This is a genomic window from Corynebacterium sp. KPL2850 (genome assembly GCF_040225855.1).
GTDB lineage: Bacteria > Actinomycetota > Actinomycetes > Mycobacteriales > Mycobacteriaceae > Corynebacterium.
This window is the reverse complement of the sequence record NZ_JBEHFV010000018.1, coordinates 1-52,958: the sequence shown is the minus strand read 5'-3', so window position 1 is coordinate 52,958 and position 52,958 is coordinate 1. Positions and strand designations below refer to the sequence as shown.

General features: G+C 58.2%; 47 protein-coding genes, 4 tRNA genes and 1 pseudogene. 45 read left to right on the top strand and 7 right to left on the bottom strand.

Annotated elements, in window-relative coordinates:
* The first annotated feature begins 1 nt into the window (after position 1).
* The 13 genes from ABRP93_RS07500 (at position 2) to ABRP93_RS07440 (ending at position 8,887) form a co-directional block, all read left to right on the top strand.
* A tRNA-Gly gene (locus tag ABRP93_RS07500) sits at positions 2 to 77 on the top strand.
* A gap of 30 nt (positions 78 to 107) precedes the next feature.
* Positions 108 to 178 (top strand) — tRNA-Cys (locus ABRP93_RS07495).
* Positions 179 to 205: 27 nt separating this feature from the next.
* Positions 206 to 277: transfer RNA gene (locus tag ABRP93_RS07490), tRNA-Val, on the top strand.
* Between the two features lie 43 nt (positions 278 to 320).
* A tRNA-Gly gene (locus ABRP93_RS07485) sits at positions 321 to 396 on the top strand.
* Between the two features lie 223 nt (positions 397 to 619).
* On the top strand, positions 620 to 1,192 hold the full coding sequence (locus ABRP93_RS07480; RefSeq protein ID WP_349887508.1) for a copper resistance CopC family protein: 573 nt from the start codon (positions 620 to 622) through the stop codon (positions 1,190 to 1,192).
* Positions 1,192 to 1,809, top strand: a complete 618-nt coding sequence (locus tag ABRP93_RS07475; protein ID WP_023022613.1) for a copper chaperone PCu(A)C — start codon at positions 1,192 to 1,194, stop codon at positions 1,807 to 1,809. The genes ABRP93_RS07480 and ABRP93_RS07475 overlap by 1 nt, the downstream gene beginning before the upstream one ends.
* A gap of 2 nt (positions 1,810 to 1,811) precedes the next feature.
* Positions 1,812 to 3,038 carry a Dyp-type peroxidase gene (locus ABRP93_RS07470; protein ID WP_349887507.1) on the top strand — a complete coding sequence of 409 codons (1,227 nt, stop codon included), beginning with the start codon at positions 1,812 to 1,814 and terminating at the stop codon, positions 3,036 to 3,038.
* 77 nt (positions 3,039 to 3,115) lie between these two features.
* Entirely contained in the window at positions 3,116 to 5,179 is a 2,064-nt protein-coding gene (gene thrS, locus ABRP93_RS07465) for a threonine--tRNA ligase (protein ID WP_349887506.1), read from the top strand.
* Positions 5,166 to 5,735, top strand: a complete 570-nt coding sequence (locus ABRP93_RS07460; protein WP_349887504.1) for an HIT family protein — start codon at positions 5,166 to 5,168, stop codon at positions 5,733 to 5,735. The genes thrS and ABRP93_RS07460 overlap by 14 nt, the downstream gene beginning before the upstream one ends.
* Positions 5,728 to 6,336: a phosphatidylinositol phosphate synthase gene (pgsA, locus tag ABRP93_RS07455; RefSeq protein WP_349887503.1), complete on the top strand. Its 609-nt coding sequence runs from the start codon at positions 5,728 to 5,730 to the stop codon at positions 6,334 to 6,336. The genes ABRP93_RS07460 and pgsA overlap by 8 nt, the downstream gene beginning before the upstream one ends.
* An 84-nt stretch (positions 6,337 to 6,420) precedes the next feature.
* Positions 6,421 to 7,323 carry a phosphatidylinositol mannoside acyltransferase gene (locus tag ABRP93_RS07450; RefSeq protein WP_349864225.1) on the top strand — a complete coding sequence of 301 codons (903 nt, stop codon included), beginning with the start codon at positions 6,421 to 6,423 and terminating at the stop codon, positions 7,321 to 7,323.
* Positions 7,323 to 8,426, top strand: a complete 1,104-nt coding sequence (locus tag ABRP93_RS07445; protein WP_349887502.1) for a glycosyltransferase family 4 protein — start codon at positions 7,323 to 7,325, stop codon at positions 8,424 to 8,426. Before ABRP93_RS07450 ends, ABRP93_RS07445 begins: the two co-directional genes overlap by 1 nt.
* Positions 8,426 to 8,887: a hypothetical protein gene (locus tag ABRP93_RS07440; protein ID WP_034659215.1), complete on the top strand. Its 462-nt coding sequence runs from the start codon at positions 8,426 to 8,428 to the stop codon at positions 8,885 to 8,887. The genes ABRP93_RS07445 and ABRP93_RS07440 overlap by 1 nt, the downstream gene beginning before the upstream one ends.
* Before the next feature lie 4 nt (positions 8,888 to 8,891).
* Here ABRP93_RS07440 and ABRP93_RS07435 read toward each other — a convergent pair whose 3' ends face one another.
* On the bottom strand, positions 8,892 to 10,274 hold the full coding sequence (locus ABRP93_RS07435; protein ID WP_349887501.1) for a DUF2029 domain-containing protein: 1,383 nt from the start codon (positions 10,272 to 10,274) through the stop codon (positions 8,892 to 8,894).
* A gap of 143 nt (positions 10,275 to 10,417) precedes the next feature.
* On the opposite strand from ABRP93_RS07435, the gene ABRP93_RS07430 reads away from it, so the two are divergent.
* The 13 genes from ABRP93_RS07430 to ABRP93_RS07370 all read left to right on the top strand — a co-directional run bounded on the left by ABRP93_RS07430 (position 10,418) and on the right by ABRP93_RS07370 (position 26,255).
* Positions 10,418 to 11,296: an acyl-CoA thioesterase gene (locus ABRP93_RS07430; protein WP_349887499.1), complete on the top strand. Its 879-nt coding sequence runs from the start codon at positions 10,418 to 10,420 to the stop codon at positions 11,294 to 11,296.
* A 92-nt stretch (positions 11,297 to 11,388) separates the two neighbouring features.
* On the top strand, positions 11,389 to 12,144 hold the full coding sequence (locus ABRP93_RS07425; RefSeq protein ID WP_023022595.1) for a YebC/PmpR family DNA-binding transcriptional regulator: 756 nt from the start codon (positions 11,389 to 11,391) through the stop codon (positions 12,142 to 12,144).
* Positions 12,145 to 12,337: 193 nt separating this feature from the next.
* The gene (gene ruvC, locus ABRP93_RS07420) at positions 12,338 to 12,910 is read left to right on the top strand and encodes a crossover junction endodeoxyribonuclease RuvC (RefSeq protein ID WP_005283305.1); all 573 of its coding nucleotides are present in this window, start codon (positions 12,338 to 12,340) and stop codon (positions 12,908 to 12,910) included.
* An 80-nt stretch (positions 12,911 to 12,990) separates the two neighbouring features.
* Complete coding sequence (gene ruvA / locus ABRP93_RS07415; protein ID WP_349853782.1) at positions 12,991 to 13,599, top strand: Holliday junction branch migration protein RuvA; 609 nt, start codon at positions 12,991 to 12,993, stop codon at positions 13,597 to 13,599.
* Between the two features lie 36 nt (positions 13,600 to 13,635).
* Positions 13,636 to 14,715, top strand: a complete 1,080-nt coding sequence (gene ruvB / locus ABRP93_RS07410) for a Holliday junction branch migration DNA helicase RuvB (protein WP_023022590.1) — start codon at positions 13,636 to 13,638, stop codon at positions 14,713 to 14,715.
* 89 nt (positions 14,716 to 14,804) lie between these two features.
* The gene (yajC, locus tag ABRP93_RS07405) at positions 14,805 to 15,179 is read left to right on the top strand and encodes a preprotein translocase subunit YajC (protein ID WP_023022588.1); all 375 of its coding nucleotides are present in this window, start codon (positions 14,805 to 14,807) and stop codon (positions 15,177 to 15,179) included.
* Between the two features lie 278 nt (positions 15,180 to 15,457).
* Positions 15,458 to 17,341, top strand: coding sequence for a protein translocase subunit SecD (gene secD, locus ABRP93_RS07400; RefSeq protein ID WP_349864234.1), 1,884 nt, complete (start codon positions 15,458 to 15,460; stop codon positions 17,339 to 17,341).
* A gap of 2 nt (positions 17,342 to 17,343) precedes the next feature.
* Positions 17,344 to 18,516 carry a protein translocase subunit SecF gene (gene secF, locus ABRP93_RS07395; RefSeq protein ID WP_349887498.1) on the top strand — a complete coding sequence of 391 codons (1,173 nt, stop codon included), beginning with the start codon at positions 17,344 to 17,346 and terminating at the stop codon, positions 18,514 to 18,516.
* Positions 18,517 to 18,588: 72 nt separating this feature from the next.
* Positions 18,589 to 20,364, top strand: coding sequence for an ABC transporter substrate-binding protein (locus ABRP93_RS07390; RefSeq protein ID WP_349887497.1), 1,776 nt, complete (start codon positions 18,589 to 18,591; stop codon positions 20,362 to 20,364).
* A 50-nt stretch (positions 20,365 to 20,414) separates the two neighbouring features.
* Positions 20,415 to 20,960 (top strand): adenine phosphoribosyltransferase, encoded by a 546-nt coding sequence (locus ABRP93_RS07385; RefSeq protein WP_349853790.1) that lies wholly within the window; start codon positions 20,415 to 20,417, stop codon positions 20,958 to 20,960.
* 85 nt (positions 20,961 to 21,045) lie between these two features.
* The gene (locus ABRP93_RS07380) at positions 21,046 to 23,340 is read left to right on the top strand and encodes a RelA/SpoT family protein (RefSeq protein WP_349887495.1); all 2,295 of its coding nucleotides are present in this window, start codon (positions 21,046 to 21,048) and stop codon (positions 23,338 to 23,340) included.
* 193 nt (positions 23,341 to 23,533) lie between these two features.
* Positions 23,534 to 25,573, top strand: coding sequence for a bifunctional metallophosphatase/5'-nucleotidase (locus ABRP93_RS07375; protein WP_349887494.1), 2,040 nt, complete (start codon positions 23,534 to 23,536; stop codon positions 25,571 to 25,573).
* 109 nt (positions 25,574 to 25,682) lie between these two features.
* Positions 25,683 to 26,255: a DUF421 domain-containing protein gene (locus ABRP93_RS07370; protein WP_502879653.1), complete on the top strand. Its 573-nt coding sequence runs from the start codon at positions 25,683 to 25,685 to the stop codon at positions 26,253 to 26,255.
* A 104-nt stretch (positions 26,256 to 26,359) separates the two neighbouring features.
* On the opposite strand, the gene ABRP93_RS07365 is transcribed toward ABRP93_RS07370, so the two are convergent.
* Positions 26,360 to 26,704, bottom strand: a complete 345-nt coding sequence (locus tag ABRP93_RS07365) for a hypothetical protein (protein ID WP_349887493.1) — start codon at positions 26,702 to 26,704, stop codon at positions 26,360 to 26,362.
* Positions 26,705 to 27,024: 320 nt separating this feature from the next.
* Positions 27,025 to 27,909 carry a peptidylprolyl isomerase gene (locus tag ABRP93_RS07360; protein WP_023022569.1) on the bottom strand — a complete coding sequence of 295 codons (885 nt, stop codon included), beginning with the start codon at positions 27,907 to 27,909 and terminating at the stop codon, positions 27,025 to 27,027.
* 156 nt (positions 27,910 to 28,065) lie between these two features.
* On the opposite strand from ABRP93_RS07360, the gene tpx reads away from it, so the two are divergent.
* From tpx to hisS, 3 genes are all read left to right on the top strand, one after another.
* Positions 28,066 to 28,563, top strand: coding sequence for a thiol peroxidase (gene tpx, locus ABRP93_RS07355; RefSeq protein WP_023022567.1), 498 nt, complete (start codon positions 28,066 to 28,068; stop codon positions 28,561 to 28,563).
* A 170-nt stretch (positions 28,564 to 28,733) separates the two neighbouring features.
* Positions 28,734 to 29,369 carry an MBL fold metallo-hydrolase gene (locus tag ABRP93_RS07350; RefSeq protein WP_349887491.1) on the top strand — a complete coding sequence of 212 codons (636 nt, stop codon included), beginning with the start codon at positions 28,734 to 28,736 and terminating at the stop codon, positions 29,367 to 29,369.
* A gap of 5 nt (positions 29,370 to 29,374) precedes the next feature.
* Positions 29,375 to 30,658 (top strand): histidine--tRNA ligase, encoded by a 1,284-nt coding sequence (hisS, locus tag ABRP93_RS07345; RefSeq protein ID WP_349887490.1) that lies wholly within the window; start codon positions 29,375 to 29,377, stop codon positions 30,656 to 30,658.
* A gap of 66 nt (positions 30,659 to 30,724) precedes the next feature.
* On the opposite strand, the gene ABRP93_RS07340 is transcribed toward hisS, so the two are convergent.
* The 4 genes and pseudogenes from ABRP93_RS07340 to ypfJ form a co-directional block, all read right to left on the bottom strand.
* Positions 30,725 to 32,134, bottom strand: a complete 1,410-nt coding sequence (locus tag ABRP93_RS07340; RefSeq protein WP_349887489.1) for an L-serine ammonia-lyase — start codon at positions 32,132 to 32,134, stop codon at positions 30,725 to 30,727.
* 168 nt (positions 32,135 to 32,302) lie between these two features.
* Positions 32,303 to 32,971, bottom strand: a complete 669-nt coding sequence (locus ABRP93_RS07335; protein ID WP_349887488.1) for an FMN reductase — start codon at positions 32,969 to 32,971, stop codon at positions 32,303 to 32,305.
* Between the two features lie 3 nt (positions 32,972 to 32,974).
* Positions 32,975 to 34,087 carry an LLM class flavin-dependent oxidoreductase gene (locus tag ABRP93_RS07330; RefSeq protein WP_349887486.1) on the bottom strand — a complete coding sequence of 371 codons (1,113 nt, stop codon included), beginning with the start codon at positions 34,085 to 34,087 and terminating at the stop codon, positions 32,975 to 32,977.
* Between the two features lie 105 nt (positions 34,088 to 34,192).
* A pseudogene (gene ypfJ / locus ABRP93_RS07325) lies at positions 34,193 to 35,058 on the bottom strand (KPN_02809 family neutral zinc metallopeptidase).
* Positions 35,059 to 35,299: 241 nt separating this feature from the next.
* On the opposite strand from ypfJ, the gene aspS reads away from it, so the two are divergent.
* The 16 genes from aspS to ABRP93_RS07245 all read left to right on the top strand — a co-directional run bounded on the left by aspS (position 35,300) and on the right by ABRP93_RS07245 (position 52,772).
* A complete protein-coding gene (aspS, locus tag ABRP93_RS07320; RefSeq protein WP_349887485.1) occupies positions 35,300 to 37,126 on the top strand; it encodes an aspartate--tRNA ligase in 1,827 nt (608 codons plus the stop codon).
* Positions 37,127 to 37,251: 125 nt separating this feature from the next.
* Positions 37,252 to 38,466 (top strand): phosphotransferase family protein, encoded by a 1,215-nt coding sequence (locus ABRP93_RS07315; RefSeq protein ID WP_349887484.1) that lies wholly within the window; start codon positions 37,252 to 37,254, stop codon positions 38,464 to 38,466.
* A 31-nt stretch (positions 38,467 to 38,497) separates the two neighbouring features.
* Positions 38,498 to 39,883, top strand: a complete 1,386-nt coding sequence (locus tag ABRP93_RS07310) for a replication-associated recombination protein A (protein WP_349853747.1) — start codon at positions 38,498 to 38,500, stop codon at positions 39,881 to 39,883.
* A 127-nt stretch (positions 39,884 to 40,010) separates the two neighbouring features.
* Positions 40,011 to 42,695: an alanine--tRNA ligase gene (gene alaS / locus ABRP93_RS07305; RefSeq protein WP_349887483.1), complete on the top strand. Its 2,685-nt coding sequence runs from the start codon at positions 40,011 to 40,013 to the stop codon at positions 42,693 to 42,695.
* 9 nt (positions 42,696 to 42,704) lie between these two features.
* Positions 42,705 to 43,256, top strand: a complete 552-nt coding sequence (gene ruvX, locus ABRP93_RS07300) for a Holliday junction resolvase RuvX (RefSeq protein ID WP_349887481.1) — start codon at positions 42,705 to 42,707, stop codon at positions 43,254 to 43,256.
* Between the two features lie 37 nt (positions 43,257 to 43,293).
* Positions 43,294 to 44,487 carry an endolytic transglycosylase MltG gene (mltG, locus tag ABRP93_RS07295; RefSeq protein WP_349887509.1) on the top strand — a complete coding sequence of 398 codons (1,194 nt, stop codon included), beginning with the start codon at positions 43,294 to 43,296 and terminating at the stop codon, positions 44,485 to 44,487.
* 36 nt (positions 44,488 to 44,523) lie between these two features.
* Positions 44,524 to 45,342, top strand: coding sequence for a shikimate dehydrogenase (locus ABRP93_RS07290; RefSeq protein ID WP_349887480.1), 819 nt, complete (start codon positions 44,524 to 44,526; stop codon positions 45,340 to 45,342).
* 71 nt (positions 45,343 to 45,413) lie between these two features.
* Complete coding sequence (locus ABRP93_RS07285) at positions 45,414 to 45,815, top strand: prepilin peptidase (protein ID WP_349887479.1); 402 nt, start codon at positions 45,414 to 45,416, stop codon at positions 45,813 to 45,815.
* 61 nt (positions 45,816 to 45,876) lie between these two features.
* Entirely contained in the window at positions 45,877 to 47,088 is a 1,212-nt protein-coding gene (aroC, locus tag ABRP93_RS07280; protein ID WP_349887478.1) for a chorismate synthase, read from the top strand.
* Positions 47,089 to 47,628 (top strand): shikimate kinase, encoded by a 540-nt coding sequence (locus tag ABRP93_RS07275; protein WP_278724120.1) that lies wholly within the window; start codon positions 47,089 to 47,091, stop codon positions 47,626 to 47,628.
* A 55-nt stretch (positions 47,629 to 47,683) separates the two neighbouring features.
* A complete protein-coding gene (aroB, locus tag ABRP93_RS07270; RefSeq protein ID WP_349887477.1) occupies positions 47,684 to 48,754 on the top strand; it encodes a 3-dehydroquinate synthase in 1,071 nt (356 codons plus the stop codon).
* A gap of 2 nt (positions 48,755 to 48,756) precedes the next feature.
* Entirely contained in the window at positions 48,757 to 49,185 is a 429-nt protein-coding gene (aroQ, locus tag ABRP93_RS07265; protein WP_349887476.1) for a type II 3-dehydroquinate dehydratase, read from the top strand.
* Between the two features lie 133 nt (positions 49,186 to 49,318).
* Positions 49,319 to 50,425 carry a M24 family metallopeptidase gene (locus ABRP93_RS07260; protein ID WP_349887475.1) on the top strand — a complete coding sequence of 369 codons (1,107 nt, stop codon included), beginning with the start codon at positions 49,319 to 49,321 and terminating at the stop codon, positions 50,423 to 50,425.
* A 140-nt stretch (positions 50,426 to 50,565) separates the two neighbouring features.
* Complete coding sequence (gene efp / locus ABRP93_RS07255; protein WP_023017433.1) at positions 50,566 to 51,129, top strand: elongation factor P; 564 nt, start codon at positions 50,566 to 50,568, stop codon at positions 51,127 to 51,129.
* A 9-nt stretch (positions 51,130 to 51,138) separates the two neighbouring features.
* Complete coding sequence (nusB, locus tag ABRP93_RS07250; RefSeq protein WP_349887474.1) at positions 51,139 to 51,765, top strand: transcription antitermination factor NusB; 627 nt, start codon at positions 51,139 to 51,141, stop codon at positions 51,763 to 51,765.
* A gap of 152 nt (positions 51,766 to 51,917) precedes the next feature.
* Complete coding sequence (locus tag ABRP93_RS07245; RefSeq protein WP_349864092.1) at positions 51,918 to 52,772, top strand: PPK2 family polyphosphate kinase; 855 nt, start codon at positions 51,918 to 51,920, stop codon at positions 52,770 to 52,772.
* The last annotated feature ends 186 nt before the right edge of the window (positions 52,773 to 52,958 follow it).

The following is a 52,958-nucleotide window of genomic DNA, read 5'->3' as shown; positions in this document are numbered from 1 at the left end:
TGCGGATGTAGCGCAGTTGGTAGCGCATCACCTTGCCAAGGTGAGGGTCGCGAGTTCGAGTCTCGTCATCCGCTCCAGCACTGTATTGTGTGAGGCGGTATCGCCACGGTGGAATGGCCGAGTGGTGAGGCAACGGTCTGCAAAACCGTGCACACGGGTTCGATTCCCGTTTCCACCTCAACGTTTTAATGCCTTCGGGCATTGGGCGCGATTAGCTCAGTGGGAGAGCGCTTCCCTGACACGGAAGAGGTCACTGGTTCAATCCCAGTATCGCGCACGAGGGTCATCTGATGCCCCTTGGTGAATCTCTTGATTCACCTGCGGATGTAGCGCAGTTGGTAGCGCATCACCTTGCCAAGGTGAGGGTCGCGAGTTCGAGTCTCGTCATCCGCTCCATCCAAGCCGCCTTGTCACCAAGGCGGCTTTTTTGTATCCGGCACACCCCACACTTCTGAAGTGATGGAGATCGCAGACTTTTTCGCTTCGGTGCGGAACTATGGAGATACGGTTACCGACTATTGAAGAGACGCACTGATGACCACGATTGTCACCAAGACATTCGTTGGGATTAGGATGTCTTTGCATGCACACGCAAAATTCAGAACTGAAGGAGCTGAAAATGAGCCATCGCGTACCTTGGTTGCGCCGCACGGCAGTGGCGGTGGGAGCTACCGCGCTTATCGTGGGCGGATCCGCACCTGTAGCACTGGCGCACGATTCCGTCGTGGGCGGAACCGTAAAGGAGGGCGACCAGCTCGAGGAGTTTCCTGCGGAAATTACCCTGGAGTTTTCCGGTATCCCAAAGGACCAGTTCAACACCTTTGCGGTGACCAATAAGGACACTGGCGAACAGGTCTTTAGCCAGGAGCCGGAGCTCGATGAACGCGATCTGACGATCACGACTCCAGATGATGTCGATCCCGGTCCAGGTAACTACCAGGTGGGCTACAACATCACCTCCTCGGATGGCCACGCCACGCGCGGTGGAGTCTCATTTACGGTGAAAGGCGAGGACAGCGATGGTGCTTCTTCCACCGACGCTGCAGATGCAGATGGAGCTGCAGATTCTTCGAGCGATATGCCCACCTCGGTGAAACTCATCCTGGGAGTGGGCGGTGTGCTGGCCATAGCGGCCGTGCTCGCTTTGTTGATTGCTAAAACCCGTCGAAATGACTCGAAAGGTCACAAATAATGACTAATAAAATTTCCCACCTGATTGCTGGCGTATCCCTCAGCGCCCTAGTTCTCGCTGGTTGCTCCCCGGATAACGAAAACGATTCCAATAACTCAGAGTCGACTTCGGCTGCTTCTTCAACTGCAGAAACCAGTGAATCCACCGCGGCGGCGGATAAGGACCTGACCTTCGAGGACGCCGTCGTACGTGCGAACGAAGACAAGGATATGACCGCCATCTTCGGCACCTTGGTCAACCACTCGGATGAAGACATCGAGATCACTGGTTTCTCCACGAACCTGGACGCAGAGATGAACCAGATTCACGAGACCGTCGATGGTCAGATGCGCGAAAAGTCCAGCCCCTTGGTCATCAAGGCCGGCGAGAGCCATGAACTTGCGCCAGGTGGCGACCACTTCATGCTGATGGGAATGAAGGAAGGCATCATGCCTGGCGATTCCCTTGAGCTCAAGGTGACCTTGTCTGGCGGCGACGAGATGGACTTAGGTCCCATCCAGTCCCGGACCATGGGTGCCGGCGATGAGGACTATGGCGACATGGACGGCATGGACCACGATCACTCCGGCCACGATCACTCCGGCAAGGACGACGAGAAAGAAAACCACACGCACTAATCATGACGGGATTCAGCAGAAGGGGATTTCTCACCGGCGCTGCGGTGTCTACCAGCGCGTTCGCGCTGGTGGGGTGCAACGCGGATAGAACAACACCAAACGCTGAAGCGGAGGAGAGCACTCCGCTTGCCGATGCCACCGTGACTTTCGACGGCCCACACCAGGCCGGCATTGACACGCCGGAGCAAGCGCACCTGAACTTGGTGGGCTTTGATCTCAAAGGGGGCATCGGCAAGCAAGGCTTTGCCCGCCTGATGAAGCTGTGGACCGAGGATGCGCGTGCGCTGTGCACGGGCCAGCCCCCGTTGGGGACTTTGGAGCCGGAAATGGTGCGCCAGCCTGCGAACCTCACCATTACGTGTGGGCTGGGCGAGCGCATTTTCTCGCTGCTGGGTGTGGATAAGCCGGAGTGGCTTGGCGATGTCCGCGCCTATTCCCGCGACCGATTAGAAGAAAAGTGGGGCCAGACTGACATCGTCCTGCAAATTTGCAGCGATGACCCGCTGATGAATACTTATGCGCTCCGGCACATGGTGCGCTCAGGCGAGCACTATGCCGAAGTTAACTGGCTGCAGCAGGGCTTTATCAACGCCTACGGCAGCCACGAAAAGGGCGAGACCGCGCGCAATATGTTTGGTCAAAAGGATGGCACCGTCAACCCGCACGGCGATGAAGAATTCGCGGAGCAGGTCTGGATCGAGGACGGACCAGAGTGGCAGCGGGGTGGTGCGGCCATGGTGGTGCGCCGCATCCGCATGAACCTCGATACCTGGGAAAAGCTGGATCGGCCTTCCCGCGAAAATGCGGTGGGCCGAAAGCTGGAAAATGGGGCTCCGCTTACGGGTGATAAGGAATTCGATGAGGCGGACTTTAAGGCCACGGATGAATTCGGCCTGCCCGTCATTGATAAAAACTCCCACATGGCGCGCGCCACTGCGCCAAAGGACCACCCGGAGCAAAAGATTTTGCGCCGCCCCTATAACTACGAGCTGCCGCCGGATGGCAAGGATGGCCAACTATCCAATATTGGGCAGATCTTCATCTGTTACCAGCAGGATCCCACCAAGCAATTCGAGCCCATCCAGGCGCGCCTTGATGGAGCGGACCTGCTGAATGAGTGGCTGACCCACATCGGTTCGGCGATGTATTTCTGCCCGCCGGGAACCAAAGGCGGCGATGGTAAAGAAACGTGGTGGGCGGAATCACTTTGCACGCATGCTGGCCTGTAGAATGACGATCCGTAAATTTAACTAGTGGATGCGGCCAGGTATGCCGTATCTGCGCGAGCGCAAAAAGGAGCGCGAATATGGCGGAACTTATTCCCGCAGCACCGGTAAATTACGAATCCTTCACCGTGCCGGCCGGGCAAGCGGTTGGCGCGGTCCTCCGCGAGCTGGCCCTGCCTAATAAGGGCCCAGAGGCCGTCGTGGTAGTCCGCGGCGTGGACGGTACTCTTTTTGACCTCTCGCACACCCCAGATGAGGAATCGACGTTTGTCCCGGTAGCCGCCTGTGAGGAAGATGGCCGCGCCGTCATTCGCCACTCCTGCGCCCACGTCATGGCCCAGGCCGTGCAAGCTGAATTCCCCGGCACCAAGCTGGGAATTGGCCCATCCATTGAAAACGGCTTCTACTTCGATTTCCAGACCGCTGAGCCCTTCACCCCGGAGGATCTCAAGGCCTTGGAAAAGCGGATGAAGAAGATCATCAAGGGTGGCCAGCGCTTCGAGCGCCACACCTACGCGTCCACGGCTGAGGCAGAGCAGGCCTTGCAGGATGAGCCCTTCAAGCTGGAACTTATCCAGGACAAGGGCAATGTGGACCCGGATTCCGACGAGGCCGCCGAGGTGGGTGCCGGCGATCTGACGCACTATGACAACGTGAACCCGCGCACCAATGAGGTGGAATGGTTTGACCTGTGCCGCGGCCCGCACGTTCCCACCACGAAATACATCCCAGCCTTTGCCCTGACCCGTTCGTCCGCCGCCTACTGGCGCGGCGACCAAGCCAACGCTGGCCTGCAGCGCATCTACGGCACCGCCTTCGAGTCCAAGGACGCATTGGCCGCCTACCAGACCATGGTGGAAGAGGCAGAAAAGCGCGATCACCGCCGCCTGGGCCAAGAATTAGATCTCTTCTCCTTCCCGGATGAGATTGGTTCCGGTTTCCCCGTATTCCACCCCAATGGCGCGACCGTACGCATGGAGATGGAAAACCACTCCCGCAACCGCCACGTGCAGGCGGGCTACTCCTTTGTCAATACCCCGCACATCACCAAGGGCGACCTCTTCCGTAAATCCGGCCACCTTGATTTCTACTCCGATGGCATGTTCCCGCCGATGCAGCTCGATGGCGAGTATGACGCCGAGGGAAATACGGTCAAGGAGCCGCAGGACTACTACGCCAAGCCGATGAACTGCCCGATGCACAACCTGATCTTTGCATCCCGCGGCCGTTCCTACCGTGAGCTTCCGCTGCGCCTTTTTGAATTCGGTACGGTCTACCGCTACGAAAAGTCCGGCGTGGTGCATGGCCTGACCCGTGCGCGCGGCTTTACCCAGGACGATGCTCACATTTACTGCACCGAGGAGCAGCTGGAAGAAGAGCTCACCCAGGTTCTGGACTTCATCATTTCGCTGCTTGAGGATTACGGCCTCTCCGATTTCTACTTGGAGCTTTCCACCAAGGACCCCAATAAATTTGTCGGCTCCGATGAGATTTGGGAGCGCTCGACCACGATCTTGCAGTCCGTGGCAGAAAAGTCCGGTCTTGAGCTCGTTCCTGACCCTGAGGGTGCGGCGTTCTATGGGCCGAAGATCTCCGTTCAGGCCCGCGATGCCATTGGACGTACCTGGCAGATGTCCACGGTGCAGCTGGACTTCAACCTGCCCGAGCGCTTTGAGCTGGAATACACCGCACCCGATGGCACGAAGAAGCGCCCGATCATGATCCACCGTGCCCTCTTCGGCTCCATCGAGCGCTTCTTCGGTGTGCTTCTTGAGCACTACGCGGGCGCATTCCCAGCGTGGTTGGCACCGCACCAGGTCATGGGCATCCCAGTCGCGGATGACTTCGTGCCGCATCTGGAGGGCGTCGCCGCAAAGCTGCGCCGCAAGGGCATTCGCGCGGATGTAGATACCTCCGATGACCGCATGCAGAAGAAGATCCGCAACCACACGACGGGCAAGGTGCCCTTCATGTTGGTCGCCGGTGCTCGCGATGTGGAAGCCGGTGCGGTGTCCTTCCGCTTCTTGGATGGCACGCAGGTCAACGGCGTGCCCGTCGATGAGGCCGTTGAGCTCATTTCCACGTGGGTGGCAGAGCGCATTAACGAACAGCCGACAGAAGAGCTCATTCGTGCCCGGCGCTAATCCGCAAAAGGGACATAGCGAGGAGACATTCGTCGATACCGGTGCCGGTGAGCCGGACCGGTTGGAGCGACTGTGGGCGCCGTACCGGATGGCCTATATCGCGCAGCGGTCCGAGGATCCCTTCGTGGAAGCGCCCAAGGGTAGCGATGAGGATGGGCTGATCATCGCGCGCGGCAAGACGGTATATGCGCTGCTCAATCTGTTTCCCTATAACGCCGGCCACCTCATGGTGGTGCCATACCGCAAGGAATCCCAGCTGGAAAACCTCACCGAGGAGGAATCCCACGAGCTCATGACCTTTGCCCAAAAGGCCGTGCGGGTGCTCAAGCGCGTGTCACGCCCAGAGGCCATTAATGTGGGCTTTAATCTGGGGCGCGCATCCGGCGGCTCGGTGGGAGACCACCTGCATTTGCATGTGGTGCCAAGGTGGCCCGGGGATAGTAACTTTATGACTGTCCTCGATGGGACTAAGGTATTACCGCAACTACTGCAAGACACTCGTCGTGTGCTGGCAGAGGGTTGGCGTGACATGGAAGAGGAGGACTCGCGTGCTTAGCGTGCATGGGCGAAAGCCCGCCGCCGTGGTGGTGGAACCTATAGCCAAGACCTTTTTAAAGTTGGGATTGACTCCCAACTTGGTCACGGTTGTAGGCACTATTGTGACCATCGCCATTTCGGTGATCCTCATTCCTACCGGCCACCTGTTTATCGCCGCCGTATTATCCGGCCTCTTTGCCGCCTTTGACATGCTCGATGGCACCATGGCGCGCCTGACCGGTAAATCGAGCGCTTTCGGCGCCACGCTGGATGCGAGCTGTGACCGCATTACCGATGGCGCGTTATTCTGCGCCATCGCCTGGTGGCTGGTGTATACCGCAGACGCGTCCAAATGGACCGTGGTGGCCTGCCTCATTACCTTGGTATGCTCCCAGGTCATTTCCTATATCAAGGCTAGGGGAGAGGCCTCCGGTTTCACCATGGTAGGTGGCCTGATTGAGCGTCCCGAGCGCCTCATTCTGGCCTTAGGCGGAATCGGCCTAGAGGGCTTGGGCGTAGAGTACGCCGCAGCGGTATCGCTGTGGATCTTGGCGGTAGGCTCAATATTTACCGTGTACCAGCGCATTGCCATTGCAGCGCGCCAAGACGCCGAGATGTAAATCAAGCGAACATGGGCGCAGCGGGGGCTATCGTTCCGGCTAGTTCGTGGTTTGCGCACAAACTATTCTGGAGGATCCGGCACCATGTGGGATAAAGAAGATGTAGCAGCGGCCGGGTATTTGGCGGGCTGGAAGGTAGTTCGCCGGCTGCCCGTGCCCCTAGCGCGCACCATCTTCCGGTGGGTGGCGGATTTCGCGAGCGACCACGGGCGGGGCATGGACGGCCTGCGGCGAAACCTTACCCGCGTGGTGGGGGCAGAAAATGTCACGCGCGAATTGGTGCGCGATTCCATGCGTTCATATATGCGCTATTGGATGGAGGCGTTTCGCCTGCCCGCGATTCACGCGGATCCCCAGCTGCACGAGCGCCTCATGAGCGGACTAGAAGGACTCGAGCACTTCGACGCCTCCGCGCAGTCTGGACGGGGCGTCATCCTGGCGCTGCCGCACTCCGGCAACTGGGATATGGCTGGGGTCTTCTTGGTGGGACATTACGGGCAATTTACCACCGTGGCGGAGCGGTTAAAGCCGGAGGTGTTATTTGATGCCTTCGTGGATTACCGCGAGGAACTGGGGTTTGAGGTCCTGCCGCTTACCGGTGGGGCGGCCACGCCCTTTGCGCGCCTGAAGGAAGCCCTGCAGGAGGGCGGGGTGGTCTGCTTATTGGCGGAACGCGATATTACCCGCCGCGGTATCACGGTAGATTTCATGGGCGAGGAAGCCAATATGGCGGCAGGTCCCGCACAGCTAGCCATTGAGACCGGCGCGGCACTCCACGTGGTGCACTCGTGGTTTGAAGGCGATGGCTGGGGGTTGTCGGTGTCTCCAGAAGTTCAGGTTACCGATATTAAGGAGACCACCCAGCGGATGGCGGATGGGTTTGCGGCTAATATCCAGCACCACCCCGAAGACTGGCACATGCTGCAGCCGCAATGGAACGAGGACGTGGAGCGGCGCCGGCAAGCGCGAAAGGAACGTTCCAGTTAATGCGCATCGGTATTATTTGCCCGTATTCTTTTGATGAACCTGGTGGCGTGCAGGCCCACATCCTCGACCTGGCCACCGTTTTTATAGAACAAGGTCACTTTGTCCAGGTTCTTGGTCCTGCCGCAGAGACCACACCGCTACCGGATTTCGTGGTCAAGGGCGGCCCGGCCTTCCCGATTGCGTATAACGGCTCCGTTGCGCGCTTGTCGGTGGGGCCAAAGGTAACCCGCAAGGTCAAGCGCTTCATTCAGGACGGTGATTTTGATGTCCTGCATATCCACGAGCCCAATTCCCCGAGTTTTTCCATGACCGCCTTGGCCGTGGCGCACGGCCCCATGGTGGCGACGTACCACGCCTCGGCGGCCAATTCCCTCATCCTGACCCTGGCAAAGCCGCTCCTCGTGCCCTTTTTGGAAAAGATTCGCGGCGGCATCGCGGTATCGGATATGGCGCGGCGCTGGCAGGTGGAGCAATTGGGCGGCGATCCTGTCCTGATTCCCAATGGCGTCGATACCTCCGTCTACGCTTTAGCGCGCAAGAAAAGCCAGCCCGCGCTTGCCGATGCCTCACTCGAGGTCGTTTTTCTCGGCCGCCTCGACGAGCCGCGGAAGGGCCTGGATATTCTGTTGGCCGCTTTGCGTCAGGTCAACACGAATATTCGCGTCACCATTATGGGTGGCGGCCGTGCCCGTGAGGTCGAGGGCGTGGATTTTGTCGGGCGCGTCAGCGACGCAGAAAAGGCACAAATCTTGGGCCGGGCCGATGTCTACGTGGCGCCCAATACGGGCGGGGAAAGCTTTGGCATCGTGTTGGTAGAAGCCATGGCCGCCGGTGCCGCCGTCGTGGCTTCGGATCTGGAGGCCTTTCGGGCGGTCTGCAACGCGGAATCGGAAGAGCCTGCGGGAGCGCTATTCCGCACTGGCAATGCCACCGATTTGGCACGTGTGCTCAACCAAGTTTTGGATGATGGCGACTACCGGCGGCGATTGGTGCGCAATGGCGTGCAGCGCGCCCAGATGTATGACTGGGACCATGTTGCCGCGGCGGTCATGCAGGTTTATGAAACGGTGCAAGATGGCACGAAGGTGAGGGTGAAGCGATGATGGCGATAGAAATAACCATCGCGCTGCTTATTCTCATTCTTGTGGGATCGTGGGCCATTTTCACAGCGCAGCGGCTAAATTTCCTGCACATCCGCACCGATGCTGCGCTGGCGCAACTGCAGGCGGCGTTGGACCGGCGCGCGGCGGTAACGGCGGCAGTTTCCCCGGAACTTGCGGCCTTGGCGCAAAGGGCCGAATCCACCGAGCTTTCGCAAGGGCATTTTCAAGCCCGCACCATGGTAGAGCGCGAGCTTTCGGCCGCCATTGTGCGCGATTTTCCGGTAGGCCAGCGCCCGGCCGCCTTGGCGGATGCGGAAGGCCGCATCCAATTGGCGCATCGCTTCTATAACGAGGCAGTTAGCGATACGCGCGCGCTGCGCCTGCGGCCCGCAGTGCGCTTCTTCCACCTCGGCGGAACCGCTAAATTACCGGAGTACTTCGACTACATGCTGGCGGATTAAGAATTTAGCTGCGGGGTGTCTGCGTAGTGGCATCGGTGCTCGCTTCAGACTCGGTAGGGGCGTCGGAGCCAGGCACGTTAATTCGCCCCGTATTCGGCGAGGACGCGTTCTCTGCGCCGGCTTCCGCGCTCGTTTCCGAGCCGCCTGCTGCCACGATGGCCTTTTCTATGCGGCGGGACAGGCTTACCTCAAGGATGAACCATATAAGTGCAAAGAGCACCGCTACGAGGATGAGCACGTTGCGGGCGACGAGTACGTAGACCGGAGTCAGGTTTTCGCCCACGTACTTCCACACGAAGTCATAGTGGAACGGGTAGACGTAGGTGCCAAGCGCGGCGGCTGCAACTGCACATACAGCGAGGAGGCCCTGACAGATCTTGATGGGTATAAACCCGGCGGGGAGCTTTTGGCGTACTACCACAGCGAATAGCGGTCCGAGCCAAATGATGTACTGGGGAGAAAATACTTTATTGGTTGCTATGAGGAGCAGCACCATAAGGGTGAAGAAGGCGACGGTGGTTCGCGCGGTCCACCCTCCGACGAAGAAACGGTACAGCGCCCAGCTCAAGGCGAATACCAGCATCCCGGCCGTCGCGATGGAGCTCCACATGATGGCGGTATCGACGCCCGGACCTGAAATTTCAAAGCTCTTGGACGGGGCATATCCCAAATGCCACTTACCTGGGTTCAGGTGTGCCTGTAACAGCAGGTTTGTCGCCGGAATGGATTCAAGTTGGAGTCCGCGTACCCCCTGATAGTTCAGTGGGGAAAGCAGACGGTCCATGCCGGAGGTGACAACTGTCAATGCTGAAAGGGCGGCAACCGAGCCGAAAAAGGACGCCAAGCGCAGCCAGGAATTGGTGCTATTAAAGCGCCCGACCAGTCCAGCTGCGAGGACGCCTGGCCAGAGCTTCATGGTGGTGGCGAAGCCTAATAGGGCGGCGCCGGTCTTGGGATGAGAAATAAGGAGCGCTGCGGCCCCAGCGACGACGACGGCAGGAAAAATATCGAGGCGCCACACAAAGACGTGGCCTGCAGCCGTGCCAAAAAAGACCCAGAACCAACCGGCGAGAAAAACGCGTTTATTGCGTTCGTGGTGGCGCAGCAGGAGGGCGAGGAAGGTGGCATCGACAAGCAGCGTCATGATGGTAAAGCCAATGTAGAACACGCCGCGGTCTCCACCGGTGAACCAACTTAAGATGATGGTGGGCCACGTGCCCGCGTGGGGGTATTCGGTCATCTGCGTGGGATCAGTGCCAAAAAGGCCGGCGAAATAATAGGCAACATCGCCGCGTGCGCTGTGGTCGAGCTTCAAAAAATAGACCAAAACCAAGCGGGCGAGAACCCAGCCCACCCATACCGCAGGAACTGTCGCGAATCTTTTCACCCAAAAGATTCTAGGGAAAAATTTGGTCGTTGAGTAGTTCGAATCAGGTTTCTCGTCACCGGGGTTGGGCTGCCCCGGGGAGTAGGGTGGCAAGGCAGACGAAGACTTACGTGATGTAGCGCATAGTAGGCGCACAAGAAAGGATGACTGTGGGCACCATTTCTGAGGTTTTGGCATTAGAAGGCACCCAAGATACGGATGTCTTTTCTGGCCCAGCGATCCCCTCGCAGATTGAGCGCACCTTCGGCGGGCAAGTTGCCGCGCAGGCGCTTACCGCGGCGCAAAAGACGATGGAGGGGAAGCAGGTGCATTCCCTCCACGGTTATTTCGTTGGCCCAGGTGATACGAAAAAGCCGCTGGAGCTGCAGGTAGAAAGGCTGCGCGATGGTCGTTCCTTTGCTAGCCGGCAGGTTCGGGTCATCCAGGATGGCCGCCTCGTCTTTATTATGCTGGCTAGTTTCCACCGCGAAGGTGATGCAGGACCCGAGCATCAGGACGTGGCACCGCAGGTATTAAGCCCCGATGAAGCCGCTCGCCGTGGCGGTGGGGCGCCGTATTCCACCCGGATTATTTTGAAGGAGTGGACCGATTGGGATATCCGTTTAGTGCCCGATGAGGGCCGCGATGATGCCGCCGCGGAGGTGACAGGTGCCGGATATCGCCATATTTGGTTCCGCAATACGGGCGAGCTTGGGAGTGACCCCGCTTTCCACCGCGCTGCCCTGACGTATATGTCTGATATGACCCTTATTCGGGCGGCGCTCATTCCGCACCAAGGGGATAAGGTGCAATTGGCAAGCCTTGACCATGCGGTGTGGTTTCTTCGCCCATTTCGCGTGGATGAGTGGTTGCTCTATGAGCAGGTATCGCCCACAGCGGCGCAAGGAACGGCCATCGCGCGCGGTAAATTATTCAATGAGCAGGGTGAACTCGTTGCATTGATCAATCAAGAAGGCTTGACTCGGTTCCTTGATGAAAACTTAGGAAGCGGTTCTGCGCACGGCAATTGGCATAACGTCTAGCGACGCGTCCGTATCATGGGGGCGCTTTTCCCAGTTCGTGCAGGGCACGTATAATTGTCAACAGATTTAGAACCCAATTAGAAAGGGACTTAATGTCAGGCCACTCAAAATGGGCAACTACCAAGCACAAGAAGGCTGCCAATGACGCTAAGCGCGGCAAGGAATTTGCCAAGCTCATTAAGAACATTGAAGTGGCGGCGCGAACCGGCGGTGGTGATCCTGCGGCCAACCCAACGCTCGATGACATGATTAAGAAGGCCAAAAAGGCCTCCGTCCCCAATGACAACATCGAACGCGCCCGCAAGCGCGGCTCTGGTGAAGAAGCCGGTGGTGCCGACTGGGAGACCATCATGTACGAGGGTTATGGCCCCAACGGTGTCGCAATGCTGATTGAATGCTTGACCGATAACCGCAACCGCGCGGCTACCGATGTCCGCACCGCGATGAGCAAGAATGGCGGTAACCTGGGCGAATCCGGCTCGGTTGCTTATATGTTCTCCCGCACCGGTTATGTCTTGGTGGAAAAGGGTGAGCTGAGTGAGGATGATGTCTTGATGGCAGTCCTCGATGCTGGCGCTGAAGAGGTTAAAGACCAGGGCGAGAAATTTGAGATCATCTGCGCCCCCACGGATGTGCAGGCCGTCAAGGAGGCCCTCAAGGAAGCAGACATCGAGGTTGATGACTCCGATAACGATTTCCGTGCCTCCGTCGAGGTTCCTCTCGAGGCCAATGACGCCAAGAAGATCTTCCGCCTCATCGATGTTTTGGAAGAATCCGACGACGTCCAGAACGTATATACCAATATGGACCTCTCCGATGAGGTGCTAGCAGAACTCAACGCAGAGTAAGAATACTGCACATATTGGAGGCACTAGCTCGGTGGCGGCTCTTCGCGCATGCGGAGATTCCGGTGCCGAGCGTTGTTGTGTTTTTATTGGGACAGCCTAAAAGTTGCGCCGTGTTGTAGAACATGTGTGTGTAAGACATAATGGGGAATTAAGACTAGGAACGACGAGGCCGCGGAACAGGGAGTGGGCGGGTGTGAATATCGAAGGCATGCGCGTGATGGGCATCGACCCTGGGCTAACTCGCTGTGGCCTGTCCGTAGTTCAAGCTGGCCGCGGGCGCGCAATTCTTCCTGTCTCCGTTGGCGTGGTGCGGACCCCGAGTGATAAAGATTTGACCGAGCGGCTCCTGCGGCTGTCCGTTGCGGCCAAGGAATGGATGGACGATTATTCGCCCGACGTGGTTGCTATAGAGCGCGTCTTCGAACGCGGCCAGGTCTCGACCGTCATGCAGACTGCGCACGTCGTAGGAGTCCTCGTGCTCGCGGCTGCCGAGCGGGATATTCCGGTGTATATGTACACACCGTCCGAAGTAAAAAAGGCCATTTCTGGCAATGGGCGCGCAGATAAGAAACAAATGACGACGATGATTACTCGTATCTTGGGGCTTACGGAGCCGCCCAAGCCGGCGGACGCAGCGGACGCATTGGCGCTGGCTGTCTGCCATTGCTGGCGGGCGCCAGCGATCGTCAGGATGGATAGTACTGGTTTAGGGCTTGGCGCAAAGACCAGTGGTGTCCGCGGGCGGGGGAAGGGTGTTCAGCCTTAGCTCGCCACACCCCACAGGTTAAGTTTGTTCATTATTAGGTCATGTTGAAAGCGCACACAGGTAGGAAGGTACGGTAGAAAATGATTGCGGCATTGCGGGGAGAAGTCCTCCACATTGGTTTAGACCACGGCGTTATTGAATGCGGCGGGGTGGGCTATAAGTTCTTGGCTACCGCAAAGACGTTGGGAACCCTGCGCCGCGGAGAAACCGCCTTTGTGCTTACTACCTTGGTGGTCAAGGAAGATGCGTTAACCCTATACGGCTTTACCAGCGATGACGACCGCGAGATGTTTCAGGTGCTGCAATCCGTGTCCGGCTTGGGGCCCAAACTCGCCCTAGCTGCGTTGTCCGTCATGGGCGCAGAAGAGCTTGCCGCAGCCATTGGCGGGGAGGATGTGAAGGCGCTGCAGTCTATTCCGGGCGTCGGCAAGCGGATGGCCCAACGCCTTACCCTGGAGCTAAAAGATAAGGTAAAGCGCTTTGCTGGAGCTCCAACGGCTGATGCGGCGCCGGCGGCAGCAAGCGGCGGTGGCCCAGTTGTCGATAGTGTCACCGAAGCCCTCCTGGGCCTAGGATTTACTGAGAAGGCGGCCCGCCCCGTGGTGGAGGCGGCATATGCCGAAGCCCCTGCGGCGGATACGTCAACCTTGCTGCGCGCGGCCCTAGCCCAGTTGGGTAAGCAGGGCTAAAAGAACACGACGTCAAGAAGACACGAAGGCTACAGCATGTCCGATATTGAGCGCACCGAGTTCAACCTCCCGGAGGGAATGAATGAGGCGCACGATTCACAGCACAATAGTGATGTGGAAGCCACCGCTCACGCCGAAGAACACGATATCGAGCGCTCCCTGCGCCCGAAATCCCTAACGGAATTTATTGGGCAGCCAAAGGTCAGGGAGCAGCTTTCCCTCGTGCTTACGGGCGCTAAGAACCGCGGGGTCACCCCGGACCATGTCCTGTTATCGGGGCCGCCCGGCCTGGGTAAGACTACGATGGCCATGATCATTTCGCAGGAACTTGGGACGTCGCTGCGCATGACCTCGGGCCCAGCGCTGGAACGAGCGGGAGACCTCGCGGCGATGCTTTCGAACCTCATGGAAGGCGACGTGCTTTTCATCGATGAGATCCACCGCATCGCCCGGCCCGCCGAAGAGATGCTCTATATGGCCATGGAAGATTTCCGCATCGATGTGATTGTGGGAAAAGGGCCGGGTGCTACCTCGATCCCGTTGGAGATCCCGCCGTTTACCTTGGTCGGGGCTACAACGCGAGCAGGAATGTTGACGGGACCGCTGCGGGATCGCTTCGGCTTTACCGCCCAAATGGAGTACTACAGCACCGAGGATCTCACCCATGTGATCAAGCGTGCGGCACATATCTTGGACGTCGCCATCGACGATGATGCCGCCGTTGAGATCGGCTCGCGTTCGCGCGGCACTCCGCGCATTGCCAACCGCCTGCTTCGCCGCGTGCGCGACTATGCGGAGGTCAATGGAACCGGGCGCATCGATCTTTCCGCCGCGCAGGGGGCGTTGGAGGTATTCGATGTTGATGAAATGGGGCTGGACCGGCTGGACCGCGCCGTCCTCAGTGCCCTGATCAATGGCCACGGCGGCGGGCCGGTGGGTGTTAATACCTTGGCCATCGCCGTTGGCGAGGAACCCTCCACCGTGGAGGAGGTGTGTGAGCCATACTTGGTTCGCGCCGGCATGATTTCGCGCACTGGGCGGGGCAGGGTAGCCACCGCAGCCGCATGGCAGCACCTGGGCCTGACGCCTCCGGATGGGGCAATTGGGCTGTTTTAAGGGCCCATGTGCACCTCGCTGGTGGGGTCCATGGGATGGAACTAGCCGATGGTTTTTGTGAACCAAACAGTCTGGCATACTGGAAAGTTATGGAAATCATCTTTCTCATAATCATTGTCATTTTGTTCATCATTCCTTCCTTTATGGCGATGCGTAAGCAACGCCAGCGCCAAAACGACATGCAATCGCTGCAAAATTCCCTGCAGAATGGGGACCGCATCGTGACCGCCGGCGGTGTCCACGGTGTGGTGCGCGGAACCACCGATACCAGTGTGGACCTCGAGGTTTCCCCGGGAGTTACCCTTACCTTTGACAAGATGGCGGTTGTTCGCACCGAAAGCGAAGCCCAGAAACTTAACCGCGGTAGTGCAGACAAAGCTGGAGAGCCGCAGCGAGACAACGGCGAGAACAATAATGATGAGGGACTCAATGGTGGGGAAGGCGAGCAGTCCTCCGACCGCTAATTCCTCGTTATCGCCCGTGCTCTCAACGAAGGCAGGCGCGGGCGTACCTTGTGCACACGGCTAGTGTTCTATGAGCCTGCAATTGGCTTAAGAGAAACGTAGAACCTGACACATTTTCGCTGAATCGCGGACCCCGTTAAGGAAAATGTTATTCCATGACGTACGATTGTGCGTTGTTAACGTGCCCGCGCCGAATCGGGCGGGCCGTATTTAATGTTTAATCACCCTGGTTTGCAGTGCACAGGAGAATATCGTTGTCCGCATCATCTCGAGGCGCTATGAAAAATAGCAACCGCCAATGGCCCAAACGCGCCCTTGCGCTTTTTGGGCTTATCGTGGTCGTTATCTATGCGCTGGTCTTTTTCACCGGAAACCGCCAAGCCACCCCAAAGCTAGGCATCGACCTGCAGGGCGGCACCCGCGTTACCTTGGCCCCACAAGGTGAAGACCCCACCCAGGACCAGCTACGGCAGGCGCGCAATATTTTGGAACAGCGCGTCAATGGCATGGGTGTGTCAGGTTCCGAGGTCGTCATTAACGGCAATACCCTCGTCATCACCGTGCCGGGCGAGGATGCCTCGCAGGCCCAGGCAGTGGGGCAGACCTCACAGCTTTACTTCCGTCCAGTGGCGCAACCCTCCGCGCCGGATATGGAAAAGCTCGACAAAGAGCTAGAGGACATGGCTAACCGCTGGGTCAAATATGGCGTCCTAGAGAAGGACGAGGCCAACAAGAAAATGGAAGACGTCACCAAGGCCGTCGCCCAACAACAAGCGCAGGCTGAGGGTAAGGAACCGAAGGACGTCAAGGCTCCGAAGGTTTCCGCGAAGCCTCTGGACGAGCCTTCTAACTCCATCGAGCAGACCGAGCGCCGCGATGAAATCACCGAGATGTTGTTAAAGGACCGCCAATCGGACGATCCGACAACGCAAGCAGCGGCCTCTTCGCTCCTTACTTGTCAGGGCTCCTCTGACCCACTGGCTGGTGCGGATGATCCGTCCAAGCCTTTTGTTACCTGTGACTATGACAGCGGCACTCCCTATGTGTTGGAGCCAGCTCCGTTGCTCAATGGCGTTAAGGATGAAGACGGTACCCGTTTGACGGGTAATGAGATTGATACCAATTCCCCGATCAACGGTGGCCTCAACCCGCAGTCTGGTCAGATGGAGATCAGCTTCTCCTTTAAGACTGGCGATGGCCCGAACGGTTCCCAGACTTGGGCTGACCTCACGCGGGACCACCTGAACGATCAGATTGCCATCACCCTTGACTCGGGTGTTATTTCGGCGCCGGTCATCCAGGGTGCTACCCCGTACGGTTCCGCTACCTCCATTAACGGTGATTTTAGCCAAGAAGAAGCCAATAACCTGGCCAATAACCTGCGCTACGGTGCCTTGCCGCTGTCCTTTGCCGGCGAAAACGGCGAGCCCGGTGGCACGGTGGAGTCCATTCCTCCGACACTGGGTAAGGCTGCGCTAGAAGCTGGCCTGTGGGCTGGCTTGGCAGGCTTGATTTTGGTCATCCTTTACTCGCTGTACTACTTCCGAGCGCTCAGTGGTGTGTCCGTCATCTTCTTGCTTGGCTCCGGCCTGCTAACCTACGGCGCCATTGTGTTGCTGGGGCGTTGGATTGGTTACTCACTCGACCTTTCCGGTATCGCAGGTTTGGTCATTGGTGTCGGTGCGACCGCGGACTCGTTCGTGGTCTACTACGAGCGCATTAAGGACGAGCTCTTAGAAGGTAGAACCTTTAGGTCCGCTACGCGGAAGGCCTGGGAGCGCTCGCGCAGTACCATCGTGACCGGTAACGCGGTGACGTTGATTGGTTCTGTCATCGTCTACTTCCTCGCCATCGGTGAGGTGAAGGGCTTCGCGTTTACCTTGGGTCTGACCACGATCTTCGACTTGGTCGTCTCCTTCTTGGTTATGGCGCCGGTGATGCAGATCATCGGCCGCCGCCCAGCGGCCGCCAAGCCATCGATGAACGGTTTGGGCGGAATTTATGCGCTAATTGAAGAGCGGCGAGAACGCGGCTATTACGGAGATTCCCGTTCTGCCGCTTCCGCGCAGCGGGAGCGCTCTACTGAAAATTCGGCATCCGTTGGCGCCGATTCGTCTGAGAGTTCTTCGCCCTCAGCAGCTGCGGAAGATGAGGAGAAATAATCATGGCCGTATCGACTAAAAATAAGATTTCGCGTTTAGATCGCCTTTATGAAGACGAGCGTGGCTATGACTTCATTGGCCACACCAAACGGTGGTACGGGATTACCGCCGCGCTCCTCGTCGGTGCCATCGTCGCCATCTTGATTCGTGGATTTACGCTCTCCCTCGACTTTGAGGGTGGCACCACCTTGTCCATGCCCGCTGGGGACTTGAAAGAAGATGAGGTAGCTACCGTCTTTGAGGACTCCACTGGCGTTGAACCGGAGCAAGTGCGCATCGTTGGTGCCGGTGATGCTGAGACGCTTGAAGTCACCTGTGAGCGCTTGAGTCAGGAGGAAGTAGACAGCGCCCGGTCCGCCATTTATGAGGAATTCCAGCCAAAGGATGAAAACGGGGAGGCCACCCCGGACGCCATTGGTTCTTCCACGGTGTCCGAATCGTGGGGTTCCTCGATTACGCAGCGCATGATCCTCGCCATGATCGTATTCCTCGTTGCAGCGACAATCTATGTGGCGGTGCGCCTGCAAAAGATTATGGCTTTTGCCGCCATTTTGGCGCTAATTATTGATGGCATCGTCATCGCCGGTATCTACGCTCTCTTTGGCTTTGAAGTTTCTCCCGCCGTCATTATCGGTTTGCTCACCGTCTTGACCTTCTCCATCTATGACTCCGTCATCGTCTTCGACAAGGTCAATGAGAACACTGCAGGGCTGGAAGGCCAACGTTCTAAGACCTACGGGGAACTGGCTAACCTGGCGATTAACCAGACGGTCATGCGTTCCATTTCCACCTCCATCATTTCCGCGCTGCCTATTATCGCGTTGTTCGTCATCGCCGTATGGCTTATGGGCATCGGTACGCTGCGCGATTTGGCCCTGATCCAGCTCATCGGCGTTATCGAGGGTATTTTCTCCTCGATTTTCTTAGCCACCCCGCTGGTGGTGACGTTTGCTAATTGGACCAAGCGCGTCAAACAGCACACGCAACGTGTGCTGGATTACCGCGCGGGTAAGTCTGAGGATGGTGAACCAGCGGAGGCGGGTTCTGCAAAGCGCAAGGTGGTCACGCCTTCCGATGTCGGGGCCAAGACGCACAAGGAAGTAGTAGAAGAGCAATCTGATCACGGCAGCAGCGCCTCCGGCCATACCGGTGCTACGTGGCGCCCGGGGCGCTAAACGACCTTAAACACGGCATAATCAGGCAGAGTAAGGCTTGGTCTTTTTAGGAGAAAAGGGGTTGTGCGTACCGTGGAACGCAGATTAGGCACCACACGGTGGTGGGGTCGCCGTCCCAAAATCACAGTAGTTGCGGCAGGGCTTTCCGCCCTTGCGTTGGCAGCGGCCTCGTGCAGCAGTGGCGAATCCGATAGCGGTGACCAATCCGCGCCCAGCGATCCGGAGTCCTATAACTACACCGGATATATGGTCAACTCCCAGCTGGCAACGACGAATGCCGGTACCGCCTTTGGCAGCACCACTTCAGCGGCACAGCTTTCGACGCGCCTTTATCCCGGCCTTTTTGTGCCGGGGCCCTCTGGACAGCTTATTCCCAATGCGGATTTAGTAGAGACCGAGGAGCTTCCGCCCGCAGGAGATAGCGATCAGGAAAGCGTGCGTTTGACGCTAGCCGATGACGCCACGTTCTCCGATGGCACCCCCGTTACCTGCGATGATTACCTGCTTGCCTATAAGGCTGGCACGCACCCAGTTGAATTTGCCTCGCATATGCCGCTGATGAATGACATCGCGGATATCGAGTGCGCACCGCACAGCAAGGCCTTTACGCTGACTTTCCAGAAAGACCAGGGACATCGGTGGCGCCAAATGTTTGGTCCTGGCACCGTCATGCCTGCACACGCGCTTGCGCAGAAGGCGGATTTGACCGTAGAAGAACTCAATGCGGCCTTGCACGCGGAAGACATGGCGACGCTGCAGCCGGTAGCGGATTTGTGGCGCTACGGTTTTTCCACCGCCAAGGATGACTTTGACCCCGAGTTGCAGGTGTCTTACGGCCCATTTACCGCGGATAAGGTTGGCCATTCTGGCGAGATTTTCTTAAAAGCCAATGAGCAGTATCGCGGTGACAAACCTGCCTTGGATCGCCTCGTCGTTTGGCCGAGTACTGCCGACGCACAGGAACTCGCGGATAAGGGCGTTCTCAAGGTGGCAGATTCCGCCACTGCAGCGCCTGACTGGCTCTCAGGGAACGGGGGCAAGGACGCAGAATCCGAGGAAGGCAACGAAGCCCCCGAATCCAAAAACGGATCTGACTCGAATAAAGAAGGCAACTCCAATGGGGAGGACCCCGCGGGCGCAGAGAAAACCGAGTTTGAGACGACCACCGAGGTGGGCCTGCAAACCGACACGCTGACGCTATCGCAGGTTGGGATTTTTGCAGAACCTTCCGCTAGGAAGGCATTCGCTGCCTGCGTGGACCAAGCAGCTATGGCGCAAAAGAGCTCCGAAGTATCTGGTGTCGATGTTCCACCGGCTTATCTGCGCACCGTCTCTGTCGAGGATCCGGTAGCCCAAACACTAGGATCGGTGGCGAAGGATCACGAGGGAACGGACATGACTGCGGCTGGCCAGTTGAACGGGACCACCATCAAGGTGGGCTACGTTGGCCCAGATAAGCGCTATCAGGCGATGGTCGAAGCGCTGCGCGCCTCCTGTGAACCGGCGGGCATTACCATCGAGGATGCTGCGGATGAACACTTATCGCAGTTTTATCTCAACCCTGATCCAGAAACGGGGGAGCCAACCATCGACGCCTTCTTGGGAGCGGTCGATCCGCTGACCGAGTACTCCGCCGCTGACTCCAGCATCAAAAATTCGGTGCAGCTCAAAGAGCAGGAAGAACGGCTCTGGGACAGCGTTCCCTCTATTCCAGTCGCCGCACAGCCGCGTGTGTTCATTGTTCACCGCGACGTGGAGGGTGTCCTGCCGTACACTGGCATCTCGGGCATCGGCTGGAATATGGACCGGTGGCGCGTATCGGCACAAGAATCTGTGGAAAAAGCCTAGGCCTTATCCACTCTTAAATTAATTCTCGCTATTTAGTTTCAAGGAAGATGATGACTTCTCACTATGAATCAGCAGCACAAGCTTTACGCGATAAAGTGCGCCTTGTGCAGGATTTTCCGGAAAAAGGAATTCTTTTTGAAGACCTCACACCGGTATTAGCCGATCCTGAGGCATTTCAAGCCGTTGTTGACGGACTCGCGGCCGCGTGTGAGGAGCTGGGAGCGGATCTCATTGGTGGCTTAGATGCCCGCGGGTTCCTGCTGGGCTCTGCCGTGGCGTACAAGTTGGGTCTGGGCATTTTGGCCATTCGTAAACAGGGCAAGCTTCCGCCGCCGGTATATACCGAGGAATACGAGCTGGAATATGGCTCGGCCGCGCTGGAGATTCCAGCCAGTGGCGTCGATGTGAAGGGCAAGCGCGTGGTGCTTGTCGATGATGTCTTGGCTACCGGCGGCACCCTCCACGGCGCCAAGCTGCTTCTTGAGTCTGCGGGCGCCGAGGTAGCGGGCAACGTCGTGGTGCTCGAAGTTAAGGGGCTTAACGGCCGTGAACGCTTATCGGGCCCGCCGCTCATTGTGCTCGATGACGCTGACTAAGATGGTGTGTCTAAGCTAGATCACACGATCTGGAAAGACTCTGCAGTCAGCAATATAGGCTGCGGCATTGTGAAGGGCGGTAGAGATGGCCACGGATAAGTCAGCAAAACGCCAGGCTAATAACGGGATGCGGAGCATGTCTGCCCGGCTTGCCCGGTCACTGACCGGTGGTCGGGTCAAGATTAACCCGGTGCTCGATCCCCTCATGTCCATTCACCGGAAATTCCACCCCAAGGCGGATGCGGAACTACTCAATGCTGCCTATAACACCGCAGAAAGGTTGCACGAGGGGGTATTCCGCAAGTCGGGTGAGCCGTATATTACGCACCCCCTTGCCGTAGCCACGATTGCCGCGGAAATTGGTATGGATACCACCACCATCGTTGCAGCGCTCTTGCACGATACGGTGGAGGATACCGATTACACGCTGGAGGATCTGACCCGAGACTTCGGGACCGAAGTGGCCCGGCTCGTTGATGGCGTGACCAAGCTGGACAAGGTGGCCTTGGGTGCTGCGGCGGAGGCCGAGACCATCCGTAAGATGATCGTCGCCATGGCCAACGATCCGCGCGTCCTCGTCATTAAGGTCAGCGACCGGCTGCACAATATGCGCACCATGCGCTTCTTGCCGCCGGAAAAGCAGGCCAAAAAGGCGCGCCAAACGCTCGAGGTTATTGCCCCCTTGGCTCACCGGCTGGGCATGGCGAGCGTGAAATGGGAACTAGAGGATCTGTCTTTTGCCATCCTCTATCCCAAAAAGTACGACGAAATCGTGCGCATGGTGGCAGAGCGCGCGCCCTCGCGCGATCGCGCCCTGAAGGAAATCATCAACCAAGTGGGCGCCGCCTTAAAGGAAAATGGCATCGAGGCCGAAGTAATGGGCCGGCCGAAGCATTACTGGTCTATCTATCAAAAGATGGTCGTGCGCGGCCGCGAGTTTGCGGAGATCTTCGACTTGGTGGGCATCCGCGTATTGGTGGATGATATCAATAGCTGTTACGCCGCCATTGGTGTTGTGCACTCCATCTACCAGGCCCTGCCTGGGCGTTTTAAGGACTATATTTCCTCCCCGCGCTTCGGCGTCTACCAGTCTTTGCACACCACAGTGCTCGCGGATGGCGGAGCAACCCTTGAGGTGCAGGTCCGCACGCACGAGATGCACTACAACGCCGAATTCGGCGTCGCTGCGCACTGGCGCTATAAGGAAACAAAGGGAAAGAATTCTGGGCACCAAGAAGAGGTGGACCAGATGGCTTGGATGCGTCAGCTGCTGGACTGGCAGAAGGAAGCGGCAGACCCCAATGAATTCCTTGATTCCCTGCGCTATGACCTGACGGCGCGCCAGATCTTCGCCTTTACCCCGAAGGGCGATGTGGTGGATCTGCCGGCGGGCTCTACTCCGGTCGATTTCGCCTACGCCGTGCATACGGAGGTTGGCCACCGCTGCATTGGTGCCAAGGTTAACGGTAAATTGGTGGCGCTAGAATCGCCACTGAAATCCGGCGACAAGGTAGAAATCTTTACCTCCAAGGATCCCAATGCCGGTCCATCGCGCGATTGGCAGGAATTCTTGGTCTCCCCGCGGGCGAAGGCAAAGGTCCGCCAGTGGTTTGCCAAGGAAAGGCGTGAGGAGCATCTTGAAGCCGGGCGCGATGCCTTGGCTACTGAGGTGCAGCGCGGCGGCTTGCCGATGCACCGCCTGTTTACCGCCAGCTCCATGAAGCAGGTGGCAGAACAGTTGCACTATTCTGATGTCGATGCCCTGTACACTGCCATCGGCGCAGGACACGTCTCCGCACAACACGTGGCCAACCAATTGGTCGCTATGTTCGGCGACCGCGATGATGCCGTGGATGCGCTGGCTTCTCGAACCCCGCTGTCGGAGCTCGAGCATTCTCGCGTGCAGCATACCAAGGACTCCGCCTCCGGCACGGGCATCTTGGTGGAGGGAAGCCCCGATGTCATGGCCAAGCTCGCGAAGTGCTGCCAGCCGGTGCCCGGGGACGCTATTTTCGGCTTCGTCACCCGCGGCGGGGGAGTCTCCGTGCACCGTGCGGACTGCGCCAACGCGGAAAAGCTCAAATCCGAACCGGAACGTATGTTGAAGGTCGAATGGTCCTCAGGTACCTCTTCTACCGGCGCCTTTTCCGCCACGCTGCAACTTGAGGCATTGGACCGTCAGGGCTTGCTGTCTGAGCTAACGCGGGTACTAAGTGACCAGAACATTAATGTGTTGACGATGAATTCGAACCGCGGCGAGGACCAAATTGCCACGATGCGTTTTACCTTCTCTGTCTCGGATACCAAACAGCTGGGTTCCTTGATGACGACGCTGCGCAATACCGAGGGCGTCTTTGACGTCTACCGCGTGACCGCGTGACCGCTTGATAGCCTGGCTACCTCCCTTCGCGGTTGCTTGGTAGAGCAACGCGCGGGCTACGGACACATGACGATTGTGTGAATTCTGGGCGGAGGAGAGGTAAAAGACCAGTTCACGGCTGGGGTGCTTCCTGCGAGTTGGTTAAGAAAGCGGTATATATTGTCTGAATGCCTTCTACCACACAGGAGTAATTATGCAGTTCCGCCGCATCGACCAGTTGGTGGCCGCCACCACTGTCACCGCCGTCGCGCTCTCCGGCACACACGCCCTAGCGCAAGAGAACACGACTACCATCTCGGTTACCAATATCACCGACTTGCACGGTCACCTGGAAGATGGCCTGAGCGAGCCTGCTAAGGCGGGCGATGAGATTGGTGTGGCTCGCCTGCAATCGCTTATCAAGCAGGTCAACGAAGGCCAGGAGTTCAACCTCACCTCTTCGGGCGATAACGTGGGCGGTTCTGCATTCGTCTCGGCCATCTCGGATGACAAATACACCCTGGAAGCGCTCAATGCCATGGGGATGAAGGTCACCGCGGTGGGCAACCACGAATTCGACAAGGGCACCGAGGACCTAACTGATCGTATCCAGCCCGCTTCTGACTATCCCATCCTCGGCGCCAATGTATTAAAAGACGGCAAGCCGCTCTTGGATGCCTCTCATGTGGAAGAAATCGACGGCGTGAAGGTCGGCTACGTCGGCACCGTCACCCAAAACACCAAGTTCAAGGTATCTGCGGCAAAGATTCCGGGCGTTACCTTTACCGATCCCGTTGAGGCAACGAATAAGGAAGCAACCCGCTTGAAGGAAAGCGGCGAGGCAGATGTCGTGGTCTCCCTCTTCCACGAAGATGCAGAGGAATACGCAAAGGGCTTTAATAAGGACGTCGATATCCTCTTTGGTGGCGATACCCACCAGACCACCCAGGGCACGGTTGAACGCGACGGCGCGCTGCCACTGCAGTGGGCGCAAGGCTACGAGTACGGCAAGCTGCTTAACGATGCCGATATTACCTTCGACAAGGCCGCGGGCAAGGTGAAAAGCATTGATCTCAAGCAGTACGACGCGACTGCTGCGGCGCAGGTAGAGCCGGATGCGGAGATTGGGGGCATCGTTAAGAAGGCAGAGGATGAGGCCGAGGTAGAAGGCTCGAAGAGCGCTGGCACAGTCGAAACCGACTTGTTCCGCGGCTCCGATGAGGGGCAAAAGCCAGGCTCCAACCGCGGTGTCGAGTCCACCCTGAATAACTTCATCGCGGAAGGGCAGCGTTATGCCTTGAGCAAGCAGGTAGGCGAGGACATCGACCTCGGCGTGATGAATGCCGGCGGCGTGCGCGCCGATTTGCAGGGTGGCGATGTCACGTACAAAGACATCTCTGAGGTCCAGCCGTTTGGTAACTCCGTTATTACCGCGAAGGTCTCCGGCAAGGACTTCATCACCGCACTGGAAAATCAGTGGCAGGAGGGTAGTAGGCCGCTTCTTGCCATGGGGCTGTCCAATAATGTCCAGGTGGTCTACGACCAAAAGGCGTCCCACGGTGAGCGCGTCAAGGCCGTGACCGTTAATGGCGAGCCCCTCGACCCGAATAAGGACTACTCCATCGCGCTTTCTTCCTTCCTCGCTTCCAGCGGCAGCGAAAAGGGTGGCGATGGCTACTTCGAGGCAGGCTCCATCAAGGACAAAAACGATGTGGGATACATGGACGCCCAAGCCATGATCGATTACATCGCGTCCGGCGAATCTCAGGTCCGCAAGGGACAGGGTCAAATCGGCGCCCACATCGATGGCGATATTGCCCCAGGCAAAGAAATAACCGTCGATCTGTCCAGCTTGAACTACACCAGTGAGGGCGAGCCAATGGCTAAGACCGTTACGGTGAAGTTGGGGGATGAGGAAGTATCTGCCGATATTGACAACTCCAAGCAGGAAGGCGATGACCAATTTGGCGAGCGCGGACGTGCGCAGGTCACGCTGACCGTTCCAGAAGGCCTGACTGGCTCCCAGAACCTAGAAATCACCACCGATGCTGGCACGCAAGCAATCCTGCCCGTGGAATTGGGTGACGCCGATGGTGCCCCGAAGGTACCGCAAGGTTCCTCCTTTGGTGGTGCAGCCCTTGCCATTGTGGCGGTACTAGCGGCAGGAATCGCCATTATTGGATTGAACCCCCAGTTGCTGCCTGCACCACTGCGGGCGTTCTTTGATGACCTGCGCAAGACCTTTCACATTTAATTAAGAATCCAATCCCGCGGATACACGTAAAGCGCTTTTCCTCGCTTACAAGGAGGAAAAGCGCTTATTTTTCTGTGCTGTGTGTTGCATCCTAGTAACCTCAAAAGCCGTGGATATCTTTGAACGGTTTTTACGCGAGGCTACTTTTCAACTAGGGATCGAGCTTCATCGAGTTCCCGTGGTTATGTTGTCAACATTAGGCATCTATCTTGCCTTTATGGTCTTGGTAAAAATTTTTGGTTCCCGCGTATTGACCTCCATGACGGCCTCTGACGCGATCATCATTATTATGTTCGGTGCCGTTGCCGGGCGTGTGATCATCGGCGTTCCGCCCACATTAGCGGCGGGTGTTATTGGGCTGACAACGCTGATGGCCCTGGAAGCGGCGTTCGGTACCATCCGCAAGGTGGTGAAGTGGACGCGGTTTTTGGATCGCCGCCCCGTTCTCATCGTCTTTCAGGGCGAGATGATTGACGATAACCTCACCGTTTCGCACATCACTCGCTCTGACGTGTATTCCGCGGTGCGAAAGGCTGGTTTAGCCCGTATGGAAGACGTTCAGATCATGGTTTTAGAGCCCACCGGGCACATATCTGTCATCAAGAATGGTCAGGAGATAGACCCGAACATCTTTAAAGACCTTGTTGGTTCTGGGTATATCAATCAGGCAAAAGAGTCTTAAAGAATTGATAGAGGGGGGTGAGAACTTAAGAACTACTTGCCGTACAACCGCCGCGCAGATAAATAAGAGCACGGCGGTTAATCGCCTTCAATGCGCGTTAATGCCTAGAAAGGGAGTTTGAAGTTCTTTAGTAAGTCATCAATGTTGATGTATTTATTAGCGAATGCGAAGAGCGTACCCAGAGCACCGACAGCAGCAGTTAGGACTTCAATCCAAGCCTTGACGGATTCAGGATTCGCGTCCTTTGAAGACAAGGCTTTCGTACTCTTGGCGTCGTTTTCCTTATTTGCGTCCGAATCAACCTCCTGGTCAGGAGTACCGGTGGAGGCAGTAGAAGAGACCTGAGCGACGGTATCTACCTCCTCTGCGGCGGCGGCCATGGTGCCAGCGAGAGTAACGGATAGGGCGGTTGCGCCGGCGAGTAAGGCCTTGCGGGAGAAAAGCTTCATTGTGGTTCCTGTCAAGCTTGTGGTGTTCAAATTTTTTAGATATTAGACGGCTGTGTAGCTGTCTGAACTACCCAAGCAAATTTTAATAAAAAAGATTGTCAATAAGGAATGGGGGTGTTTGAAAGGGGTGATTCATGCAGATGGTGTGAACAGGAAGGAAAAGGTTCCTGAAGTTGAGTGCAGGTAGAAGGCGATAAACACAATGAAGCGCATATGAAAATGCCCCTGCGCCACGCCACGATTTAGTTCGTGCGTTGCGCTGGGGTGAGGAAAAGGTAGAGGGAATGGAGGGAGGCATCGGCAAGCGCCGATGCCGCAGACTAGGCCTTTACCGTAGCCTTTTTGATCTTTACCTCTTCTGCAGGCTTGCCATCCTTCTGGCCGCCTGGATTGTCACCTTGATTACCGGTGTCTACGCCGGCCTTGGCAATCTTGTCTAGGGTCTTTAAGCCATCTTCGGTGATGGTGCCGAAGTAGGTGTAGTTAGGAGGTAACTCCGAGTCATCGTAGTTAAGGAAGAACTGGGAGCCGTTGGTATCCGGACCGCTATTGGCCATAGCAACGGAGCCGCGGGGGTAGACAACGGGGTTTTGTGCGTCCTCGTCATCAGTTTCATCGGTGGGGTATTCATCAGCAAAGCTGAAGCCTGGGCCGCCGGAACCGGAACCGGTGGGATCGCCGCATTGGAGCACATTCAAGCCACCAGAGGTCATGCGGTGGCAGACGGTGTCATCGTAGAAGCCGGAGTCAGCCAGTTCCGAAATGGCGTGGGTGGTGCAAGGCGCGGTGGCGCGGTCTAGGTCCATCTCGATCGGGCCCTGGGTGGTATCGAAGGATACGGTGACAGTGCCCTCGGTGGAAATATCCTTGCCGTCGGGCTTCTTGGCACCGTGGCCATCCTGCCCATTGTCCTCATACTCGCACTGAACGGTTGCCGGCAGGGCTTCCGCGCGCTTGCCGCTCAAGGGCTCTGCCTTGGGGGTTTCCTGCGTGGTCTGAGCTTCCGAGGTATCTTCCGCCTGGATGTCGCCCTCAGAGCCATCGCGGGTGGAGAGGAAGTAAATTCCTCCCGCGATGCCGAGGATGACGACGAGCGAGGCTAAGGCGACACCAAAAGGACGAGTCTTTTGTTTGCGGTCACGGGACTTTAGCTCGCGGTCGAGCTTGTGCAGCGCGTCTTCTCCGCGCTTTTTATTATCTGGCACCGTGGGACAACCTTTCTAGCGATTATCGGTGACGTGTCTCAACTAGGACGATTTTAGCGGCTTTGCGGACGTGGGGCTGACTTGGCTCGGGGATTGGCATCAGCAATAAGCGGTGAGCTATAGCGGGGAAGCAAAAGTATCAGTACGCTCGGGGCCATGGCTGAAGTTAAATTTTCTGACGAACCTACCCAAACCGCTGGTGAACTTCCCGCAGTAGGGGAGCCCATCCCAGAGTTCACCCTCGTTGGCACCGACCTTTCTGAGGTCACCAATAAGGATTTCGAGGGCAAGCGCCTCGTTATCTCGATTTTCCCTTCCATCGATACGGGCGTGTGCCAGCAGCAGCTGCGCACCTTTAATGAAAAGGCTGCGGGCCTAGACAATACCGTTGTCTTGTCCGTCTCCCGCGACCTACCCTTCGCGCTGGATCGTTTCTGCGCCGCAGAGGGCATTGAAAACGTGGACACCGCGTCCGATTTCCGCTCCGATTTTGGCGAGAAGTTCGGCGTGACCTTGCAAGGCTCCCCACTCAAGGGCCTATTGGCACGCTCCGTTGTAGTCACCGACGCTGACCACAAGGTCATCTACAACGAGTTGGTGCCAGAGGTAACCACTGAGCCGGACTACGACAAGGCTCTTGCCGCCTTGCAGTAAAGCTTTAAGCCGGCAGGCTCATTAAATCCAGCACCCAGCCTTTCCCACAACCCTCCGTGGCTGTGGGCGCGAAGGCTGGGTGCTTTTTACATGCTTGCTTCGTACTAGAATCCAGAGTGCCGATGCGATCAGGGAGGCGCGATGGGTGCGAGCCTCGTTAGACTTGAGCCATGGACATTAAAGGATTTACTGCGGGCCCATTTCGCACGAATACCTATATCGCGGCGGAGGGAAAGCGCGCCTTCATCGTGGATCCGGGCATGGATTCCATGTCGCAGGTTATATCGCACGACTATGACTATGAAGCTATCGTGCTCACGCACGGCCACATTGACCACACCCGCGAGGCCGGGGATTTGGCGCAGAAGCTCGATATCCCCGTTTATATTCATCCTGCAGATAAGTTCATGTTGGATTCTGGGGAGGGTGTCTCCGCCCAGGCACAGGAGCTATTCCAAGCCTCGAGCATGGTACCCATTGCCGATCTCCGCGAACTCCACGGTGGGGAAGAACTAGAGCTAATCGGGCATACATTCACCCTCCAGCACGCCCCTGGCCATTCGCCGGGGTGTGTATTGATCATTTCGGATACTTTTGCCCTTACCGGTGACGTACTTTTTGCCGGGGGAATGGGGCGCGTTGATCTTCCGGATTCTAATCCACAGGCCATGCTGGATTCATTGGCGGGGCCGGTGTGGGATTTAGACGATGAGCTGGACATTCTTCCCGGCCACGGCCCAACCTCAACCATGCGTCAGGAGAGGGCGACCAACCCATTCCTGCGAAAATCCCATGGGGTAGTCTAGTGACCATGAGTGAAGAGAAGCGGTTCCAGGCACTGTCCGCACCGAAGGGTGTGCCAGATTATTACCCACCAGAGTCTGCGACTTTTTATAAGGTCCGCCAGACCATGGTGGAACAGGCGCATCTTTCCGGCTTTCAGCACATTGAATTGCCCATTTTTGAAGATACCGCGCTCTTTGCCCGCGGCGTGGGCGAATCTACCGACGTGGTCTCCAAGGAGATGTACACCTTTGCAGATCGCGGTGATCGCTCTGTGACCTTGCGCCCAGAGGGAACGGCGGGCGTTATGCGCTCGGTCATTCAACACAATTTGGATCGCGGTCAGCTGCCAGTGAAGCTAAACTACAGCGGGCCGTTCTTCCGCTATGAGCGCCCGCAGGCAGGGCGCTACCGCCAGCTTCAGCAGGTTGGCGTGGAAGCCATTGGCGTCGACGATCCAGCATTGGATGCTGAGGTCATCGCCTTGGCGGATCGCTCCTACAGGGCCTTGGGTCTTAGCGGTTTCCGCTTGGAATTGACCAGCTTGGGCGACCGGAATTGCCGGCCCGCCTACCGCGAAAAGCTGCAGGAATTCTTGTTCAAGCTGGACCTAGATGAAGAAACCCGCCGCCGCGCGGAAATCAACCCTTTGCGCGTCTTGGACGATAAGCGCCCGGAAATGCAGGAGCAGCTTGCCGATGCCCCCTTGATGCTCGACTACCTCGATGCCGAGTGCCGCGAGCACTTTGAGACCGTCACCGGCATGCTGGAGGATATGGGCGTTGCATACGAAATCAACCCCCGTATGGTGCGCGGCTTGGACTACTACACCAAGACTTGCTTTGAATTCGTCCACGATGGCCTGGGTGCGCAATCCGGTATTGGCGGCGGCGGCCGCTACGACGGCCTGATGGCGCAGCTTGGCGGGCAAGATCTCTCGGGCATCGGCTATGGCCTCGGCGTTGACCGCGCCATCCTCGCCCTAGAAGCGGAGGGAATCACTCTGGAAGGCAGTGATTCCCGCGTGGACGTCTATGGAATTGCCTTGGGTACAGCGGCCAAGCGCCGCATGACTGGCATCATCAATGACCTGCGCAAGGCAGGAATCGCCGCGGATATGTCCTTTGGCGATCGCGGCCTCAAGGGTGCGATGAAGGGCGCCGACCGCGCAGGTGCGCGATTTGCTCTGGTCTTGGGAGAACAAGAACTAGAAAACGGTACCGTTGCCGTGAAGGACTTGGCCGCACACGAGCAGCGCGATGTTGAGTTATCGCAGCTGGTTGCCACTCTGGGGCAGGATCTAGAAGGCTAAGAGTAGGCTTAAAGAAAAAGGGCACCGAAGAAATTTGGTGCCCTTTTTGTGTGTTTTCGACCCTTCTTAGCACTCCACCTGGGAGACGCTAAAGCCCATCGTCTTGGCCAAGCCGCCGAGGGAGGTCTCCTTGTACTTGGAGAGCATATCGCGGCCTGTATCTGCCATGGTTTGTACTGCGTTATCGAGGGTGACGTGGTGGGTGCCTTCGCCCATCATTGCCATGCGAGCGGCGTTAATGGATTTCACTGCGCCGATGGCATTGCGCTCGATACAAGGGATCTGCACCAGGCCGCCTACCGGGTCACAGGTAAGGCCGAGATTGTGCTCAAGGGCGATCTCTGCGGCATTTTCTACCTGGGCAGGCGTAGCGCCGAGGAGTGCTGCCATTCCTGCAGCGGACATGGATGAGGCGGAGCCGACTTCGCCCTGGCAGCCGACCTCGGCGCCGGAAATGGAGGCGTTCTGCTTGATGATCATGCCGATTGCGCCGGCGGTGAGCAGGTAACGGCGTGCGGATTCGCGGCAGAAGCCACCGTGGAAGTCGCGCGCATAGTGCAGCACTGCGGGGATGATGCCGCAGGCGCCGTTGGTGGGCGCGGTAATAACGCGGCCGCCCGCAGCGTTTTGCTCGTTGACCGCTAAGGCGAAGAGGTTGACCCATTCCATGGCGGAAAAGCCAGAGTGTGGGTCATTCTTCTGCTCGAGCAGCTGCGCATACATCTTGGGGGCGCGCCGCGGCACGCGGAGGCCACCCGGCAGCAAGCCCTTGGTGGAAATGCCATCGGTCACGCATTCGCGCATGATGTCCCATACAAGATCCAAGTGGCGCAGGACATAATCCGCGCCGCCGTCCTCTTTGTGAAGCACTTCCTCATTGGCAAGGACGATTTCCCAAATATCTTTGTCATTGGCCTCGCACAGATTGAGTAGTTCTTCGCCGGTGGTGAATTCATAGGGCACGGTATCTTCGACGGTTGCCGCGGCAACGCCGGCGGGTACTTCGTGGCTATCGGCCATCTCCGCGTCTAATTCTTTGCGGGAGAGGATGAAGCCACCGCCGACGGAGAAGTACTGTTCGTCTTCAGCCAGGATATTGCCCTCTGCGTCCCAGGCCTTAAAGATCATGCCATTGGGGTGCTGGGGTAGTGGCTCGTTATCAAAGGTGATTTCGTAGTCGACGGTGCCAGACGGGCCAGAGATGGTGCCTTCGCTGGGGATTGTGCCGCCGGCTTGCGGCTCGGCATCGATGGGAACGGTCAGCGGCTCCCAGCCGGCGAGTCCTAGGATGACGGCGCGGTCGGAGGCGTGGCCGCGCCCAGTGGCGGACAGCGAACCGCGCAGCTCCGCCGAGACGCGGGCGGGATGGGTATTGAGGGATTCTAGAAATTGCTTCGCGGCGCGCATCGGCCCAACCGTGTGAGAGGAGGATGGGCCAATGCCGATGGCGAAAATGTCAGTAACGCTAATAGTCATGGTGAAAGCCTTAAGAAACCTTTCTTCGTAGCAAGAGAGTTATCAGTCCAAGAGCGTGAAAAAGAGATTTTCTCAGGCGCGGGGATTCGGGTCGAACATTCTAAAATTCAAGCGTAGAGAAATATGTGACATGTATCAATTTTAGAATATGCGATAGGTATTGCGGCGCTAGTGCTTTCCGTCGTATTGGGACAAAATTTCCTCGAAAGGCAGAAACTCTTCGTCCACTCCGATTCCGGTAGGGCGGGAATGGGGGCTGGGTCTGGGGGCATCGGCAAGCCCGGCGACCCGATCCGTGGGGCGGATCATCTGATCCGCAAGTTGCGTTGCGGCGCGCTCGATACGGCTGCGAATGCGCGCGCCCTCGGCGGTGCCCAGATCCTCGGTTGCCTGGAAAATGCCGGTAGGAACGACGTGGGCGTGCAGGTAATTCAACAGGGGGCGCAGCGCATAGTCCAAGATGAGCGCGTGGCGCGGTGAACCGCCCGTAGCGGCAACGATGGTGGGCAGTTCCTCCAAGGCGTGGGCATCCAGGACGTCAAAAAACATCTTGAACAGCCCGGAGTAGCTTCCTTGGAATGCGGGCGTGACGGCAATAAAGCCATCAGCCGTAGACAGCAGCTCTTTTGCTTCATCCAGTTGGGGCGTTGGAGCCGCCCAATTGGTCATGGCTGTGGCCAATTCAGAAGCAAGGGTGCGCACCTCAATGATGTGGGTGTTTACGCCCTCTCCGCGCGCGGAAATCTTCGCCTCGGTGGCTTCTGCAATAGTCTCAGCTAACTGCCGGGTAGATGATGGCTCCGATAGCCCGGCCGTGAGGACAACCAAAGAGCGCATTGCTTAGTCCTCCTTTCCAGGGCTTACACGAAAGTGCGGGGAATCTGGGTGCTGCTTGAGCGTGGCATGCGTTGGCGGATCCGAGGGTACATGGTCCGGTCGTCGCTGCTCAAAGCGCCGGCGAAGCTCCGGTACTACTTGTGTGCCAAGAATTTCTATCTGCTTGAGTACTACTTCTTGCGGCAGCCCGGCGTGATCGATGAGGAAGAGCTGGCGTTGGTAATCGCCCACGTAGTCCGCAAATTTCAGGGTGCGCTCAATAACCTGCTCCGCAGTGCCCACGGTCAGCGGGGTGTAGTCAGTAAATTCCTCCAGGCTCGGTCCGTGCCCGTACACGGGGGCGTTATCGAAGTACGGGCGGAAGAACTTCTTTGCTTCCTCTTCAGTATCGCCAATGAATACCTGGCCGCCGAGCCCCACGATGGCTTGGTCGGCCTGGCCGTGGCCATAGGAGGCGAAGCGGCGCCGGTACATGTTGACCATCTTGGCCGTGTGTTCTTGATTCCAGAAAATATTATTGTGGAAGAACCCGTCGCCGTAATAGGCGGCTTGTTCTGCAATCTGCGTAGAGCGAATGGAGCCGTGCCATACAAACGGCGGGACGCCATCAAGGGGAGCCGGGGTAGAGGTAAACGACTGCAACGGAGTGCGGAATTTGCCCTCCCAGTTGACGCTATTTTCGCGCCACAGGCGGCGCAGCAAGTGGTAATTTTCCACGGCCAAGGGGATGCCTTGGCGGATATCTTTGCCAAACCACGGGTAGACAGGGCCGGTATTGCCGCGCCCCATCATCAAGTCCACGCGGCCGCCGGAGAGGTGTTGCAAAAAGGCGTAATCTTCGGCGATCTTTACCGGGTCATTGGTGGTAATCAGCGTCGTGGAGGTAGAAAGCTGCAGGCGCTTAGTCTGCGCTGCGATATAGGCTAGGTGGGTCGTCGGAGAAGACGGAACGAAGGGCGGATTGTGGTGCTCGCCGGTGGCGAAGACATCGAGCCCTATCTCTTCCGCCTTGAGCGCGATTTCCGTAATATTGCGGATTCGCTCCGCCTCTGATGGGGTTTCGCCCGTCGTTGGATCGGTGGTGACGTCTCCGACCGTGAAAATGCCAAATTGCATGGTATCCCTTTCTACCCTTGCTGCGTACCTGTAATCATTGTACGTGACATGTCAACAACAAGGAAGGGGGAGATTATTCCCAGCGGGGTAAAGAAGGGCCGGGAGTTAGCTATAGACCCCGCGCCCCAAGGTGTCGCACTCAGCCATCCGGCCGGAATTATAACCAGCAAGGAATGCCCGCTGGCGTTGCTCGGAGGAGCCGTGCGTCCACGCATCGGGTTGGACCTGCCCGGTGGAACGGCGCTGAATATTATCGTCACCCACAGCCTGCGCCGCGGTGACAGCGTCAGCGACCTGCTGCTGAGAAATCGGCTCCAGCAGCGCATCCTCGCCCTTATCCGCGTGGGAAGCCCAAATACCGGCGTAGCAATCTGCTTGGAGCTCGATCTTTACCGCATTGGAATCCGCGCCGGGGTCGTTATAGTCAGAAAGCTGCAGCGTGCCCTCGAGCTGCTGAATATGGTGACCAAACTCGTGGGCGACGATGTACATCTGCGCGAATGGGGCATTGTGCGCGCCGTAGTTGCTCAGTGAATCGAAAAACGTGGTGTCAAAATACGCCGATAAAACGGCCCCGTGGCTGAAGACGCAGTGCCGCAGCCGGAATTAGTAGAGCCATTAAAAATCACCCGGCCAGGGTTGGTGTATTCGATGCCGGCTTGCTCGGGTAGCTCGGCGGTCCAGACATTATCCACGCTCATGGCGGTAAACATGACCCGGCAGTCATCGTATTTATTGCCGTCTTCTGCCGTTTGGCAGTGATCAAAGGCGGAACCATCGGCACCGGAGTGGGTGCCGGATTGGGACTGCTCATTGCCCAGGAGGGCGCCAATATCTGAGGGGTTTCCGCCCAATAAGAGGTAGAGCCCTACAAGCACGACGGAACCAATGCCGCCGCCTATGGCGAGGCCACCGCCACCGCCGGAGGTTGCGCGCTGGCCATCGAAATCGGCACCAGATTTAAAGGTCATGTCTAGATAGTGCCACACCTTTTCGGCCGCGGCAGTGCGCAGCGAGGCCATTTATTCCCGGCGGGGTTAGCGGTGCCGGGGCTGCTTGCCTGCGCGGTGGCTTAAGTGGGCTTAATAGGGGCGAAAGTGGCGGTGGGATGTAGAATTGGCCAAGTTCCTAGTCTTGTGCTTGGTTGGGCGCGCGCTGTTTACGCGTGGCTGGACCCGCAAGTAACTCCATTTCAGAAGGGATTGAATTATAGTGCTGCGTACCCATTTGGCCGGTGAGCTCCGCAAAGAACTGGCAGAAGAGACCGTAACCCTAACCGGTTGGGTATCTCGTCGCCGTGACCACGGCGGCGTGATCTTCATTGACCTGCGCGATCGTTCCGGCATTGCCCAGGTGGTCTTCCGCGAATCCGATGTGGCAGAGCGCGCCCACGACCTGCGTTCGGAATACTGCGTCAAGGTAACCGGCGTAGTGGAACCGCGCCCAGAAGGCTCCGAAAACCCGAACCTGCCTTCCGGAGACATCGAGGTCAACGTCACCGACCTGGAGGTGCTCAACAAATCCGCAGCGCTGCCCTTCCAGGTAGATGATCCTTCCGCCTCTGGCGAGGTAGGCGAGGAAACCCGCCTGAAGTACCGCTACTTGGATCTGCGCCGCGAGCGCCAGGCAAAGGCACTGCGCCTGCGCTCCGCTGCCAACCGCGCGGCCCGTAACGTGCTGGATAAGCACGATTTCGCCGAAATCGAAACCCCCACCTTGACCCGCTCTACCCCAGAGGGCGCGCGCGACTTTTTGGTGCCTGCCCGCCTGAAGCCAGGCTCCTGGTACGCGCTGCCGCAGTCGCCGCAGCTATTCAAGCAGCTGCTGATGGTAGCTGGCATGGAGCGCTATTACCAGATCGCGCGGTGCTACCGCGATGAGGACTTCCGCGCCGACCGCCAGCCGGAATTTACCCAACTGGACGTAGAGATGTCCTTCGTGGATCAAGACGATGTCATCGCGCTTGGTGAAGAGATTGTCAAAGAGCTGTGGAAGCTCATCGGCTACGACATTCAGACCCCAATCCCGCGCATGACCTATGCCGATGCCATGAAGTACTACGGCTCCGATAAGCCGGATCTGCGCTTCGATATCAAGATCGTCGAGTGCACGGAGTTCTTCAAGGACACCACCTTCCGCGTCTTCCAGAACGAATACGTCGGTGCCGTGGTCATGGACGGCGGTGCTTCGCAGCCGCGCCGCCAGTTTGATGCATGGCAGGACTGGGCCAAGCAGCGCGGCGCCAAGGGCCTTGCCTACATCACCGTTGCAGAAGATGGCACTTTGGGCGGGCCAGTAGCCAAGAACATCACCGACGCGGAGCGCGAGGGCATCGCCGAGCACGTTGGCGCAAAGCCCGGTGACGCCATCTTCTTCGCCGCCGGCGATACCAAGTCTTCCCGCGCGCTGCTGGGTGCGGCCCGCGGTGAAATCGCCAAGAAGCTCGACCTCATCAAGGAAGGCGACTGGGCCTTTACCTGGGTCGTTGACGCCCCGCTCTTTGAGCCTTCTGCCGACGCCACCGCTTCCGGCGACGTGGCCTTGGGCCACTCCAAGTGGACCGCGGTGCACCACGCCTTCACCTCGCCGAAGCCGGAGTGGATCGATTCCTTCGACGAGAACCCGGGCGAGGCCACGGCCTACGCTTACGACATCGTGTGCAACGGCAACGAGATCGGCGGCGGTTCCATCCGTATCCACCAAGAAGATGTGCAAAAGCGCGTCTTCGAGGTCATGGGCATCGGCGATGAGGAAGCACAAGAAAAGTTCGGCTTCTTGCTCGACGCTTTCTCCTACGGCGCACCTCCACACGGCGGCATCGCCTTTGGTTGGGACCGCATCGTGTCCCTTTTGGGCGGCTTTGACTCCATCCGCGACGTCATTGCCTTCCCGAAGTCCGGTGGCGGCGTGGATCCGCTTACCGATGCCCCCGCGCCCATCCCTGCCGCACAGCGCAAGGAGACCGGCGTGGACTTCAAGCCGGAGAAGAAAAAGGACGGCGAAGAGGCTAAGGCCGCGAAATCAGAGCAGGAGAACTAGCTCTTAGGCTCGCTATCACGACACCATTTTTAGGGTAAGCGGGGCGCGCGCCCTCGCCGCAGTGGAAACTTGTGCGGCGAGGGTGTAGCCCCCGCTTTGTGTTGGCGGGCATACTGGATAGAACTATGGTTGATACACAGACAGTGCTTTCGGCCGATGAGGTCATTGGTGCCGCATCGGAAATGTTGTCGCGCCGCTTTGGTGGCACGCCGGAAATGTCAGACATTGAGGATCTAGGCGGATCCGGCAATGCTTTAGTCCTGCGCGCGAAGGTTGCCCCTAGCGCCTTTTTGCCGCATCGCTCTGTGGTCATCAAATACAATCCGGTCACCGGCTACGGCGTGGATGACGCGGCAATGCTGCGCGAGGTCGTGGCCTATCAATTCACCACCGCCTTAGCAGAAGACGTGCGCCCAGGGCCGGTGCTGCTCGCGCATGATTTAGACCGGCGCATCATCGTCCTGACGGATTTGGGGGAGGCCGAGACCCTTGCGGATGTGCTCTTAGAATCCGGCGATGAGGATCGCATTCGGATCCTGCGCTCCTTGGGCACGGCATTGGGGCATATCCACGTAGGCACCGCGGATCATGAGCAGGATTTCGAGACCCTGCTCAACCGCACCTTGCGGCATAACCCGGAATACGCCGATCACCAATCTGTGCGCGATCAGTCCCTGTATCGCTCCATCGGCATCGGGCTGAGCCTGCTTGATGAGGCGGGGCTTGAAGCCCCCGAAAGCTTCCGCAGTTTAGCCGATCAAGCCGCTGAATCCCTCGCCTCCGGCAAGGATAGGGCCTTTACTCCCTTCGATTTATCGCCGGATAACATCATCGTCTCCAAGCGCCTGCACTTCTTGGACTATGAATGGGCCGGTTTTAGGAACGTGGGCTTTGACGTCGCGTGCGTTATCGCGGGCTTCCCGCAGTTCCTGTTTTCTAAGCCAATTACGGATAAGGAAGCAGATATATTCCTCGCCGCATGGTCGCGCGAGGTATCTGAGGTGTGGCCGCGCTTTGCCGACGAAGACGAACTGCACGGGCTTATCGTCGCTTCCCTCATCGGCTGGGCCTTGTCGAGCGTGACCACGATGCACGCCGGGGGAATTGAGGGATTGGTTGCCCTTGCTAGCGGCGACGCGGAGATTGTCCATGACCCAAAGCGTTCGATCCTGCGCTCGCCGGAAAGCGGGCCTTTTAATGAGGACGAACTTTTGGTGCGCCAAGACCTCTATGAAACCTTCGACGCGCTCGCGCGCTACGCCGCCCAGTGCGGAACCGCACCATGTACGGCAATCGCGGAATTTGGCACCATCGTTGCCCGCCGCGTCCACGACGACTAATCACTACACCTTTCTGGGGAGCTAAAACCACATGAGCCAGGATTCTCTCTTCGGCGCCTCTCCCAATGCCGGCGGCACTATGGGAGGCGATGGCTCGTCATCGTCTTTTCCCACGGCCAATCTCTTTGCCACGCACTCCGGCTCGCCCTTGGCCGCCCGCATGCGCCCACAAACCCTAGAAGAGGTTGTGGGGCAAGACCACCTTCTTGCCCCGGGCAAGCCGCTGCGCCGCCTAGTCGAAGGCTCCGGCGAAGCCTCGGTCATTTTGTATGGTCCCCCTGGGACCGGCAAGACGACGATTGCCTCGCTCATCGCGAGCCAGATGGGCCAAAACTTTGTTGGTCTCTCCGCCCTCGATTCAGGGGTGAAGCAGGTGCGCGAAGTCATTACCCATGCCCGGCAGGAACTCATCCACGGCCGCAGGACAGTGCTTTTTATCGATGAGGTTCACCGCTTCTCCAAAACCCAGCAGGACGCCTTGCTGGCAGCGGTGGAAAACCGGACGGTGCTGCTCGTCGCTGCGACGACCGAAAACCCATCCTTCTCGGTCGTCTCGCCGTTGCTTTCCCGCTCGCTTCTACTGCAACTGCACTCGCTGAGCGAAGAGGACCTCAAGGGCGTAGCGCGCCGCGCGTTAGAAAGCGACCGGGGACTAGGGGAGCGCGACTTAACCATTACTGATGAGGCGTTAAGTCAGCTCGTCGTGCTCTCTGGCGGTGACGCCCGGCGCAGCCTGACCTACCTCGAAGCGGCCGCGGAAGCAGTTGATGATGGCGGCGAGATCACTGCGACCACGATTACGGATAACGTGAATCGGGCGGTGGTGCGCTATGACCGCGACGGCGATCAGCACTACGACGTGACTTCCGCGTTCATCAAGTCCATCCGAGGCTCCGATGTCGATGCCGCGCTGCACTATTTAGCGCGCATGGTCGAGGCCGGCGAAGATCCCCGGTTTATTGCCCGCCGCCTGATGGTTCATGCCTCAGAAGATATTGGCATGGCAGATCCCACCGCCTTGCAAGTCGCCGTTGCTGCCGCAGAGGCGGCGCAACTGATCGGCTTGCCGGAAGCACGCATTCCACTGGCGCAGGCCACGATTCACCTTGCAACGGCGCCGAAATCACCGTCCGTTATCGCTGCCATCACTAAGGCGCAGGCCGATGTCGCCGCCGGCAAAGTCGGCCACGTGCCGCCGCACCTGCGCGATGGTCACTATGAGGGTGCCAAGCGGCTGGGCAATGCGACGGGGTATTCCTATCCTCACGATGATCCGCGCGGGGTAGTGGAGCAACAATACTTGCCCGATGAGCTCGAGGGCACAGTATATTATGAGCCCACCGAGCACGGCGCTGAGAAGCGAATCTTTGACTATATTGGCCGTTTGCGCAGGATACTTCGCGGGAAGCGACGATAAGTGCAAGCCGGCTTGGCTGGTTTTGGCCCCACCGATGGGCAAGACCTGCCAACCAGTAGGTAAAGTTGGGTGGGTTAGAAAGCTTCTTGATGGAAGATAAAAGCTTAGACAGTTAGGATTATTGCTCGTGAAGACTCATGAGATCCGGGAACGGTTTACCCAGCACTTCGTCAATTCTGGTCACGAGGTTGTCCCCAGCGCCTCTTTGATCCTGGATGACCCTAACCTGCTTTTCGTTAACGCGGGCATGGTGCCCTTCAAGCCCTATTTCTTGGGCCAGCAGACCCCACCATTTTCCCAAGGCCTTGCCACCTCTATCCAAAAGTGCGTGCGCACCTTGGATATTGAGGAGGTGGGCATTACCACCCGCCACAACACCTTCTTCCAAATGGCGGGTAACTTCTCCTTTGGCCAGTACTTCAAGGAAGGCGCCATTTCCAATGCATGGAACCTGCTGACCAAAGATGTAGCAGACGGCGGGTTTGGCCTAGATCCGGAGCGCCTGTGGGTCACCGTGTACCTCGATGACGATGAGGCAGCGGAAATCTGGCGCGATAAGATCGGCGTGCCAGAAGAGCGCATCCAGCGCCTTGGCATGGAAGATAACTACTGGTCCATGGGCGTGCCGGGTCCGTGTGGTCCTTGCTCGGAAATTTATTACGATCGCGGGCCCGGATACGGCAAAGACGGCGGCCCGATCGCAGACGATAACCGCTACATGGAGATCTGGAACCTCGTGTTCATGCAAAATGAGCGCGGCGAGGGGACCGGAAAAGGCGATTTTGAGATCGTCGGAGAGCTGCCGAAGAAAAACATCGATACCGGTTTGGGTATCGAGCGCGTCGCCTGCCTGTTGCAGGGAGTAGACAACGTCTACGAGACCGACCTGTTGCGGCCAGTTATTGACGTTGCCGAGGAGCTGACCGGCGCCACCTACGGCGAGAAGGCAACGCACCAGGATAATATTCGCTTCCGCGTGGTGGCTGACCACTCGCGCACCGGCATGATGCTCATCTTGGATGGCGTTACGCCAGGTAATGAGGGCAGGGGCTATATCCTGCGCCGCCTGTTGCGCCGCATCATTCGCTCAGCAAAGCTGCTCGGAGCCGAGGACGCCACCATGGAGCGCTTCATGAATACGGTCATGGACACCATGACCCCGTCGTATCCTGAGATTGCGGATAACCGCGAGCGCATCCTCCGCGTGGCCATCAATGAGGAAAAGGCGTTTTTGAAGACGCTGGAGTCTGGCACCAAGCTTTTCGATGAAGCCGTGGATGACCTGCGCTCCACCCACCGCGCGAAGACCCAAAAGGTGCTCTCCGGTGATAAGGCCTTTGAGCTGCACGATACCTACGGTTTCCCCATCGACCTCACTCTGGAAATGGCGCAGGAAGCCGGCCTTGACGTGGACATGGAAGGCTTTAACGCCGCCATGGGCGAGCAGCGCCGCCGCGCAAAGGCCGATAACCAGGCTAAGAAGCACGGCCACACTGACCTTTCCTTGTACCGCGACTGGGTGGATAATAACCCCACCGTATTCACTGGTTATGAGGAACTGGTCTCGGGTACAAACGTCATCGGTCTGGTCAAAGACGGCCAGAAGGTCAACGAGGTGCACGAGGGCGATGAGGTTGAGGTCATTTTGGACCACTCGCCGCTCTACGCTGAGTCCGGCGGACAGATGGCTGACCGCGGCCGCATTTCTGCGGGCGAATCGCTCTTGGAGGTCAATGACGTCCAGAAGATTGGCAAGAAGCTGTGGGTACACAAGGCTTCCGTTACCGCCGGCGGACTAGACCTCGGCATGTCCGTCGAGGCTTCCGTCGATGAGAAGTGGCGCCACGGTGCAACCCAGGCGCACTCGGCCACCCACCTCATTCACGCAGCCCTGCGACAGGTGCTGGGGCCCACGGCGGTGCAGGCAGGCTCGCTTAACCGCCCGGGCTACCTGCGCTTCGACTTCAACTACACCGAGCAGTTGAGCCAAGAGCAAATGGAAGAAATCGCCCTGATTACCAACCAGGCGATCGATGCCAATATGGCCGTCAACACCATCGAGACCTCGCTGGAAGAGGCCAAGGCAATGGGCGCTATGGCCCTGTTCGGTGAAAACTACGGCAACCAGGTGCGCGTGGTGGAAATCGGCGGACCATTTTCCATCGAGCTCTGCGGCGGCACCCACGTAGGTTCCTCGGCAGAAATCGGCCCCGTTTCCGTGCTTGGTGAGTCCTCGGTAGGCTCCGGCGCCCGCCGCATTGAGGCTTACTCCGGCATGGATGCCTTCCGATACTACTCCAAGGAAACCGCGCTGGTAGAAGGTGTTTCCCGTGAGTTGAAGGTGCAGTCTGAGGAACTCCCAGAGCGCATTTCGCAGCTTTCGGAGCGACTCAAGGCCGCAGAGAAGGAAATTGAGGGCCTGCGCAAGGCACAGTTGACCGCGCGCGCCTCTGAAATCATTGACTCGGCTACCGAGGTCAATGGGATCAAGACAATTACGCTGCAGCTTCCCGATGGCACCTCGGGCGGCGACCTGCGCACCGTGGCCACCGATATCCGCAACCGCATGAAGGACACAGCCGCTGTCATCGTGCTCGGTGCAGTGGATAAGGGTAAGTTCCCGTTCATTGCCGCCGCTACGGGCAAGGCGGTGGACCAGGGCGTGAAAGCTGGGGACATCGTCAAGGGCCTCGGCGAATACGTCAATGGTCGCGGCGGCGGCAAACCGGACATGGCGCAGGGCTCCGGCACCGCGCCGGAAGGTGCACAGCGGGGCTTCGAAGCCGTCAAGGATCTTTTGCAGTCGCGCTAAGGACTTATTGTGGCAAAAGTTGAACCAGATTCCCCGGGGGTCAATGACCCAGGCGAAGGCCGCCGGTTAGCACTCGACGTAGGCACAGTGCGAATTGGCGTCGCGGTATCCAACCGCGAGGCCACCCTCGCTACCCCTGTGGAAACCGTTCCCAGGAAGACCGGTTTTAAAGACCGCGATCAAGAAGACATTGATAGAATACTGGAGCTTATTGAGGCATATTCCGCAGTAGAAGTCATTGTTGGTTTGCCGCGTGATTTACAAGGAAATGGCTCAAAAAGTGTAAAACACGCGAAAGAAATTGCGTTTCGGATTCGACGCCGCTTGAATCAAGATGAAAATATAGATAAAGTTCCACCACCAGTACGCTTGGCTGATGAACGTTTGACGACGGTAGCGGCAACCACCGCGCTGCGCGCGTCCGGCGTGTCCGGAAAGAAGGGCAGGAAAATCATTGACCAAGCTGCAGCGGTGGAAATACTACAGTCCTGGCTGGATGGGCGTGCTAACGCGCTCCGCTCGGATGATGCAGTAGCCCAGCCTTCAAACTCAGGAGACTAAACACGTGAGCCGTAACCAACAACGCCTCGGGCGATCGATGGATGATAAGTACGTCAAGCGGCGCCAGCGCGGCATCGCCGTGGTGGTCGCATCCGTCATCGTCATTTTAGGAGCTCTGATCTACATCGGAGTACGTATCAGCACTTCTTCGGCCGACTACGAAGGGGCCGGTAACGGCACCACGCAATTGGTGGAGGTCCCCGAAGGGTCCACCATGTCCGAGCTGGGACCCACGCTTGTGGAAAAGAATGTGGTCAAAACCCAAGAGGCATTTGACTCGGCGTCCTCGATGAACCACAGTGCCAGCCAGATTCAGCCTGGCTTCTACCGCCTGCAGGAAGAAATGAGTGCGGCGAATGCGGTTGAGGCATTGCTTGATGAAAACAACCGCGTGGACATGCTTGAGGTCCAAGGCGGTGCGACCTTGGAGGACGTCAAGGTCGTCGGCGGTGACGTGCGCTTTGGCATTTACTCCTTGATCTCCCAGGTCAGCTGCGATGACGGCAATTGCTTGGAGAAGGAAGAGCTGGAAAAGGCAGCGGCAGAAACCGATCCTAGGGAGCTCGGCGCACCCGATTGGGCGCTGGACGCTATAAAGAAGCGCGGCAATGACCCGAAGCGTATTGAGGGCCTCATTGCCCCTGGCCAGTACGTTCTGGACCCGAATATGAGCGCCAAGGACATCCTGAAGGATCTCATTACCCGCTCTGCCAAGCGTTATGAGGAAACCGATATCGAAAACCGCGCCAAGGCCATTGGGCTTTCACCGTACGAGCTTTTGACCTCTGCCTCCTTGGTGGAGCGTGAGGCACCCGCCGGCGAATTCGACAAGGTCGCCCGCGTTATCCTGAACCGCTTGGACGAGCCCATGCGCCTCGAGTTCGACTCCACCGTGAACTACGGTCTGGAGGATGTCGAGCTGGCCACCACCGATGAGGCGCGTGGTGAGAAGACTCCGTGGAATACCTACGCTAAGGAAGGCCTTCCGGATACCCCGATTTCCTCGCCTTCTGATGAGGCAATCCGCGCGATGGAAGAACCTGCCGATGGTAACTGGAAGTTCTTCGTCACCGTGGATAAGGACGGCACCACCGTGTTCTCCGATACCTACGATGAGCACCTGGACCGTGTGGACGATGCTATCCGCTCCGGCGTCCTTGACTCTCAGCGCGAGGGTGAGGGAGCAGGAGCCGGCAACGGCGATGCCGCCTCGGACCAACCGGCTGAGTAGGCTCTAGGCTGCAGCCAGAAAGGTAGTTGCTCTCCCATGCCGCGCGCCGCAGTACTCGGTAGCCCCATCGCACACTCGTTATCGCCTATCCTGCACAACGCAGGGTATGCAGCAGTGGGGCTCAAGGAGTGGTCCTATACCCGCTTTGAGGTGACGGCCGATACCCTTGTCCCATTCTTGGAAGAATGCGGCCCCGAGTACCGCGGCTTTTCCGTGACCATGCCTGGAAAGTTCGCCGCGCTCGAGGTTGCGGAAGAGCAAAGCGATAGGGCGCAGCTTATCGGGTCCGCCAATACCTTGGTGCGCACCGAACATGGGTGGCGCGCGGACAATACCGATACCGAGGGCGTGCGCGGCGCCCTGCAAGAACTCATTGGGCTCCGCCCCGTGTCTCAGGCCCTTATCATCGGCGCGGGCGGAACTTCCCGTCCAGCGCTGTGGGCTCTGGCAGAACGCGGAATCGACCAAGTCACCATCTTGAACCGCTCGAACCGCCAAGCAGAACTCCAGCCCTTGGCCGAGCGGCTCGGGCTCAATTTGCAGTATGCAACCTTTGACGATGACCTCGAGGACCTTTCCCGCTCCGCGGATTTGATCATTTCCACCGTGCCTTCGGCTGCGTTAGAGGACTATCGCTTCCAGCTTGCCCACGCCCCAGTGCTCGATGTGATCTATCACCCGTGGCCCACGACGCTCGCCGCCTGTGCCGCCGCGAATGGCTACTTCACCGTAGGTGGGCACGTCATGCTGGCGCATCAAGCGTTTAGCCAATTTGAGCAATTCACCGGGCTTTCCGCACCGCGCGAAGAAATGGTCGCGGCCCTGCAGGAAGAGCTTCGCCTGCGCAACCTCTAAGCACGCTGGGGATACGCCCATGTGCGCCGCCTTGCCATGAAGAGTGGCAAGGCGGCGCTTAGCCTTATGCCATGGGGATTTTCGGGGGAATACTTTATGGCCTGTGGGCAGCCGCCTTGTGCTGCTGGGATATTCGCGAGCGGCGCTTGCCCGATGCACTGACCATCCCCGTTGGGGTGTTATCGGTCACCTTTGCCACTTGGGGTGGGTTAGCCTGGCCGTTGCTGTACCTCCTAGTGGCGCTTTTTGGCGCCGGCATCGGCGGGGGAGATATTAAATTGGCCCTGCCGCTGGGCATGCTCGTTGGTGCCACGGCAGGCCCGCTGGCGGTTATCATCGCCTGTGGCGGCGCCGCTGTACTCACGTTGATCGCAAGCGGCATCGCGCGGGCCAAGGGCGGTGTGCCCCACGGACCCTCGATGGTCGTATCGGCCGGGCTGGTTATGGCCGCGTATCCCCTCTTTGAGGGGTGAGGCGAATATATTGGGGTGCCTAGTTGCTCCGTGTGCGTAGGTGCCGTGCGATAATACCCGCATGCTTCGTTGGACTACCGCTGGTGAATCCCACGGCCAGGCACTTATCTCCATGGTGGAGCACATGCCGGCCGGAGTACCCATTACCCGTGCTGATATTTCTCATCAGCTGGCGCGACGCCGCCTAGGATATGGCCGCGGTGCGCGCATGAAGTTCGAAGCCGATGAGGTCACGCTGCTCGGCGGGGTCCGCCACGGCCTGACCATCGGTAGCCCCATTGCCATCATGATTGGCAATACAGAGTGGCCGAAGTGGACCACCGTCATGTCCGCAGATCCCATCGATATGGATGACGAGGACGTAGCGAAGGCGATGAATTCGGGCCGTGGCGCGCCCTTGCAGCGCCCGCGCCCAGGCCACGCCGATTTCGCCGGCATGGTGAAATATAACCACAGCGAAGCCCGCCCCATCTTGGAGCGTTCTTCTGCGCGCGAGACCGCCGCGCGGGTAGCTGCCGCGACCGTAGCGCGGAACTTCCTGCGGGAAACGCTAGGCGTTGAAGTCTTCTCCCACGTGATTTCCATCGGCGCATCGCAGCCCTATGCGGGTCCTTCCCCGAGCTTTGCGGATATCGAAGACATCGATAACTCTCCGGTGCGCGCCTTTGACAAGGATGCCGAGTCCGCGATGATTTCAGAGATCGAAGCCGCAAAAAAGCAGGGCGATACCTTAGGCGGTATCGTCGAGGTAATCGTCGATGGCCTACCCATTGGCTTAGGCTCACATATCTCCGGCGATGACCGCTTGGATGCACAACTTGCCGGCGCCTTGATGGGCATTCAGGCCATCAAGGGCGTAGAAATCGGCGATGGCTTTGAAGAGGCGCGTCGGCGCGGCTCCGAAGCCCACGATGAGATGGTCCGCACCGAGGCTGGTGTCACAAGGCTTAGCAACCGGGCCGGGGGCTTGGAAGGTGGCATGACCAACGGGCAGCAATTGCGTGTCCGTGCGGCTATGAAACCGATTTCCACGGTGCCGCGCGCCTTGCAGACGATCGATATGGAATCGGGTGCCGATGCCACCGCAATTCACCAGCGCTCAGATGTTTGTGCCGTGCCGGCAGCAGGGGTTGTGGCTGAAGCCATGGTCTCCCTCGTGCTAGCGCGCGCAGTTTTAGATAAATTTGGCGGGGATAGCTTGAGCGAGACCTGCCGTGCCATTGCTGCATATGAAGAATACGTTTCGCAGCGACTCGCCTTTAACCAGGAGTAAATGATGACAACGCCAACCGATGTAACGGGACAGCCACATCCTTGCGTCGTTTTGATTGGCCCGCCCGGGGCGGGAAAGTCCACGATTGGCCGCCGGCTTTCGCATGCGCTGAATTGCGATCTGGTGGATTCGGATCACCTAATTGAAATGGCCGAGGGAAAACCCTGCGGCGAGGTCTTTAGTGAGAAAGGCGAACCGGCGTTTCGCGAGCTCGAGGCCGAACATGTCGCTGAAGCCTTGCAGAAGGGTGGGGTAGTAAGCCTGGGCGGCGGCGCGGTGATGACGGCCTCCACGCGCGAGCTTCTGGAGCGCCACACCGTCGTCTTCCTCGATATTTCCGCAGAAGAAGGCGCGCGCCGCACGGCCGGCGACCGCAATCGCCCGGTGCTGGCGGCGGATAACCCGGTTGAACATTACCGGTCAATCGTGGAAACGCGCAGGCCTTTCTATCTTGAGGTGGCCGATTTTCGCGTACGCACGGATACTCGCTCCCCGCAGCAGGTCGTGGGCGATATCCTGGGCTTTTTAGAAACCCTCTAGCCGGGAACCCCACCCACATCCCTGCAGGTTATCGCTGCGTAGAAAGGACAACCCAATGCCCACCATCGCCGTTAACGGACCGAGCCCGTATGAGGTCCGCATCGGAGCGGGTCTAAGCGAAGATATCGCGCGGCGTTGTGCGGACACGGGTGCCGATAAGGCGGCGGTCATCTTCCAGCCTGCCCTGCGTACCGCCGCAGAAGAACTCGCGAAATCCGTAGAAGCGCAGGGCGTCACCCCCGTCTTGTGCGAGGTGCCGGATGCTGAGGCGGCCAAGCAATTGAGCGTGGTGGGAAACGTGTGGGACCGCCTTGGTGAGGCGGGTTTTAGCCGCAGCGATGTCGTCATCGGTGTAGGCGGCGGGGCAACTACGGATATGGCAGGATTTGTCGCCGCCGGATGGATGCGCGGCATTAAGGTCATTCAGGTTCCTACGACCCTTCTCGCCATGGTTGATGCCGCGGTGGGCGGGAAAACCGGAATCAATACGAAGGCCGGGAAGAACCTCGTCGGCGCCTTCCACGAGCCGGATTCTGTATGCGTCGATCTGGAACGCCTAGACACCCTCCCACAGGCAGAAATCGTGGCTGGTTCCGCAGAGATCATTAAGACCGGGTTCATTCATGATCCGGTCATCGTGGAACGCTACGTGGAAAATCCATGTGCTTGCCTTGACCCACGCGGTGTCCTGCCGGAATTGATTGAGCGTTCCATCGCGGTGAAGGCAGCGGTGGTGGGAGAAGACCTCAAGGAAGCCGGGCTGCGCGAGACCCTTAATTATGGGCATACCTTTGGCCACGCCATAGAAAGGCAGGAAAACTATGCGTGGCGCCACGGCAATGCGGTAGCCGTAGGCATGATGTTCATCGCCCACCTTTCCCACCAGCGAGGCCTGATAGATGCGGAACTCGTGGAATTGCACCGCAGCATCCTGACCAATATCGGCCTGCCTACGGCGTATCAACCCGGGAAATTCGCGGAATTATATGAGGCGATGACCCACGATAAGAAAAACCGCGACGGGAAGATCCGCTTCGTGGCGCTGACCGGAATCGGTGCGACGACGCGGATAGAGGGCCCCACGCGCGAAGAACTGGAAGCGGCGTATGCCGCCATTACGGAGTAGATATGAAAATCGTTGTTCTCAATGGCCCGAACTTAAATAGGTTGGGCAAGCGCCAACCGGACGTCTATGGTTCCACGACGCTAAGTGATGTCGCAGAACTGGTGTCCAAGCGTGCCGAGAAGCACGGGGCAGAGGTCGAGTTTTTCCAGTCGAATTTTGAAGGCGAGCTCATTGAGAAGGTCCACGAGGCCGCCGATGCCGGAAGTGCAGTCATCATTAACCCAGGTGGGCTGACGCATACCTCCGTTGCTCTGCGCGACGCCCTGGCAGAGATTGCCGATGGCGCCGGCTTCGTGGAGGTGCATATCTCCAACGTGCACGCCCGGGAGGAGTTTAGGCACCATTCTTATTTGAGCCCCATTGCCCGCGGCGTCGTCGCCGGTTTGGGAGTCTTTGGGTACTGCGCCGCGGTGGACTATCTATGCCAATAATCACCGGCCAGACCGATGCCCCTCGGGCGCAGATGGAAAGAAGGCATCGAACCTAGCCACCTGCGCCGCGGAAATAGTTATAGTGGAAGAATAAATTTTTAAGCTTCACTACGTTCGCGCAAAGGATGATTTTATGGCACTTGCAGATACCCGTTTCAGTGACCGCCGCCGGAAGCTAGCCGCCGAATTAGCCGGTCAGCGCATTGATGCGGTATTGGTAACCCACTTGATCCACGTCCGGTACCTGTCCGGATTTTCCGGTTCCAACGGCGGGATGCTGCTGCGCAAGGATCTCTCCGCGTTGATGGCTACCGATGGCCGCTATACCACCCAGATTGCCCAGGAAGTTCCGGATCTTGAGGCGGTCGAGGGCCGTTCTGTGGGCAAGGTGCTCCTACAGCAATTCGACAAGGATGAGACCCCGGTTCGCGTCGGCTTCGAAGCCGACTACATGTCCGTGTCGGAACTGGAAGATCTGAAAGATTCCGCACCGGATGGGGTCACCTTGGTGCCGATTTCTGGAATCATCGAGGACATCCGCATCACGAAGGATCCGGTAGAGCTAGAAAAGCTGGAGGAGATCGCGGCGCTTGCTAACCAGGCCTTGGAGGACCTTCTTGCCGCCGGCGAGCTGCGGGCGGGTCGCACGGAACGCGAAGTTGCCGCCGATCTGGAATTCCGCATGCGCATCCTGGGATCGGAGCGGGTGAGCTTCGATACCATCGTGGCCTCTGGCCCGAACTCTGCCATGCCACACCACGGCGCGGACGATCGTGTGATCGAGGATGGGGACTTGGTTACCATCGATTTTGGCGCTCACCTGCGCGGATTTAACTCTGACTGCACCCGCACCTATGTCGTGGGTACGGCAAACGACTTTGCCAAGGAGATCTACGATGTGGTGCTGCGCGCCCAGCAGGCCGGCGCCGAGGCTGCGGTAGCGGGCACGTCGCTTTCCGATGTCGACGCTGCCTGCCGCAACGTTATCGCCGATGCCGGATACGGCGACTACTTCGTCCACTCCACCGGGCACGGCGTGGGCTTGGATGTGCATGAAGCACCCTTTGCCGCCACGACCGGTAAGGGCGAGCTGGCGCCAGGGATGACGCTGACCATCGAACCGGGCGTGTATGTGCCGGGCAAGGGCGGCGTGCGCATCGAAGATACGCTGATTATCACCGATGGAGCCCCGAAGATCATTACCGCCGCCTCCAAGGACTTTACTGAGCTGCCCGCATAGGTAGGCTTGGCCCCTGCGGCTCCTCCCTTTCCCGGGAAGAGATTTTAGGGGGTACCGGTGGGCCAGCGGGTGAGGGCTATCCGGTAGGCTTATACTTTGCTTTCAACCTTTCAACCACAATATTCGGGAGTTTAACCGCAATGGCTGATACTACTGATTTCAAGAACGGACTCGTTCTCAAGATTGACAACAAGCTGATGCAGATCACCGAGTTTCAGCATGTTAAGCCGGGCAAGGGCCCAGCATTCGTGCGCACCAAGCTGAAGGACGTTGTCTCCGGAAAGACCGTGGACAAGACCTGGAACTCGGGTGTCAAGGTAGAAACCGCCACGGTGGACCGCCGCGACATGACCTACCTGTACAACGACGGCACCAGCTATGTCGTCATGGATGAAAAGACCTTCGAGCAGTTTGAGCTTTCGCCGGATAAGTTCGGCGATGCCGCACGTTTCCTGCTGGAAAACATGCGCGTGCAGGTCTCCTTCTACGAGGATGAGGCATTGTTCGCGGAGCTTCCTATCTCCGTCGACCTCAAGGTAGAGCACACCGAGCCAGGCCTGCAGGGTGACCGTTCCTCCGGCGGCACCAAGCCCGCCACGCTCGAGACCGGCGCCGAGATCCAGGTCCCGCTGTTCATTGAAATCGGCAATGTACTAAAGATCGATACCCGCACCGGCGAGTACCTGTCCCGCGTCAACAACTAGGGCTTTATCTTGTCTGATAACACTGCTAAGCGGGATATCAATCATAAACGGCATACCGCGCGCTACCGGGCGCGCCGGCGCGCAGCGGATATCCTCTATGAAGCGGAGAACCGGGACGTCGATCCCGTCGCCATTGTTGAGGATCGCGTTGCTTTGGCGCGCGAGGATCGCCACGCTGTAGCGCCCATCGCGGACTACACCAAGGTCATCGTCCAAGGCGTAGCAGAAGAGCTAGACGCTATCGATGACACGATCTCGCGGTACCTTTCCCAGAATTGGGAGCTGCACCGCATCCCCGCCGTCGACCGCGCTATCCTGCGCCTTTCGGTCTGGGAGCTATTGTTTAATCCGGATGTTCCCACCGCGACGGCCGTCGTGGAGGGCGTGGAGCTGGCCTCGCAGTATTCCCACGATCAAGCCGCACCGTATATCCACGCGGTCTTGGATGACGTCGCGCAATCTCGTTCTGAGTTAAGCCCGATGAATAACGTCGGTCAAGAGGAAGAAAGCGACGACGCGGAAGCCGAGGATTCCGAGGATTCCCAAGAGGACTCCGCGCCTTCGACGCACGCAGAAACGCCAGAGGAGTCAGGGGAAGCATCCCCGAGCGCGGAAACGGAAGCGGACAACTCCTAGCTCATTTCTAGTTCCCCGGCTTGCTTAGTTATAGAGGCAAAGAACCGGCCGGGGTACTACTCCTGCCTCCCTCGATGCGAGACGCCGCGGGAGCCAGCCCCGGTTCGCCCGGTCCACCCGCTCCACACCCTGGCGTTTGTACAATAATTGCCATGGGTAAATTTAAGATCAAAGATGCGCTCGACCTCCGCGCCGGAAAGACCTTTCAGCTTGCCGATGTCGATCCCACGGCGACTCCAGGATTCGATGGCTCAAAGTCTGACTTAGAAGACCGCTTCAAACACTATGACGATGAGCTCTATGATTTGCAGGAGCGCCTTTTTGCTAATGGCAGGGCGCATGCCGATGATGCACCCTCGCTTTTAGTAGTCCTGCAAGGAATGGATACCTCCGGCAAAGGCGGGGCCATTCGCCATGTCTTTTCCGTCTTTGATCCGCAGGGCACGAAGACCGTCGGTTTTGGCAAGCCCACGGAAGAGGAAATGAAACACGATTTCCTGTGGCGCATCCGCAAACACGATCCGGTTCCTGGCCAGGTCGTGGCCTTTGACCGTTCTCACTACGAAGACGTCTTGATTCAACGCGTGCACGAGTGGGTAGATGAGGAAGAGATCGACCGCCGTTTTGAGGCGATTCGTGAGTATGAGCAAGAGCTCGCCGGAAAACGGGTAAAGATCTTGAAGGTCTTTTTGCACATCTCGCCGGAGTTCCAAAAGGAAAACCTCATTGAGCGGACCGAGCGCGAGGATAAGTACTGGAAGTACGATCCTTCAGATCTTGAAGAGCGCGGCTATTGGAATAAATACATGGCGGCCTATGAGGATGCCATCCGCCGGACGGATGAGCTTTGGGCGCCGTGGTTTGTTATCCCCACGGATAATAAGAAATACGCGCGCATGGCCTTGAAATACCTCATTGTTGATGCACTGCGGCACCTGAACCTGTCGTGGCCTGCGCCCGAATTCGATCCGGAGGAAGAAAAGCAGCGCATCCTCGACGTGGACTAGGCACTAGCCGCGGCGCCTAGAGCCCAAGAGGGCAAGGCGCCCAAAAAATCCCCGCACTGTCGCCGCGCCCTAGCACGCGAATGCGCGAGGCGGGGCGAAACAAGTGCGGGTGAGGTTACCCTCGTTTAGTGGACACCCTATTAGTACGGATCTTGTGTCCGTAGGAGAGGATGTTCATTGTGAGTT

Excerpts from the sequence above, each read along its gene's own strand:
- ABRP93_RS07480 (WP_349887508.1), top strand. The coding sequence starts at position 620 with ATGAGCCATCGCGTACCTTGGTTGCGCCGCACGGCAGTGGCGGTGGGA.
- ABRP93_RS07475 (WP_023022613.1), top strand. The coding sequence starts at position 1,192 with ATGACTAATAAAATTTCCCACCTGATTGCTGGCGTATCCCTCAGCGCC.
- ABRP93_RS07470 (WP_349887507.1), top strand. The coding sequence starts at position 1,812 with ATGACGGGATTCAGCAGAAGGGGATTTCTCACCGGCGCTGCGGTGTCT.
- thrS (WP_349887506.1), top strand. The coding sequence starts at position 3,116 with ATGGCGGAACTTATTCCCGCAGCACCGGTAAATTACGAATCCTTCACC.
- ABRP93_RS07450 (WP_349864225.1), top strand. The coding sequence starts at position 6,421 with ATGTGGGATAAAGAAGATGTAGCAGCGGCCGGGTATTTGGCGGGCTGG.
- ABRP93_RS07445 (WP_349887502.1), top strand. The coding sequence starts at position 7,323 with ATGCGCATCGGTATTATTTGCCCGTATTCTTTTGATGAACCTGGTGGC.
- ABRP93_RS07440 (WP_034659215.1), top strand. The coding sequence starts at position 8,426 with ATGGCGATAGAAATAACCATCGCGCTGCTTATTCTCATTCTTGTGGGA.
- ABRP93_RS07430 (WP_349887499.1), top strand. The coding sequence starts at position 10,418 with ATGACTGTGGGCACCATTTCTGAGGTTTTGGCATTAGAAGGCACCCAA.
- ABRP93_RS07425 (WP_023022595.1), top strand. The coding sequence starts at position 11,389 with ATGTCAGGCCACTCAAAATGGGCAACTACCAAGCACAAGAAGGCTGCC.
- ruvA (WP_349853782.1), top strand. The coding sequence starts at position 12,991 with ATGATTGCGGCATTGCGGGGAGAAGTCCTCCACATTGGTTTAGACCAC.
- ruvB (WP_023022590.1), top strand. The coding sequence starts at position 13,636 with ATGTCCGATATTGAGCGCACCGAGTTCAACCTCCCGGAGGGAATGAAT.
- yajC (WP_023022588.1), top strand. The coding sequence starts at position 14,805 with ATGGAAATCATCTTTCTCATAATCATTGTCATTTTGTTCATCATTCCT.
- secD (WP_349864234.1), top strand. The coding sequence starts at position 15,458 with ATGAAAAATAGCAACCGCCAATGGCCCAAACGCGCCCTTGCGCTTTTT.
- secF (WP_349887498.1), top strand. The coding sequence starts at position 17,344 with ATGGCCGTATCGACTAAAAATAAGATTTCGCGTTTAGATCGCCTTTAT.
- ABRP93_RS07385 (WP_349853790.1), top strand. The coding sequence starts at position 20,415 with ATGACTTCTCACTATGAATCAGCAGCACAAGCTTTACGCGATAAAGTG.
- ABRP93_RS07380 (WP_349887495.1), top strand. The coding sequence starts at position 21,046 with ATGGCCACGGATAAGTCAGCAAAACGCCAGGCTAATAACGGGATGCGG.
- ABRP93_RS07375 (WP_349887494.1), top strand. The coding sequence starts at position 23,534 with ATGCAGTTCCGCCGCATCGACCAGTTGGTGGCCGCCACCACTGTCACC.
- ABRP93_RS07365 (WP_349887493.1), bottom strand. The coding sequence starts at position 26,704 with ATGAAGCTTTTCTCCCGCAAGGCCTTACTCGCCGGCGCAACCGCCCTA.
- tpx (WP_023022567.1), top strand. The coding sequence starts at position 28,066 with ATGGCTGAAGTTAAATTTTCTGACGAACCTACCCAAACCGCTGGTGAA.
- ABRP93_RS07350 (WP_349887491.1), top strand. The coding sequence starts at position 28,734 with ATGGACATTAAAGGATTTACTGCGGGCCCATTTCGCACGAATACCTAT.
- hisS (WP_349887490.1), top strand. The coding sequence starts at position 29,375 with ATGAGTGAAGAGAAGCGGTTCCAGGCACTGTCCGCACCGAAGGGTGTG.
- ABRP93_RS07340 (WP_349887489.1), bottom strand. The coding sequence starts at position 32,134 with ATGACTATTAGCGTTACTGACATTTTCGCCATCGGCATTGGCCCATCC.
- ABRP93_RS07335 (WP_349887488.1), bottom strand. The coding sequence starts at position 32,971 with ATGCGCTCTTTGGTTGTCCTCACGGCCGGGCTATCGGAGCCATCATCT.
- ABRP93_RS07330 (WP_349887486.1), bottom strand. The coding sequence starts at position 34,087 with ATGCAATTTGGCATTTTCACGGTCGGAGACGTCACCACCGATCCAACG.
- ABRP93_RS07315 (WP_349887484.1), top strand. The coding sequence starts at position 37,252 with ATGGTTGATACACAGACAGTGCTTTCGGCCGATGAGGTCATTGGTGCC.
- ABRP93_RS07310 (WP_349853747.1), top strand. The coding sequence starts at position 38,498 with ATGAGCCAGGATTCTCTCTTCGGCGCCTCTCCCAATGCCGGCGGCACT.
- mltG (WP_349887509.1), top strand. The coding sequence starts at position 43,294 with ATGGATGATAAGTACGTCAAGCGGCGCCAGCGCGGCATCGCCGTGGTG.
- ABRP93_RS07290 (WP_349887480.1), top strand. The coding sequence starts at position 44,524 with ATGCCGCGCGCCGCAGTACTCGGTAGCCCCATCGCACACTCGTTATCG.
- ABRP93_RS07285 (WP_349887479.1), top strand. The coding sequence starts at position 45,414 with ATGGGGATTTTCGGGGGAATACTTTATGGCCTGTGGGCAGCCGCCTTG.
- aroC (WP_349887478.1), top strand. The coding sequence starts at position 45,877 with ATGCTTCGTTGGACTACCGCTGGTGAATCCCACGGCCAGGCACTTATC.
- ABRP93_RS07275 (WP_278724120.1), top strand. The coding sequence starts at position 47,089 with ATGATGACAACGCCAACCGATGTAACGGGACAGCCACATCCTTGCGTC.
- aroB (WP_349887477.1), top strand. The coding sequence starts at position 47,684 with ATGCCCACCATCGCCGTTAACGGACCGAGCCCGTATGAGGTCCGCATC.
- aroQ (WP_349887476.1), top strand. The coding sequence starts at position 48,757 with ATGAAAATCGTTGTTCTCAATGGCCCGAACTTAAATAGGTTGGGCAAG.
- ABRP93_RS07260 (WP_349887475.1), top strand. The coding sequence starts at position 49,319 with ATGGCACTTGCAGATACCCGTTTCAGTGACCGCCGCCGGAAGCTAGCC.
- efp (WP_023017433.1), top strand. The coding sequence starts at position 50,566 with ATGGCTGATACTACTGATTTCAAGAACGGACTCGTTCTCAAGATTGAC.
- ABRP93_RS07245 (WP_349864092.1), top strand. The coding sequence starts at position 51,918 with ATGGGTAAATTTAAGATCAAAGATGCGCTCGACCTCCGCGCCGGAAAG.